Source organism: Arthrobacter sp. STN4 (assembly GCF_024539665.1).
Classification (GTDB): domain Bacteria; phylum Actinomycetota; class Actinomycetes; order Actinomycetales; family Micrococcaceae; genus Specibacter.
Window position 1 is genome coordinate 57672 of record NZ_JAKZGX010000010.1, and the last position, 55982, is coordinate 113653.

At 68.8% G+C, this 55982-nt stretch carries 56 protein-coding genes and 1 tRNA gene (2 of these 57 cut by a window edge); 22 read left to right on the top strand and 35 right to left on the bottom strand.

The window, feature by feature from the left end:
* Together MMF96_RS09550 and gcvP are read right to left on the bottom strand one after the other, a co-directional pair.
* Window positions 1-1479 carry the 5' end (the start) of a pyruvate carboxylase gene (locus MMF96_RS09550; RefSeq protein WP_256883407.1) on the bottom strand. The gene continues 1917 nt to the left of window position 1, outside the view, so only the first 1479 of its 3396 coding nucleotides appear in the window; the start codon lies at window positions 1477-1479; the stop codon falls past the left edge of the window.
* Window positions 1480-1770: 291 nt separating this feature from the next.
* Window positions 1771-4788, bottom strand: coding sequence for an aminomethyl-transferring glycine dehydrogenase (gcvP, locus tag MMF96_RS09555; RefSeq protein ID WP_375141421.1), 3018 nt, complete (start codon window positions 4786-4788; stop codon window positions 1771-1773).
* Window positions 4789-4839: 51 nt separating this feature from the next.
* On the opposite strand from gcvP, the gene MMF96_RS09560 reads away from it, so the two are divergent.
* Window positions 4840-5676 carry a ParA family protein gene (locus MMF96_RS09560; protein WP_176617422.1) on the top strand — a complete coding sequence of 279 codons (837 nt, stop codon included), beginning with the start codon at window positions 4840-4842 and terminating at the stop codon, window positions 5674-5676.
* A 106-nt stretch (window positions 5677-5782) separates the two neighbouring features.
* Here the strand turns inward: MMF96_RS09560 and MMF96_RS09565 are convergent, their stop codons facing one another.
* The 5 genes from MMF96_RS09565 to gcvH form a co-directional block, all read right to left on the bottom strand.
* Window positions 5783-6376: a MerR family transcriptional regulator gene (locus tag MMF96_RS09565; RefSeq protein ID WP_176617423.1), complete on the bottom strand. Its 594-nt coding sequence runs from the start codon at window positions 6374-6376 to the stop codon at window positions 5783-5785.
* A gap of 266 nt (window positions 6377-6642) precedes the next feature.
* A complete protein-coding gene (locus MMF96_RS09570) occupies window positions 6643-7152 on the bottom strand; it encodes a bifunctional nuclease family protein (protein ID WP_176617424.1) in 510 nt (169 codons plus the stop codon).
* Window positions 7149-7880, bottom strand: coding sequence for a MerR family transcriptional regulator (locus tag MMF96_RS09575; RefSeq protein WP_256883408.1), 732 nt, complete (start codon window positions 7878-7880; stop codon window positions 7149-7151). Before MMF96_RS09575 ends, MMF96_RS09570 begins: the two co-directional genes overlap by 4 nt.
* Window positions 7881-7923: 43 nt before the next feature.
* Complete coding sequence (locus MMF96_RS09580; RefSeq protein ID WP_256883409.1) at window positions 7924-8406, bottom strand: FHA domain-containing protein; 483 nt, start codon at window positions 8404-8406, stop codon at window positions 7924-7926.
* Between the two features lie 75 nt (window positions 8407-8481).
* Window positions 8482-8868 carry a glycine cleavage system protein GcvH gene (gcvH, locus tag MMF96_RS09585; protein ID WP_176617427.1) on the bottom strand — a complete coding sequence of 129 codons (387 nt, stop codon included), beginning with the start codon at window positions 8866-8868 and terminating at the stop codon, window positions 8482-8484.
* Window positions 8869-9077: 209 nt separating this feature from the next.
* Here gcvH and MMF96_RS09590 point away from each other — a divergent pair, with 209 nt between their 5' ends.
* From MMF96_RS09590 to MMF96_RS09610, 5 genes are all read left to right on the top strand, one after another.
* A complete protein-coding gene (locus MMF96_RS09590; RefSeq protein WP_176617428.1) occupies window positions 9078-9812 on the top strand; it encodes a hypothetical protein in 735 nt (244 codons plus the stop codon).
* Window positions 9813-10325 (top strand): universal stress protein, encoded by a 513-nt coding sequence (locus MMF96_RS09595; RefSeq protein WP_176617429.1) that lies wholly within the window; start codon window positions 9813-9815, stop codon window positions 10323-10325.
* The gene (locus tag MMF96_RS09600) at window positions 10325-10810 is read left to right on the top strand and encodes a CrcB family protein (protein ID WP_176617430.1); all 486 of its coding nucleotides are present in this window, start codon (window positions 10325-10327) and stop codon (window positions 10808-10810) included. Before MMF96_RS09595 ends, MMF96_RS09600 begins: the two co-directional genes overlap by 1 nt.
* On the top strand, window positions 10807-11190 hold the full coding sequence (gene crcB, locus MMF96_RS09605; protein WP_176617431.1) for a fluoride efflux transporter CrcB: 384 nt from the start codon (window positions 10807-10809) through the stop codon (window positions 11188-11190). The genes MMF96_RS09600 and crcB overlap by 4 nt, the downstream gene beginning before the upstream one ends.
* Before the next feature lie 214 nt (window positions 11191-11404).
* Window positions 11405-12013: a hypothetical protein gene (locus MMF96_RS09610; protein ID WP_256883410.1), complete on the top strand. Its 609-nt coding sequence runs from the start codon at window positions 11405-11407 to the stop codon at window positions 12011-12013.
* Window positions 12014-12016: 3 nt separating this feature from the next.
* Here the strand turns inward: MMF96_RS09610 and MMF96_RS09615 are convergent, their stop codons facing one another.
* On the bottom strand, window positions 12017-13072 hold the full coding sequence (locus MMF96_RS09615; protein ID WP_256883411.1) for an FAD-dependent oxidoreductase: 1056 nt from the start codon (window positions 13070-13072) through the stop codon (window positions 12017-12019).
* A gap of 141 nt (window positions 13073-13213) precedes the next feature.
* Between MMF96_RS09615 and MMF96_RS09620 the strand changes: the two genes are divergently transcribed.
* Together MMF96_RS09620 and MMF96_RS09625 are read left to right on the top strand one after the other, a co-directional pair.
* Complete coding sequence (locus tag MMF96_RS09620) at window positions 13214-13645, top strand: ATPase (RefSeq protein ID WP_256883412.1); 432 nt, start codon at window positions 13214-13216, stop codon at window positions 13643-13645.
* Entirely contained in the window at window positions 13642-13965 is a 324-nt protein-coding gene (locus tag MMF96_RS09625) for a helix-turn-helix transcriptional regulator (protein ID WP_176617435.1), read from the top strand. Before MMF96_RS09620 ends, MMF96_RS09625 begins: the two co-directional genes overlap by 4 nt.
* Window positions 13966-13985: 20 nt before the next feature.
* Here the strand turns inward: MMF96_RS09625 and MMF96_RS09630 are convergent, their stop codons facing one another.
* Window positions 13986-14603 (bottom strand): TetR/AcrR family transcriptional regulator, encoded by a 618-nt coding sequence (locus tag MMF96_RS09630; protein ID WP_176617436.1) that lies wholly within the window; start codon window positions 14601-14603, stop codon window positions 13986-13988.
* A gap of 93 nt (window positions 14604-14696) precedes the next feature.
* Here MMF96_RS09630 and MMF96_RS09635 point away from each other — a divergent pair, with 93 nt between their 5' ends.
* Window positions 14697-15497 carry an SDR family oxidoreductase gene (locus MMF96_RS09635; protein ID WP_218063177.1) on the top strand — a complete coding sequence of 267 codons (801 nt, stop codon included), beginning with the start codon at window positions 14697-14699 and terminating at the stop codon, window positions 15495-15497.
* Between the two features lie 26 nt (window positions 15498-15523).
* Here MMF96_RS09635 and MMF96_RS09640 read toward each other — a convergent pair whose 3' ends face one another.
* Window positions 15524-15682, bottom strand: a complete 159-nt coding sequence (locus MMF96_RS09640) for a hypothetical protein (RefSeq protein ID WP_176617437.1) — start codon at window positions 15680-15682, stop codon at window positions 15524-15526.
* Window positions 15683-15815: 133 nt separating this feature from the next.
* Between MMF96_RS09640 and MMF96_RS09645 the strand changes: the two genes are divergently transcribed.
* Window positions 15816-17612, top strand: coding sequence for an acyl-CoA dehydrogenase (locus tag MMF96_RS09645; protein WP_256883413.1), 1797 nt, complete (start codon window positions 15816-15818; stop codon window positions 17610-17612).
* 58 nt (window positions 17613-17670) lie between these two features.
* Here the strand turns inward: MMF96_RS09645 and MMF96_RS09650 are convergent.
* The 9 genes from MMF96_RS09650 to MMF96_RS09690 all read right to left on the bottom strand — a co-directional run bounded on the left by MMF96_RS09650 (window position 17671) and on the right by MMF96_RS09690 (window position 25688).
* Window positions 17671-17747, bottom strand: a tRNA-Pro gene (locus MMF96_RS09650).
* A 119-nt stretch (window positions 17748-17866) separates the two neighbouring features.
* Window positions 17867-19423 (bottom strand): ribosome biogenesis GTPase Der, encoded by a 1557-nt coding sequence (gene der / locus MMF96_RS09655; RefSeq protein ID WP_176617439.1) that lies wholly within the window; start codon window positions 19421-19423, stop codon window positions 17867-17869.
* Entirely contained in the window at window positions 19420-20067 is a 648-nt protein-coding gene (locus MMF96_RS09660) for a lysophospholipid acyltransferase family protein (RefSeq protein ID WP_256883414.1), read from the bottom strand. Before MMF96_RS09660 ends, der begins: the two co-directional genes overlap by 4 nt.
* Before the next feature lie 83 nt (window positions 20068-20150).
* On the bottom strand, window positions 20151-20879 hold the full coding sequence (gene cmk / locus MMF96_RS09665; protein WP_176617475.1) for a (d)CMP kinase: 729 nt from the start codon (window positions 20877-20879) through the stop codon (window positions 20151-20153).
* 5 nt (window positions 20880-20884) lie between these two features.
* Window positions 20885-21991 carry a prephenate dehydrogenase gene (locus MMF96_RS09670; protein WP_176617441.1) on the bottom strand — a complete coding sequence of 369 codons (1107 nt, stop codon included), beginning with the start codon at window positions 21989-21991 and terminating at the stop codon, window positions 20885-20887.
* Between the two features lie 7 nt (window positions 21992-21998).
* On the bottom strand, window positions 21999-23054 hold the full coding sequence (locus tag MMF96_RS09675; protein ID WP_256883415.1) for a pseudouridine synthase: 1056 nt from the start codon (window positions 23052-23054) through the stop codon (window positions 21999-22001).
* 117 nt (window positions 23055-23171) lie between these two features.
* Window positions 23172-23840: an SMC-Scp complex subunit ScpB gene (scpB, locus tag MMF96_RS09680; RefSeq protein ID WP_256883416.1), complete on the bottom strand. Its 669-nt coding sequence runs from the start codon at window positions 23838-23840 to the stop codon at window positions 23172-23174.
* Window positions 23841-23851: 11 nt separating this feature from the next.
* Window positions 23852-24823, bottom strand: a complete 972-nt coding sequence (locus tag MMF96_RS09685) for a segregation and condensation protein A (RefSeq protein WP_375141422.1) — start codon at window positions 24821-24823, stop codon at window positions 23852-23854.
* The gene (locus tag MMF96_RS09690) at window positions 24807-25688 is read right to left on the bottom strand and encodes an AAA family ATPase (RefSeq protein WP_176617444.1); all 882 of its coding nucleotides are present in this window, start codon (window positions 25686-25688) and stop codon (window positions 24807-24809) included. Before MMF96_RS09690 ends, MMF96_RS09685 begins: the two co-directional genes overlap by 17 nt.
* 175 nt (window positions 25689-25863) lie before the next feature.
* Here MMF96_RS09690 and MMF96_RS09695 point away from each other — a divergent pair, with 175 nt between their 5' ends.
* Both MMF96_RS09695 and MMF96_RS09700 read left to right on the top strand, forming a co-directional pair.
* A complete protein-coding gene (locus tag MMF96_RS09695) occupies window positions 25864-26598 on the top strand; it encodes an ABC transporter ATP-binding protein (protein WP_176617445.1) in 735 nt (244 codons plus the stop codon).
* 4 nt (window positions 26599-26602) lie between these two features.
* The gene (locus MMF96_RS09700) at window positions 26603-28276 is read left to right on the top strand and encodes a DUF6297 family protein (RefSeq protein WP_256883417.1); all 1674 of its coding nucleotides are present in this window, start codon (window positions 26603-26605) and stop codon (window positions 28274-28276) included.
* A gap of 494 nt (window positions 28277-28770) precedes the next feature.
* On the opposite strand, the gene MMF96_RS09705 is transcribed toward MMF96_RS09700, so the two are convergent.
* The gene (locus MMF96_RS09705) at window positions 28771-30120 is read right to left on the bottom strand and encodes a cation:dicarboxylate symporter family transporter (RefSeq protein WP_176617447.1); all 1350 of its coding nucleotides are present in this window, start codon (window positions 30118-30120) and stop codon (window positions 28771-28773) included.
* A gap of 132 nt (window positions 30121-30252) precedes the next feature.
* Here MMF96_RS09705 and MMF96_RS09710 point away from each other — a divergent pair, with 132 nt between their 5' ends.
* Window positions 30253-31932, top strand: coding sequence for an ATP-binding protein (locus tag MMF96_RS09710; RefSeq protein WP_256883418.1), 1680 nt, complete (start codon window positions 30253-30255; stop codon window positions 31930-31932).
* Window positions 31929-32639 carry a response regulator gene (locus MMF96_RS09715; RefSeq protein WP_256883419.1) on the top strand — a complete coding sequence of 237 codons (711 nt, stop codon included), beginning with the start codon at window positions 31929-31931 and terminating at the stop codon, window positions 32637-32639. Before MMF96_RS09710 ends, MMF96_RS09715 begins: the two co-directional genes overlap by 4 nt.
* Here the strand turns inward: MMF96_RS09715 and MMF96_RS09720 are convergent.
* On the bottom strand, window positions 32636-33904 hold the full coding sequence (locus tag MMF96_RS09720) for an MFS transporter (protein WP_256883420.1): 1269 nt from the start codon (window positions 33902-33904) through the stop codon (window positions 32636-32638). The genes MMF96_RS09715 and MMF96_RS09720 overlap by 4 nt on opposite strands.
* Window positions 33905-34000: 96 nt before the next feature.
* Between MMF96_RS09720 and MMF96_RS09725 the strand changes: the two genes are divergently transcribed.
* A complete protein-coding gene (locus MMF96_RS09725; protein ID WP_256883421.1) occupies window positions 34001-34591 on the top strand; it encodes a TetR-like C-terminal domain-containing protein in 591 nt (196 codons plus the stop codon).
* Window positions 34592-34601: 10 nt separating this feature from the next.
* Here MMF96_RS09725 and MMF96_RS09730 read toward each other — a convergent pair whose 3' ends face one another.
* The 3 genes from MMF96_RS09730 to MMF96_RS09740 all read right to left on the bottom strand — a co-directional run bounded on the left by MMF96_RS09730 (window position 34602) and on the right by MMF96_RS09740 (window position 39581).
* On the bottom strand, window positions 34602-35843 hold the full coding sequence (locus MMF96_RS09730; RefSeq protein ID WP_176617452.1) for a beta-ketoacyl-ACP synthase II: 1242 nt from the start codon (window positions 35841-35843) through the stop codon (window positions 34602-34604).
* On the bottom strand, window positions 35840-37531 hold the full coding sequence (locus MMF96_RS09735; RefSeq protein WP_256883422.1) for a class I adenylate-forming enzyme family protein: 1692 nt from the start codon (window positions 37529-37531) through the stop codon (window positions 35840-35842). The genes MMF96_RS09730 and MMF96_RS09735 overlap by 4 nt, the downstream gene beginning before the upstream one ends.
* Before the next feature lie 136 nt (window positions 37532-37667).
* A complete protein-coding gene (locus MMF96_RS09740; protein WP_256883423.1) occupies window positions 37668-39581 on the bottom strand; it encodes a propionyl-CoA synthetase in 1914 nt (637 codons plus the stop codon).
* A gap of 203 nt (window positions 39582-39784) precedes the next feature.
* Between MMF96_RS09740 and MMF96_RS09745 the strand changes: the two genes are divergently transcribed.
* From MMF96_RS09745 to MMF96_RS09765, 5 genes are read left to right on the top strand one after another with little or no spacing between them, the layout of a single operon-like run.
* Window positions 39785-40426, top strand: coding sequence for a GntR family transcriptional regulator (locus MMF96_RS09745; protein ID WP_256883441.1), 642 nt, complete (start codon window positions 39785-39787; stop codon window positions 40424-40426).
* Window positions 40427-40472: 46 nt separating this feature from the next.
* The gene (locus tag MMF96_RS09750; RefSeq protein ID WP_176617456.1) at window positions 40473-41993 is read left to right on the top strand and encodes an MmgE/PrpD family protein; all 1521 of its coding nucleotides are present in this window, start codon (window positions 40473-40475) and stop codon (window positions 41991-41993) included.
* Window positions 41994-42923 carry a methylisocitrate lyase gene (prpB, locus tag MMF96_RS09755; RefSeq protein ID WP_256883424.1) on the top strand — a complete coding sequence of 310 codons (930 nt, stop codon included), beginning with the start codon at window positions 41994-41996 and terminating at the stop codon, window positions 42921-42923. It begins immediately after the preceding gene.
* A gap of 16 nt (window positions 42924-42939) precedes the next feature.
* Window positions 42940-44079 (top strand): bifunctional 2-methylcitrate synthase/citrate synthase, encoded by a 1140-nt coding sequence (locus tag MMF96_RS09760; protein ID WP_176617458.1) that lies wholly within the window; start codon window positions 42940-42942, stop codon window positions 44077-44079.
* 59 nt (window positions 44080-44138) lie between these two features.
* On the top strand, window positions 44139-44468 hold the full coding sequence (locus tag MMF96_RS09765) for a cupin domain-containing protein (RefSeq protein WP_176617459.1): 330 nt from the start codon (window positions 44139-44141) through the stop codon (window positions 44466-44468).
* Window positions 44469-44485: 17 nt separating this feature from the next.
* Here MMF96_RS09765 and MMF96_RS09770 read toward each other — a convergent pair whose 3' ends face one another.
* Window positions 44486-44971 carry an 8-oxo-dGTP diphosphatase gene (locus MMF96_RS09770; RefSeq protein ID WP_176617460.1) on the bottom strand — a complete coding sequence of 162 codons (486 nt, stop codon included), beginning with the start codon at window positions 44969-44971 and terminating at the stop codon, window positions 44486-44488.
* 49 nt (window positions 44972-45020) lie between these two features.
* On the bottom strand, window positions 45021-45656 hold the full coding sequence (locus MMF96_RS09775) for a bifunctional 4-hydroxy-2-oxoglutarate aldolase/2-dehydro-3-deoxy-phosphogluconate aldolase (RefSeq protein ID WP_256883442.1): 636 nt from the start codon (window positions 45654-45656) through the stop codon (window positions 45021-45023).
* 156 nt (window positions 45657-45812) lie between these two features.
* Here MMF96_RS09775 and MMF96_RS09780 point away from each other — a divergent pair, with 156 nt between their 5' ends.
* Together MMF96_RS09780 and MMF96_RS09785 are read left to right on the top strand one after the other, a co-directional pair.
* Complete coding sequence (locus tag MMF96_RS09780; protein ID WP_256883425.1) at window positions 45813-46835, top strand: sugar kinase; 1023 nt, start codon at window positions 45813-45815, stop codon at window positions 46833-46835.
* Complete coding sequence (locus MMF96_RS09785; protein ID WP_256883426.1) at window positions 46832-47638, top strand: IclR family transcriptional regulator; 807 nt, start codon at window positions 46832-46834, stop codon at window positions 47636-47638. The genes MMF96_RS09780 and MMF96_RS09785 overlap by 4 nt, the downstream gene beginning before the upstream one ends.
* On the opposite strand, the gene xerD is transcribed toward MMF96_RS09785, so the two are convergent.
* The 9 genes from xerD to MMF96_RS09830 form a co-directional block, all read right to left on the bottom strand.
* Window positions 47580-48533 (bottom strand): site-specific tyrosine recombinase XerD, encoded by a 954-nt coding sequence (gene xerD, locus MMF96_RS09790; RefSeq protein ID WP_176617463.1) that lies wholly within the window; start codon window positions 48531-48533, stop codon window positions 47580-47582. The genes MMF96_RS09785 and xerD overlap by 59 nt on opposite strands.
* Window positions 48530-49222, bottom strand: a complete 693-nt coding sequence (locus MMF96_RS09795; protein WP_256883427.1) for an NUDIX hydrolase — start codon at window positions 49220-49222, stop codon at window positions 48530-48532. The genes xerD and MMF96_RS09795 overlap by 4 nt, the downstream gene beginning before the upstream one ends.
* A gap of 7 nt (window positions 49223-49229) precedes the next feature.
* The gene (locus MMF96_RS09800; RefSeq protein WP_176617465.1) at window positions 49230-50936 is read right to left on the bottom strand and encodes a CTP synthase; all 1707 of its coding nucleotides are present in this window, start codon (window positions 50934-50936) and stop codon (window positions 49230-49232) included.
* Window positions 50937-51002: 66 nt separating this feature from the next.
* A complete protein-coding gene (recN, locus tag MMF96_RS09805) occupies window positions 51003-52733 on the bottom strand; it encodes a DNA repair protein RecN (protein ID WP_256883428.1) in 1731 nt (576 codons plus the stop codon).
* A complete protein-coding gene (locus MMF96_RS09810; protein ID WP_256883429.1) occupies window positions 52726-53811 on the bottom strand; it encodes an NAD kinase in 1086 nt (361 codons plus the stop codon). The genes recN and MMF96_RS09810 overlap by 8 nt, the downstream gene beginning before the upstream one ends.
* A 26-nt stretch (window positions 53812-53837) precedes the next feature.
* Window positions 53838-54641, bottom strand: coding sequence for a TlyA family RNA methyltransferase (locus MMF96_RS09815; RefSeq protein ID WP_176617468.1), 804 nt, complete (start codon window positions 54639-54641; stop codon window positions 53838-53840).
* Window positions 54638-54823, bottom strand: a complete 186-nt coding sequence (locus tag MMF96_RS09820; protein ID WP_176617469.1) for a hypothetical protein — start codon at window positions 54821-54823, stop codon at window positions 54638-54640. Before MMF96_RS09820 ends, MMF96_RS09815 begins: the two co-directional genes overlap by 4 nt.
* An 8-nt stretch (window positions 54824-54831) precedes the next feature.
* A complete protein-coding gene (locus MMF96_RS09825) occupies window positions 54832-55833 on the bottom strand; it encodes an HAD-IIA family hydrolase (RefSeq protein ID WP_256883430.1) in 1002 nt (333 codons plus the stop codon).
* Window positions 55834-55837: 4 nt separating this feature from the next.
* Window positions 55838-55982: the final stretch of a hypothetical protein gene (locus MMF96_RS09830; RefSeq protein ID WP_256883431.1), read on the bottom strand. It continues 695 nt past the right edge of the window; only the last 145 of its 840 coding nucleotides appear in the window; its start codon lies beyond the right edge, outside the window; its stop codon occupies window positions 55838-55840.

Consider the following 55982-nt stretch of genomic DNA (forward strand, 5'->3'; position numbering starts at 1 on the left):
CTTCAGGGCCGGGTCGGCATGGACCTTCAGCTCGCCGTTGGGCTTGTTGACGGTGACGTCCGCCAGCCAGGTCAGCAGCTTCGTGCCGCGGTCGGAGGATACGCGGGCGTGCAGGAGCTCCGGGCGTTCGTCGATGAAGGAGGTGGCGATGTCGCCGGCGTTGAAGGCCGGGTCGTCCAGCACGGCCTGCAGGAACGGGATGTTGGTGGACACGCCGCGGATCCGGAATTCGGCCAGGGCGCGGCGTGCGCGGCCCACCGCCGTCTTGTAGTCGCGGCCGCGGCAGGTGAGCTTGACCAGCATGGAGTCGAAGTGCGGGCTGATTTCGGCACCCGCGTAGATGGTGCCGCCGTCGAGCCTGATGCCGGCGCCGCCGGCGGAACGGTAGGTGGTGATCTTTCCGACGTCGGGGCGGAATCCGTTGGCCGGGTCCTCGGTGGTGATGCGGCACTGCAGGGCTGCACCCTTGACCTGCACGGTCTCCTGGCTCAGGCCCAGGTCGGCCAGGGTCTCGCCGGCGGCGATGCGCAGCTGTGCCTGCACCAGGTCCACATCGGTGATTTCCTCGGTGACCGTGTGCTCCACCTGGATGCGGGGGTTCATTTCAATGAAGACGTGCTGGCCGGCCCGCTCCCCCACGGTGTCCACGAGGAACTCGACGGTGCCGGCGTTAACGTAGCCCATGGCCTTGGCAAACTTCACGGCGTCGGCGTGCAGGGCCTTGCGGATGTTTTCGTCCAGGTTGGGCGCCGGGGCGATCTCCACCACCTTCTGGTGGCGGCGCTGCAGCGAGCAGTCACGCTCAAAGAGGTGGATGACATTGCCCTCTGCATCGGCCAGGATCTGCACCTCGATGTGGCGGGGACGCAGCACGGCCTGCTCCAGGAACATGGTGGCGTCGCCGAAGGCGGCATCGGCTTCACGCATGGCCGCGCTGAGGGCCTCCCGCAGCTCCTCGCGCGTGTCCACGCGCCGCAGGCCGCGCCCGCCGCCGCCGGCCACGGCCTTGGCGAAGACGGGGAAGCCGATTTCCTCGGCTGCGGCAATGAGCGTGTCCAGGTCGTCGCTGGGTTCGCTGGACTTGAGAACCGGAATGCCGGCCTCGCGGGCGGCCTTGAGCGCCTGGAACTTGTTCCCCGTCATCTCCAGCACCTCGGCCGGCGGGCCCACAAAGGTGATGCCTTCGGCAGCGGCGGCGGCGGCCAGTCCGGGGTTTTCAGACAGGAACCCGTAACCGGGGTAAATGGCGTCCGCGCCGGCTTCCTTGGCAACCCGGACCACCTCCTCCACGTCCAGGTAGGCACGGACCGGGTGGCCCTCCTCTCCGATGAGGTACGCTTCGTCCGCTTTTTGGCGGTGGATGGAATTGCGGTCCTCGTGGGGGAAGACGGCAACCGTCTTGGCGCCGAGCTCGTAGCTCGCGCGGAAGGCACGGATGGCGATCTCACCGCGGTTGGCAACCAGAATCTTTGAAAACATGTCACTCCTGTGTTTACGCTGGCGTGGCGGTCCGCCTCCCGCTGTGGCAGCCGGCGGACTGGTGCAAATGATGGTTCAGGAACTGTGGTTGTTGATGTCCAGGCCCGCGTTCCACGGTAGTGCGCCTGAATCGTCACTTTAGAAAAAACTAAAGTGATGCAAGTTTGGCCCCACGGCCGCCGGCGCGCCAAATGATGTGTCGCATCTCACGGCCGGAAACCGTAATAAAGGTGTCCGGAGACACAAGGTGCCTGCCCATGTTCCCACAAGGAACAGGGACAGGCACACCCGTCAGGACACTTCGGCCAGTTCCTCAATGGACGGGCACGAGCACACCAGGTGCCGGTCGCCGTAGGCCTGGTCCACCCTGCCCACCGGCGGCCAGTACTTGGCACGGGGGTCTACGCCGGCCGGGAACACTGCCTCTTCGCGGCCGTACGGGTGCCCCCATTCCTGCGTCAGGCTGTGGGCCGTGTGCGGGGCGTTGGCCAGCGGGTTGTCCCCGGCCGGCCACAGCCCGTCCTGGACGGCCGCGATTTCCTTGCGGATGGCAATCATCGCGTCGATGAACCTGTCGAGTTCGGCCAGGTCCTCGGACTCCGTGGGCTCCACCATCAAGGTTCCGGCGACCGGGAAGGACATGGTCGGAGCATGGAAGCCGTAGTCGATCAGGCGCTTGGCCACGTCATCCACGCTCACACCGGAGTCGGCCGTGATGCCGCGCAGGTCCAGGATGCATTCATGGGCCACGAGGTCGTGGGCACCCGTGTACAGCACCGGGTAGTGTTCGCTGAGGCGGCGGGCAATGTAGTTGGCGGACAGGATGGCGGTCTGGGTGGCCAGGCGCAGCCCGTCCGGACCCATCATGCGGATGTAGGCCCAGGAGATCGGCAGGATCGACGCCGAGCCGTACGGCGCGCTGGAGACCAGGCCCACGGAGGAATCAAGCCCGAGTTCCCGCGCAGGCAGGTGCTTGGCCAGGTGCGACCGGACGCCCACGGGCCCCACCCCGGGGCCGCCGCCGCCGTGCGGGATGCAGAACGTCTTGTGCAGGTTGAGGTGGGAGACGTCGGAACCAAACTTGCCGGGCCGGGCCAGGCCCACGAGGGCGTTGAGGTTGGCGCCGTCGACGTAGACCTGGCCGCCGGCGTCGTGCACCATGGCGCAAATGGCGCTGATGGACGTTTCAAACACGCCGTGCGTGGAGGGGTAGGTGACCATGATGGCCGCCAGCCGGTTTTCGTGGACGGTGATCTGGCGCTTGAGGTCGTCAATGTCGATGTTGCCGAAGCCGTCCGTGGCCACCGGCACCACCTTCAGCCCTGCCATGACGGCGGACGCGGCGTTGGTGCCGTGGGCAGAGGTGGGGATCAGGACAATGTCACGGTCCGTGTTGCCGTTTTCCACGTGGTAGGCGCGGATGGCCATGAGCCCGGCAAACTCGCCCTGCGAGCCGGCGTTGGGCTGGACGGAGACGGCGTCGTAGCCGGTGATCTCGGCCAGCCATTCCTCCAGCTGGGTGGCCATCTCCACGATGCCCACGGTGTCCGACGCCGGAGCGAAGGGATGGAGGTTGGCGAACTCCGGCCAGGTGATGGCGGCCATCTCGGCGGTGGCGTTGAGCTTCATGGTGCACGAGCCCAGCGGGATCATGCCGCGGTCCAGCGCATAGTCGGCGTCGGCCAGCCTGCGCAGGTAGCGCAGCATCTGCGTTTCCGAGTTGTGCACGTGGAACACCGGGTTCTCCAGGTAGCCGGTGCTGCGCGCCGGGGCGGGAAGTGCGACGCCGGAGGCATCCGCTGGCAGGACCGTTCCCGTTGCGCTGTTCGCACCGGTGTTCCGGGCGGCGGCCGTGCCCGAGGGCGCCCGGCCTGCGAGCAGCCCGGCCAGTGCGGCGACATCGGCTTCCGTGGTGGTCTCGTCCACCGCGATCTGGAGGTGGTCGTGGTCCACCTGGCGCAACAGGTAGCCGGCGGTGTGGGCGGCCGCCACAAACTCGGCGGCCGAGTGACCGCTGGCCGAGGCAATGCGCACTTTCACGGTGTCGAAGTAGTTGGCATGGACCACGGTGTGGCCGGCGGCCGTTGCCGCGGCGGCCACGGCCAGGGCGAGGGCGTGGACCCGCGTGGCGATCTTCCGCAGGCCCTCGGGGCCGTGGTAGACGGCGTACATGCCGGCCATGACGGCCAGCAGCACCTGGGCGGTGCAGATGTTGGAGGTGGCCTTTTCACGGCGGATGTGCTGCTCGCGGGTCTGCAGCGCCAGGCGGTAGGCCATGTTGCCGGCAGCGTCCTTGGAGACGCCCACGAGCCGGCCGGGAAGCGCACGCTCCAGGCCCTGGCGTACGGCCATGTAGCCGGCGTGCGGGCCGCCAAAGCCCATGGGCACGCCAAAGCGCTGTGAGGTGCCCACGGCCAGGTCGGCGCCCAGCCCGCCGGGCGACTCCAGCAGCGTCAGGGCCAGCAGGTCGGCCGCGACGGCCACCACTGCCTTGCGTTCCTTGGCCGCGGCGATGATCGGGGCAAGGTCGCGGATGAGCCCGGAGTCGCCCGGGTACTGGAGCAGGAGGCCGAAGAACTCGACGTCCGGCAGGGCGCCGTCGTCCTCGAAGTCGTGGACCAGCACCGGGATGCCCATGGCCTTGGACCGGGTGCGGATGACGGCCAGGGTCTGCGGGAAGACGTCGGCGTCCACCACCATGACGGCGTCGGCCTTGGCGGAACGGTTGCTGCGGCGCATCAGGGCCACGGCCTCGGCGGCGGCCGTGCCTTCGTCCAGCATGGACGCATTGGCGGTGACCATGCCCGTCAGGTCCGCAACCACCGTCTGGAAGTTCAGCAGCGCCTCGAGGCGGCCCTGGGAGATCTCGGGCTGGTAGGGGGTGTAGGCGGTGTACCAGGCGGGGCTTTCAAGAACGTTGCGCTGGATGACACCGGGCGTGTGCGTGCCGTAGTAGCCCTGGCCAATGAACGACTTGTTGACCGTGTTCTTGGCGGCGAGGGCCCTTAATTCGGCCAGCATCGCTTCCTCGGAAGCCGCCGCCTGGAGGTCCAGCGGCTCGGTGGTGTAAATGGATTCGGGCAACGCTGCGGCCGAAAGCTCCTCCAAAGAGCCAAATCCGAGGGTGCTCAACATATGATGAACGTGGGGCTGTGCACCAACCCCGATGTGCCGGTCACTGAAAATGGCCGACACGAGGCTGTTTTGGTGCTGGCTGCCGGGCTGGTTGTCTGGGGTGTTTGTCAATGGGTTCTCCAAGTCGCGAACGTTCCAGAGCCATTGTATGTGTCTTGGAACATGCCCCGGCATCCACAGGCGGCCCCTGGTTTTTGAACGCGACGCAAAGGTAATGGTTCATCCGTGCAAGTAGTGAGCATCAGCAGCCTCAAGGGCGGTGTCGGCAAGACGTCGGTCACGCTCGGCTTGGCGTCGGCAGCCCTGGCCGCCGGCATCCCCACCCTGGTGATAGACCTTGACCCCCATGCGGACGCCACCACCGGGCTGGGCGTCCACCCCGCCGGGCAGCTGGACATCGGGCGCATGATCAAGGGCTCGCGCAAGGCCGACCTCGCCGCCAATGTGGTCCCGTCCGGCTGGCTGGCCGCCCACAAGCACGACGGCGTGCCGTTGCCGGTGCTTGACGTCGCCATGGGCTCGGCCTTCAGCGGCATTTACGACCGCCCCGACCTGGGCCGCCGCGACCTGCGCCGGCTCTCCACGGTCCTGGCCAACGCCGACCGGGACGGCAAGGCACCGTACCAGCTGGTCCTGATCGACTGCCCGCCGTCGCTGAACGGCCTGACCCGCATGGCCTGGACGGCCAGCAGCCGGGTGCTGCTGGTGGCCGAGCCCGGGCTGTTTTCCGTCGCCGGCACCCAGCGCACGATGCGGGCCATCGAGCTGTTCCGCAGCGAATTCGCCCCCGCCCTGGTTCCGGCCGGCATTGTGGCCAACCGCGTGCGCAGCGGCTCCAACGAGCACAGCTACCGGCTGGGGGAAATGAAGACCATGTTTGGCGAGCTGCTGCTCTCCCCCACGATTCCCGAGCAGGCAAACTGGCAGCAGATCCAGGGGGCCGCGCACCCCATCCACCAGTGGCCCGGCGATTCGGCCAAGAACTCCTCGGCCCTGTTCGACAAGCTGCTGGATGCCGTGCTGAACCAGGGCGCCACCCGCAGCCGCCTGTACCGCGGCTGACGGCGGGGTCAACCGCACTTAAACGACAAGGGTCCGCTGGGGCCCGGCCACCCTGGGCCGGGCCCCAGCGGACCCTTTTACATACTGCCGGCTGGCGTGCGGCCGGCTAGGAAATCTTGCGCTCGGCGCGCCGGCGGCTGAGTTCGTCGTCGGGGAAGGACTGCACGGGGGCGTGTTCGCTCGGCAGGGCGGCCAGGCTGCCCTCAACTTCCCGCCAGACCCGGCCCACGGCAATGCCAAACACGCCCTGGCCGCCCTGGACCAGGTCGATGACCTCGTCGGCGGAGGTGCATTCGTAGACGGAGGCGCCGTCGCTCATGAGCGTGATCTGGGCCAGGTCCTCCACGCCGCGCTCGCGCAGGTGGTCCACGGCGGAGCGGATTTGCTGGAGGGACACGCCGGTGTCAAGAAGACGCTTGACCACCTTGAGAACCAGGATGTCGCGGAAGCCGTAAAGACGCTGGGATCCGGAGCCCGCGGCGCCGCGCACGGCCGGCTCCACCAGGCCGGTACGGGCCCAGTAGTCCAGCTGGCGGTAGGTGATCCCGGCCGCCTTGCAGGCGATCGGGCCGCGGTAGCCCGCATCTTCGTCCAGGACAGGGAGATCCTCGGTGAAAAGCAGTCCCTGGGCACCTGCCGTCAGGGCGGGACCGGGGACAGCAACGGCGTTGAGCTCGCCGGCGTCACTTTTCGGACTCACGTGGATCCTCCTGTTCGCGGTCCCCCGAACGGATATTGCGGGGCGGCGGCCGTGCGGACCACCTGGGGCGTGGGCACGGGTCCCAACCTCCAGTGTGACTGCACCCGCCACAGCTTGCAATGGGGGACTGATTACTTCGACGTTAGAACGGGGCGGCACCAAGGTCAAAGACGTCAAGATAACAATTTGGCCGTGTCGAAAGTTTCAGCCTCAGGTTTAACGTTAGGCATGGCCGGCGGGTGGCCGCCGGGACCCTTCGGCGGGGGTCATTTGTCGAAGTCCTCGGGCTCAACATCGTTGAGGAACTCACGGAACTGGCGCACCTCACGTTCCTTGGCCTCGGCGTCGTCGTCCCCCGTCCCGGAGGAGTCGTGCTCGTCGTGGTCGGCAATGAGCACCCCGGCTTCCTCCACCAGGGCCTCCGAAGCCCAAATCGGGCAGGCGGACCGCTGGGCCACGGCAATCGCGTCCGAGGCGCGGGAGCCCACGGCGGTGCCGTCGTCGAACAGCAGCTCGGCGAAAAACACGCCGTCCTCCACCTTGGTGAGGTTGACGCGGACCACCCGGTGTCCCAAGGCGGCCACGACGGCGCACAGCAGGTCGTGGGTGAGCGGGCGCGGCGGCACCACCCCTTGTTCAGCCAGCGCGATGGCCGTGGCTTCGGAGGCGCCAATCCAAATCGGGATGTGGCGCTCCCCCAGCCGCTCCTTGAGGAGCACCAGCGGCTGGTTGGAGGGCATCTCAATGCGCACGCCCACAATCTCCACCTCGATCACGGCGCCTCCATGGAGGAGATCCTTGACTGCACCAGGGCGCTGTGCAGGCCCAGGCACAGCTCGGCGATCTCGCGTGCCGCCTCCGCGGCCCGGGCGGCGGAGGCGCCGTCGCGGCGCGACGCCAGGGGTGCCACGGCGCGTTCCACCAGGCCGAATTCACGGTCGGCCGCCGCCTGGAAGGGACGCAGGTGGCGGGGTTCCAGGCCGTGGGCGGCCAGCTCCGTGCAGGCCTTGGCGACACGCAGGGCCTGGTCGTCAAAGCTGCCGTCGCGCATTTCCACCAGGCCGTAGCTGACCATGGCCTCCAGCAGCCCGGCGCTGGCCCCGCATTCGGCGCGCAGCTGCTCGGAGCTCAGGCGGCGTGAGCGGCGCTTCAGTTCCACGCCGAGCTCGTCGGAAACCATCCGGGGGGCGATGGACACGCCGGGCGGCAGGTTCGTCGGCGCCTCGCCCTGGTCGATCGCATCCAGGTATTCCCGGATCACCTTCAAGGGCAGGTAGTGGTCGCGCTGGAGCGCCAGCACGAACCGCAGCCGTTCGACATCAGAGTCGCGGAACTGGCGGTAGCCCGCCGGCGTCCGTTGCGGGGTGATGAGGCCTTTTTCCTCGTAAAACCTGATCTTCGACGCCGTCACGGACGGAAAGTCGTCAGCAAGCTGGGCCAGAACCTCGCCGATGTTGAAAATGACGGCAGTGCCGGGCCGGCGGCCGGTGGATTGGACCTCCACCAGCCGCCTGCCGGCGCCTTGGTTCACACTTGCCACCGGGCCCTCAGGAGTTCGTGGTGGCGTGTGCGGTGCTGAAGTAATACGTCAAGCGGAACTTGCCGATCTGCACCTCGTCCCCGGTGCGCAGCAGGATGGTGTCCACGCGGTCGCCGTTGACGTAGGTGCCGTTGAGGCTTCCGGAATCGGTGATTTCAAAGCCGCCGGCCGCCTTGAAGAACTGCACGTGCCGGCGCGAGACCGTCACGTCGTCAAGGAAAATATCGGCGTCCGGGTGCCGCCCCACCGTTGTCACGGCGCTGTCCAGCAGGAATCGCGCGCCGGCGTTGGGGCCCGCGTGGGCGATCAGCAGGGCCGAGCCGGCCGGCAGCGAGTTCACGGCCGCCTGCTCGTCCGGGGCCAGCGGCGGGGCCTGGATGCGGCGGCCGCTGACGGGAGGGAGCTGGATGGACGTGGTGTCTGAAGCACCCGGCTGATCCTGGGAATCCGCCTGACCATTCACTCCGGCGTCGTTACCCGTGTCAACCATTGGTACTCCTCCTAAGCTTGATAGCTAAATGTGTGGACGTATGGCCCATCTGCGGCCCGCAGATGGTCCGTTCTTCTAGCCTACCTTTTCCTGGTACTCGGCGGCGCTGAGCAGGGAGGCGTGGGTGGACGCATCGGCCAGCGTGATTTCCACGAGCCAGCCGGCACCGTAGGGGTCCGAGTTGATCAGGGCGGGGTCGGCGTCGAGCGCTTCATTGCGCGCCGTCACGGTGCCGGTCAGCGGGGCGTAAATGTCGCTGACGCTCTTGGTGGACTCCACTTCGCCAACCACGGTGTCGGCAGTGACCTCCGTACCGGACTCGGGCACCTGGACGTAAACCACGTCGCCCAGGGCGTCCTGGGCGAAGTCTGTGATGCCAACCCGCACAACACCTTCGGCATTGGGCGCACCGACCCATTCGTGCTCGGCGGTGTAGGAGAGGTCTGCGGGGATGTTGCTCATGTGGCGCACCTTTCGGGGTTCATCGCTGCGGCGAGGAATGTGCAATGGATAACTTGGGCCAGTCCGGCCAGGGGTGTTGTTCCCTTTGGCCACGTCCAGTCTTTAGTGTGAAAGCCTTCTTGACAAGTCGAAGGTTGCTTCGAGACTTTTCTTGCCCAAACGGGTGTCTGCGCTGACGCAGTGTGCGCCAGGGTGGCATGATGCCTTGTATGGGCGAATCGACTGCACCGCATCCGGACAACGCTCCCCTCCCCGCAGGGGGGGCCGGCCGCTCCGCCGGCAGGAAAAAGGTGCCGGCGTGGCTGACGCGCACCATCGTTGGCGTGGTGGCAGCCGTGGTGCTGCTGGTCGCGTATTACATTGCCTCGGTCACGGTGCCGCTGGCGTGGGCCACCTCCATTCGCGACCAGACGGGCGGCAAGCTGGGCAACGCCATCCCGCTGGGGATGTTCTATGGCTTCGTGTTTGCCTTTGTGCCGGTGCTGGTGGCGTGGCAGGCGCACCACAGGAAGCTGAACAAGTGGGTCCGCGTAGGGCTCCTCGTGGCGGGGCTGGTGCTGACCCTGCCCAACCTGCTCACCTTGTCCGTGGTGTACGGCAACACCGCCTCGGCTGCCGACGCCCGTGCCATCTGGACCACCGGCGGCGCCAACTGGTTTGGCACCTGGAGCCAGATCTTCATGGTGGCCGGCGTGGTGTGCGCCGTGGCCGTGATCGTGCTGGGCCGCGCCTGGATCCGCCGCGGCCGCCGGATCCGCCAGATCAAGGCTGCGGAAAAGCTGGTCCGCAAAAACGAACAAGCCAAGGCACGCGCGGACCTCGCCGCCCAACGCGCCGCGGACAAGGCGGCCAGGACCGCAGCGCGTGCCCACGCCCGCAACCCGCGGCAGGGCCCCCCATCCACGCCCTCCGAGCCCGACGCTCCGGGCGCCCCGGAGGCCTGAATGGTGGCACAGCAGCCCCGGGCGGCCCTGGTGCTGGCAGGCGTGTTCCCGGGCCAGTCCCCCGACGTGGTGGGCGAAGCAGCCAGGCTGGCAGCGGCTTTGGGCGCCGAATTGGTCTGCGCCTATGTCAACCCGGGCCGCTATGTGGTCTCCGAGGCGGCGGACGGCTCCGTGGCCACCGCGTCCGTGGACCCCGACTATGACGACGAGTCCGACGCCGAGTTCCCGGCCGGCCTCGCCGCCGGCCTGGACCGGCAGCTGGCGCCGCTGGGACTGCCCTGGCGGCCGCTGCTGCTGGCCGGGGACGTTGCGGATGCGCTGGCGCACTGTGCCGACACCCTGGCGGCGGCGTTGCTCGTGGTGGGCACGCACGGCGACGCGCACACCACGATGCACGACCTCTTCAAGCATTCGGTGGCCACCCGCCTGGCCCGCCGGCAGCACCGCCCCGTCCTGGTGGTCCCCACCCACCACGGCGCGCCCGACGGCGGCGCACCGGGAACCGCCCGCTGATGCCGGCCGCTGCAACCCGGCCGTTTCTGCGTGCGCAGTCCCTGGCCCTGGTGGCGCTGGGCGGGGCCCTTGGCACGGCGGCGCGTGAGGGACTGGTCCTCGCCCTGCCCGGTGGCGGCCCCCTGCCGTGGCCGATCATCGCCGCGAACCTCGCCGGGGCCTTCCTGCTGGGCTTCCTTTATGAGGAATTGACGCGGCCACGCTGGGCGGGCCGCCGCGCAGCCAGGCTGCGGCTGCTGCTCGGGACCGGCTTTTGCGGCGGCTTCACCACGTACAGCACGCTGGCTGTGGGCACCGTGGCGCTGGCTGGAGCGGCGGCTCCCGGGGCCGGGTGGGCCGCGGGCTACGCGCTCGGCACAGTGGTATTCGGCGCGTTCGCCACCTGGACCGGAATCCTGGCCGGCTCACGTCGCCCGCGGCCGGCTGCACCAGAAGTGGCGCCTGCCGGTTCCGCCAGCGGCCATGACAACGGAGGCAGCCGGTGAGCCCGCTGGTATTTGTGGCGCTGGCCGTGGCCGGCGGCGTGGGGGCGGTGGTCCGCTTTGTGGTCGACGGCCTGATCCGCAGCCGCTTCAAGACGATTTTTCCCTGGGCAACGTTTGCCATCAATGTCACCGGCTCGCTGGCACTGGGCGTCCTGACGGCTCTTGCAGCCGGCTCCGTGCTCCCCGCCGGCGCCAGCCTCATCGCCGGCACGGGCTTTTTGGGTGGCTACACCACCTTCAGCACGGCCAGCTATGAAACCGTGCGGCTGATGGCCGAACGCCGCCATGTGGCATCACTGGCCAACGCCCTGGGCACGCTGCTGGTGTGTGTTGGCGCCGCCGCCGCCGGCTACTGGGCCGGTGCCGCCTGGGCCGGCTGAGCTGTTGGGGAAGTTGGAACAAGGCGGCCCGCACAGAGACGGCGAATCGCTGCACGGGCCTGGCCGCAGCTGACTTTGAGAAAAGCGCATTGGCTACCAAGAACACTACCTGCCCGGCGGCCGAAAGCCAGCATCGCCGAAGCTGCCAAGCCGCCGCACGTGGCGGATAATCGAGGGAAAGGCCGGCAGCGGCCATGGAGGCGGGGAGGAAGCCATGCAGGCCGCACCGCGCATCACGGTGGAAGTGCCGGTCCTCGCCGTGGGCGCCGGCCCTGCCGACTACGAGGGCCTGGGCGTCCTGGTCGACGGTCTCCGGCGCCCACGCGGACTCCACATGACGCTGCTGCACCTGGGGATCCTGGATGATTTCTCCCGGGATGTTTCCCAGTGGACCAGGGGCATTTCCAGTCCCGGGGACGTCCAGGCGGCAACGGTCCGCTGGCTTGGGGCGCTGCCGGTCCTGGCCCCCTTTTCCGGACGCTCGGCAGCCCTGACAGTCCTCGGCGGAGGCAGCGTGTGCGGCCTTGAAGTCGGGGTGCCCCGGGAGGTCCGGGATTTCCAGGTGGAGCTGGTGCAGGCCCTGCACCGGCTGCTGGACGGGCTGCTCGTGGACAACGTCGACGATTTCATCCTCAGCTCACGGGCACTGGGCTACCGCCACCCCCATTGGACGCCCCACGTATCCGTGGGCAGGCCCAAAACCAGGGACCGCCGGCCGCTGGAGATCGAGCCGCTTGCGCTCGACTTTGGCGCCTCCCGGATCCGGAACCGCCAGTTTCTCCCAGAACCCGGGCCGGCCGGCACCTCCCCCGCCGCAAGCTGACCCTCACGGCTGGCGGCGGAACAGGCCCTGGCCCCGGCGAAGCACGCTGCCGGCAGCCCCGAGGACCGCATTCCGGGCCACAAATCCGCGGCGCATCATGGCCAGGCGGCCCATCCGGCGGGACATCGCGGCCATCCGCTGCGTCTTGCCCCGGCGCTGCCGGTCATAGGCCGCCAGCCCCTCCGCCACGGTGGCTGCGTTCCCCAAACACTTCGCCAGCACGGCACCGTCCACGATCGCCTCGCAGGCGCCCCTGCCCAGGAACGGTGCCATGGCGTGCGCGGCATCCCCCACCAGGGCCGTATTTCCGCCCACATAGGACGGCAGGGGCGGGACTTCAAACAGTTCGTGGTGCAGGATGGCTCCTTCCTCCAACCGGTCCAGCACCTCGGTGACACCTGACCGCCACGAGCCAAAGACGTCCTGCAGGTGCTGGCGGTGCGGCGGCTTGAACGTGCCTCCGGCGTCAAGGCACGCATACCAGTTGCTGGCCTCCGGCCCGGCGGGCGTAATGCCGAACATGGCCCCCGGCGCCCAGGTTTCCCCGTAGCTGGAAACCGTTCCAGGCACGGTGCCGCGCCAGGCCACGGCCCCCAGGGTGCGTGCAGCATAGCGTTCCCCAAAGACGGTCCGCCGGGTGCCGCTGAAGGTGCCGTCGGCCCCCACCACCAGGTCGACGCCGGCCAGGCCCCGCTGGTCCGTGACCCCGTCGCTGAAGGTGATGCCGACGCCGTCGGCCAGGATCGCCAGCAGCGCCGACCGGGAGACCAGGTACAGCCCGCCACTCCCGCCCAACTCGACCAGGGCGCGGCCGGCCGGCGTGCGCAGGCCGGCGCTCCCGGCGTCGGACACCCGGACGGCAGCCTCGCGCACGCGCCGGCCCACCCCGATTTCGTCGAGCGCCTCGAGGGCTTCGGGCCACATGCCCAGCGACATCCCCGTTGCCGGCAGGGCCGGGGAGCGCTCACGCACCGCAACGGCCCAGCCCTGCTGCGCCAGGGCCCTGGCCGCGGCCAGTCCGCCGATTCCCCCACCGATGACCACAGCGTTTCCCTTCATGGTCACGAGCCTACGCCCGGCGGGCCCCAGGTTCGACCCACGGGCGGCAGTGCCCGCGGCCATAACTTGCAATAAAACCATTGCACTTCAATCAAACACGTGCAACACTTTATTTGCAGGTCAACAAGCGAGGGGAATGTCATGGAAACCAGCACGGACCGGATAGAACGCGAGATCAGCATTGCCGCCAGCGCGGAGAAGGTTTGGGAGCTCATCCGGCGCCCCGGCTGGTGGATCAACGACGGCGAGGTGGTGGACCACGCCTTCGACCCGGACAGCGATGTCAATGTCATCATCCATCCGGTGCACGGCGCCTTCCGCATCCGGACCGTCGCCCTCGAGGCACCGCGGTACGCGGCGTTCCGGTGGCTGGGCGACGATGACGCCGCACCCACCACGCTGGTGGAGTTCTGGATCGATGGGGACGACTCCGGCGTGACACTGCGGGTGGCGGAGAGCGGCTTCGACTCCTTGGGCGTCAGCGAAGAAGAGCGGCGCAGGAAGTTTGAAGGAAACGCCGAGGGCTGGCAGATCGAGCTGGACGCGGCCCTGAAGTGGGCGCAAAGGGCATGACCACAACGTCGACGGCGCCCGTGTTCGCGGCACTGGGCGATCCCCACCGCCAGCAACTGCTCACGCTGCTGGCGCGCGGGGGTGCCGCATCGGCGTCGTCGCTGGCACCGTCATTGCCGGTGTCGAGGCAGGCGGTGGACCGCCATCTGCGCATACTGTCCAGCGCGGGCCTGGTGGAGCCGCGGCGCTCGGGGCGCGAGGTGCTGTACTCCGTCCGCCGGGCGGAGCTGGACCGTTCAGCGGCGTGGCTCCGGGACCTTGCCGACGGCTGGGACCGGCGGCTTTCCGCCATCAAGGCTGCTGCCGAGGCGCCCGAATAGGGCTGCCGCCGCAGGCAGGGTCAGTCCGCCGGCGCAACGCTGAGCGACGGGACCACTCCGGCAACAACCTCCGCGGCAAACCCGTCCAGGCTCGCCGTGGAGGGTGCGGCCTCCCCGTCCCCGGCGTGAAAGCGCCACAGGAATGCCCGGTGCATGGCGGCCCCCGTCAACGCCATCGCGGCACCCTCAAGCGGCGCGCCGCGGCGGATGCGCCCTGCCGCCTGTTCGCCGGCCAGATACCCGCGTACCGCCGAGCTGATGATTTCCGGCCCCGTCCCGTGCGCCTGCACGGCGTCACGGTGCCGGGCCAGCAGCAGGCTGTCGGAAAAGATGGACATGCCGATCGGCAGGACCGTCAGGTAGAAGCCCGTCACCTCGGCCACCACCAGCCGCAGGTTGCCCTCCAGCGTCCCGCGGCCAATGAGGTCCGCGCCTCCCCGTCCCAGCACGCCGACCGGGGGCAGGCGTTCTGCCAGCACGGCCAAAAAGAGCCCGATCTTGTCCTCAAAGTGCCGGTACAGCAGGGGTTCGGAACAACCGCTGGCCCGGGCAATCTCCTTGGTGGTGGTGCGCGCCAGCCCCTTCGACCGCATGACCCGCAGGGCCCCGTCCAAAATTGCTTCCCGCGTTGGTTTCACGTCCAGCCCCTTCCCTGTTAGTAAATACTAACCTAAGATTGGTGGACACTAACCGCGGTGCCCGCAGCAGGGCGGACGCAAGGAGGAAGTGCCATGTCATTGCCAATTTTGTCATTGCCAATTTTGGTCACCGGCGGCACGGGGCGGCTCGGCACGCAGGTGGTCGCCCGGCTGCTGGGAGCCGGCCCCACCGTCCGCGTGCTGACGCACCGGCGGGCCGCAAACGACGGCGTCGGGCAGGTGCAGGGCGACCTCACCACCGGTGCCGGGATCGACGCCGCGGTGTCCGGGGTGGGGACGGTGGTCCACTGCGCCGGAAGCGCCAAGGGCGACGAGGCCATGACGCGCACGCTCGTTGCCGCGGCACACCGGGCCGGCGTCGGACACCTGGTCTACATTTCCGTCGTGGGCGCGGATCGCGTCCCCGTGATCGGCCGGCTCGACCGCATGGCTTTTGGCTACTTCGCGGCCAAGCGTGCCGCCGAGCGGGTCCTGGAAAGTTCCGGCATCCCGTATTCGATCCTGCGTGCCACCCAGTTCCAGGAGTCGATGCTGGCCGTGGCCCGGCAGCTGGCCAAGTCACCCCTGGTCCCGGCCCCCACGGGCTCGCGGTTCCAGCCGATCGCCGTCGATGAGGTGGCGGCGCGGCTGGTGGAGCTCGCCCTCGGCGAACCGGCCGGGCTGGTGGAGGAAATGGGCGGGCCCACGGCCTACCTCAGCAGCGAGCTGGTCCGCAGCTACCTCGCCGCCACCCACCGGCGCCGGCTCTTCATCCCGCTGCGCATGCCCGGCGGGGCGGCCGCTGCCATCCGGGCAGGGGCAAACCTCACCCCGGCCCACGCCGTCGGCGTGCAGACCTGGGAAGGGCTGCTGGCCTCCGCCGCGGGAAGCTGAAGCCGGGCAGCGCCGGGGCCGGGGCGCTATTTATTCAGGGCATTGCGCCGGACCCAGCCGATGACGCCCGTGGCCACGAACAGGATGACGGCGATCACGGCCAGCCAGAGCAGGCCCTTGATGACAAACCCCAGGATCGAGAGGACAACCCAGATGACAAGGAGGGTGATGAGTATTCCAACCATTGCGCCAAACTACACCCATGGGCGGCTTTTTCCCATGACCCCGCGGGCGCGCCGCACGGTGTGATCCAGAAAACATTACCGACCAGTAACAAAAAGCTGTTGCAACGCCACCGCCCCGGGTACGCTGGCGAACATGAACGAATACCAGCCTCCCCTTGCCGACATCGCCTTCGCACTGGAGCACGTTGTCGGATACCCGGAGATCGCTAAAATGCCCGGGTTTGACCACGCGGACCTCACCACTGCCGTCGAACTTCTTGAACAGTGCGGTGACTTCATGGCCACGGCCGTGGCACCCACCAACCGTCGGGGCGACGTCCAGGGTTCCCGCCTCCAACCGGACGGCACGGTGGTGACACCCGACGGCTTCAAGGAGGTCTACCACCAGTATGTCGAGGCCGGGTGGGGCACCGTGCCGCTGCCGGAGGAGTATGGCGGCGGCGGATTCCCCCGCACGGTGGGCGTGGTGGTCCAGGAGCTCATGACCAGTGCCAACATGGCGTTCTCGCTGTGCCCGCTGCTCACCCAAGGCGCCATCGAAGCGCTGCTGCACTACGGCGACGACGTGCTCAAGGACCGCTTTCTGCCCAAGATGGTGACCGGCGAGTGGACCGGCACGATGAACCTGACCGAACCCCAGGCCGGTTCCGACGTCGGGGCGCTGACCACGCGGGCCGTCAAGCAGGAGGACGGCAGCTACTCCATTACCGGACAAAAGATCTTCATCACCTACGGCGACCACGACATGGCCGAACAGATTGTCCACCTCGTGCTGGCCCGCACGCCCGGCGCCCCCGCCGGCACGCGCGGCATCTCCTGCTTCATGGTGCCCAAATACCTGGTCAATGACGACGGCTCGCTGGGCCGGCGCAACGCCGTCGAGACGGTCTCACTCGAACACAAGATGGGCATCCATGCCTCCCCCACCTGCGTACTCTCCTACGAAGGCGCCACCGGCCACCTCATTGGCGGGGAGAACCAGGGCATGCGCATCATGTTCGTCATGATGAACAGTGCCCGGCTGGGCGTCGGCGTGCAAGGGCTGGCCGTGGCCGAACGCGCCTACCAGCAGTCGCTGGCCTATGCGCAGGAACGCCGCCAGGGACTCGCCACCGGCGCCACGGGAACCAGCTCGGCGATCATTGAGTTCCCCGATGTGCGCCGGATGCTCATGACCCAGCGCGCCCAGATTGCCGCCCTGCGGTACCTGATCCTGCTTGACGCCACCTACGTTGACCGCAGCAGCAGCGATCCCGACCCCGCCGCGCGGGCGCGTGCCGAGGAGATCGTTGGCATCCTCACGCCCATCTGCAAGTCGTTCGGCACCGACCTGGGCAACGAGCTGACGTCCCTGGCGCTGCAGGTCCACGGCGGCATGGGCTTTATTGAAGAGACCGGCGCGGCCCAGCACGTGCGCGACGTGCGCATCGCGGCCATTTACGAGGGCACCAACGGGATCCAGGCCGCGGACCTCGTCGGCCGGAAGCTGGGTGTGCGCGGCGGTGCGTCGATGCTGGAGTTCCTGGCTTCCATGCGCGGCATCGAAACCGGGCTGGCTGACGCCGGCGCAGACTTTGAGTCCATCCGCAAGGAACTGAGCCGGCAGTTCGACGCCCTCGAGGAAGCCACCCGGTGGATGCTGGCCAACGGCCCGGCCGGCCCGGACGCCGCACTCGCCGGCTCGACGCCCTACCTGCGCATGTGGGGGCTGTGCACCTCGGCGTGGATGCTGGCACGTGCCGCGCTGGCGGCACCGGCCACGGGCGACCCGGCACTGGCGCAGGCCCAGCTGGTGCTGGCCCGCTTCCACGCCGAGCAGCTGCTGCCGCAATGCGCCAGCCTGCTCGGAGCCGCCACCGCCGGCACCCGGGACCTGTTCGCCCTGGACGCCGACCAACTGGCCGGGGCAACTCGGCGGGCGCGCAGCTAGCGGCCCGTAGTGCTTAAACGACCGGGGCGGTGTCCATATGGACACCGCCCCGGTCGTTTGGTCGGGCTGACAGGATTTGAACCTGCGACCCCCTGACCCCCAGTCAGGTGCGCTACCAAGCTGCGCTACAGCCCGAAAGTCCAGCGTTCGGGAGGCATCTCCCGTGGCCGAACCACCTGAAAAAGCTTACCCCATAAAAACAGCCGGACCGACCATTCCTGCTGTGACAGGGGTCTCAAACTGCGCCTCGGGGGCTACTTTTTCCGGCTGCGCTTTTCCCGCACGCGCATGCTGACCTCAAGGGGCGTCCCTTCAAAGCCAAACGTCTCGCGCAGGCGGCGGGTGATGAAGCGGCGGTAGCCGGGATCCAGGAAGCCGGTGGTGAACAGCACGAACTTCGGCGGGCGGCTGGAGGCCTGCGTGCCGAAGAGGATGCGCGGCTGCTTGCCGCCGCGCACGGGGTGCGGGTGTTCGGAGACCAGCTCGCCCAGGAAGGCATTGAGGCGCCCGGTGGGGATGCGGCGGTCCCAGTTCTCCAGGGCCAGGTCCAGTGCCGGCACCAGCTTGTCCTTGTGCCAGCCGGTCTTGGCGGAGATGTTCACCCGCGGCGCCCAGTCAACGTGTGCCAGGTCCTGCTCGATTTCCCGTTCCAGGTACCTGCGGCGCTCGTCGTCCAGCAGGTCCCACTTGTTGAACGCCAGCACGAGGGCCCGGCCGGACTCGATGGCCAGCTGGAGGATGCGCACGTCCTGTTCGCTGAGGACCTCGTCGACTGCCAGCAGCACCACCGCGACCTCGGCCTTTTCCAGCGCGGTCTGGGTGCGCAGCGACGCGTAGAAGTCAGCGCCCTGGGCCATGTGCTGGCGGCGGCGGATGCCGGCCGTGTCCACAAAGCGCCAGGTGCGCCCGCCCAGCTCGATGAGTTCGTCCACAGGGTCGCGGGTCGTGCCGGCCACGTTGTCCACCACGACCCGGTCCGAGCCGGCCAGCTTGTTCAGCAGCGACGACTTGCCCACGTTGGGCCGGCCGATCAACGCAATGCGGCGCGGGCCGCCCGTGCGCTCCACCCCGGCCACTGCGGAGAACTCCGGCAGCACGTCCATGACCGCGTCCAGCATGTCGGCCACACCGCGGCCGTGGACTGCGGAGACCGGGTGCGGCTCGCCCAGGCCCAAGCCCCACAGCATGGCGGCGTCGGCCTCCTGGACGAGGTCGTCTATCTTGTTGCCCGCGAGGATCACGGGCTTCTTCGACTTGCGCAGCATGCGCACGATGGCCTCGTCGGAGGCGGTGATGCCCACAATCGCGTCCACCACCAGCAGCACGGCATCGGCCATTTCCACGGCGACCTCGGCCTGTTCGGCCACACGCTGGTCAATGCCGCGGGCGGCGTGCTCCCAGCCGCCGGTGTCCACGATGGTGAAGTTGCGCCCGTTCCAGTTGGCCGAGTACTGGACCCGGTCGCGCGTCACGCCGGGGGTGTCCTCCACGACGGCCTCGCGCCGGCCCAGGATGCGGTTGACGAGCGTGGACTTGCCCACGTTCGGCCGTCCCACGATGGCCAGGACGGGGTCCTGGCGCAAGGCATCCTCGGAGGTGCCGTCGTCGAACCCGCCAGCCAGCAGGGCGGCGTCGTCGTCGTCGAGTTCGTAGCTGGCCAGGCCGGCCAGCAGCCCGGCGGCACGCGCCTCGGCGTCTTCGTCGGAGATTTCCGCCAGCCGCTCGGCAACATGGTCGGCACCCGTGGGAACGTAGTCCGGGTGGCCAAGCTCACCCTGGCCGGGGTGCGTGGCAGACGTGGGGTCGCTCATGGTTGCTGTCCTTTGTGCTTGGAAGTTGAATGGCCGGCCGCAGGCAAACCCTGCCCCGTGGCGGCCAATGCGGCCTGTATGTGCCCGGCCAGCCGCTGTTGGATTCTTTCGGTTGCCCTGTCCATTGAAACACGGCCGGAAAAACCCGGCTCCCGCTCAACCGTCAGCGGCTCCCCGAACACCACGTGCAGATGGCGCCGGGGCCGGGGAATGAAGTTGCGTGGTTCGTGCCCGGCCCGGGTGCCAAGGATGGCGACGGGCACGACGGCGGCGCCCGAGTTCAGCGCCAGCCAGGCCACCCCGCCGTTGACGTGGGCGGCGTCCCCGGTCCCCCGGGTGCCTTCAGGCAGGATGCCGACGCAGTCGCCCCGGTCCAGCACCTCCTTGGCAAGCTGCAGGGCCCGGCGGTCCCCCGCCCGGTCCACGGGAATCTGCCCGGAGGCGGCCAGGACCCAGCCCAGGAAGCCCTTGAACATCTCCTGGGCGACGATGACGTGCATGTACCGGCTGGCGGCGCCCACCATGACCGGCCCGTCCAAAAAGCTCAGGTGGTTGGCGGCAAAGATGACCGGGCCGTCCGCCGGGATGTTTTCTCGCCCGGCCACGGTGGTGCGGTACACCGCGTGGTCCAGCACCCTGCCCACGGGCCGGCTCCACCACGTTTTCCACCGCGGAGGGGCCGCGTCCAGAACAAGCGGCGGCCGCGCCCCGTCCGACTTCACTGCCTTCATGCAGCAGGGCCCTCGTTAACCGAGCGCCGCACCACGTTGATCACGGCGTCCACGGTCTCGGCAAAGTCCAGCTCGGACGAGTCCACGGTGTAGACGCCGTCGGCCGCCCGCTGGAAGTCGACCACGGTGGCATCCTTGGCATCACGGCCCACCACCTGTTCGCGCAGCTGGGCCTGCGACTGCGTCCCGCCCAGCTGGATCCCGCGGCGCCGCAGCCGCGCCTCCTCGCTGGCGGTGAGGATGAGCCGGGCCTCGGCGTTGGGGGCCACCACGGTGGTGATGTCACGGCCTTCCACCACGATCCGGTGGCCGCATTGGGCAATGATTTCCTGCTGGCGGCGCACCAGTTCGCGGCGCGCCCCGAGGTTGGTGGCGACGGCGCTGACGGCCTTCGAGATGGCGGGTTCACGGATGGGTGCAGTGACGTCAATGCCGTTGACCCTGACAAACCCGCCATCCGGGGTGAGGCTTTGCTCGATCTTCAGCGTCCGCGCCGCCGCTTCCACGGCGGCCGCGTTTTCCAGGTTGATGCGGCCGTTGAGGCAGTGCCAGGTCACGGCCCGGTACATGGCGCCCGTGTCCAGGAACGCCAGTCCCAGGCGCCGCGCCACGGCCTTGCTGACGCTTGACTTCCCCGAGCCGGACGGCCCGTCGACGGCCACCACCAGCGGCTTGCCCAGGCGCAGCCGCTCCGGGGCCGCCGGCTGCGGAAATGTCACATACATGTCGGTCACAAAATTACCTTCCATCCACGTTCCGTCAGGTCCTCCACCAGGCTTGCACGCTTGGATGGCAGCACCGAAATCTCCACCATGCCCACCTGCAGGCCGGCCGAGTGGTCCATGCGCAGGTCCTCGACGTTGACGCCGATGTGGCCGATCTCCGTCAGCAGCCGGGCAATCTGTCCCGGCTTGTCATCGACCAGCACCGTCAGCCAGGTGTACTGCTGGGCAGGCCCGCCGTGCTTGCCCGGAATGCGCCTCTGCCCCGCGTTGCCCTCGGCCATCAGCTGGGCCAGGTCCAGGCGTGCACCCGGTGCGGTGGGCGCGCTGAGCGTGTTGATCAGCCGGTCCAGGTCCGCGCGCACGCCCTGCATGATGTCCAGCAGCTTCGGCGCGTTGGCCCCGAGGATCTGCACCCACAGGGCCGGGTCGCTGGCGGCGATCCGGGTCACGTCGCGCAGGCCGTTGCCTGCCAGCGACAGCGCATGCTGCGGAATCTCCTGCAGCCGGCTGGCCACGAGTGAGCTCATGAGCTGCGGCAGGTGGCTGACCAGGGCCACGGCGGCGTCATGCTCGTCAGGGGTGAAGCGGAACACCACGGCGTTGAGGTCGATCGCCAGGGAATGGGCCACCTTCACCGCATGCTTTGAACTGGCCTCGGACGCGCACAGCACCCACGGCATGGAGTTGAAAAGTTCCCCGAGCGCAGCCACCGGCCCGGACTTCTCCCGTCCGGCCATGGGGTGCGTGCCCACATAGCGGGCCAGCATGCCCTGGCCACCGGGGCCCAGGATCTCGGCCAGTTCCGTCGCCACGGCCACCTTGACGCTGGCAATGTCCACCACGACGGCGGAGGCGTACCTTTGCAGGGCACCGGCCACCACGGCTGCGGTGACGTCCGGCGGCGCCGCCACGACCACCAATTGGGGGTCCAGGTCCTCAGCCGCGTCAAAGGCGCGGCCGGCACCGATGTCCACGGCGACGGCCTGGGCCGACGGCGAAGGATCGGAGAGGACCACGTCGATGCCGTGGGCGCGCAGGCCCAGCCCAATGCTGGCGCCGAGCAGGCCGGTGCCCAGGACCAGGACGGGACCCGTCAAGTGCGTAGGATTCATCCGTCGCCTACATCCCCACTTCTGCCAGCAGGTGGCCCACCTCGTGCCGGCCCAGGATGCGGATGCTGCCCTGGCGCTGGTCGCCCAGGGCGATGGGGCCGAACTTGACCCGGACCAGGCGTTCCACCGGGTAGCCCACGGCCTCAAACATGCGCCGCACGATCCGGTTCTTGCCGGAGTGCAGCACCACCTCGGCCAGCACGTGGCCCGGGGTGGAATCCACCAGGCGGAAGGAATCAACCTTGGCCCAGCCGTCCTCCAGATCCACGCCATCCTTGAGCTGGGCGCCGACGCCGTGCGCCATGGGCCCGCGGACCTGGACGAGGTAGGTTTTCTGCACCCCGTACTTGGGGTGGCTGAGGCGGTTGGCGAGCTCGCCGTCGTTGGTCAACAGCAGCAGGCCCTCGGTGTTGGTGTCCAGCCGCCCAACGTGGAAGAGCCGCTCACGGGTCTGGCGCTTCTTCAGGAAGTCGCTGATGCAGGGGCGGCCCTCGGGGTCGTCCATGGTGGAGACAACGCCCTTGGGCTTGTTGAACACCATGTAAATGAGGGACTCATCGGTCTGGATGGTCATGCCGTCCACGGCAATTTCCACCGCCTCCGGGTCCACGCGCAGGCCCAGCTGGGTGACCGTCACGCCGTCGACCTGGACGCGGCCTTCGAGGATCATGTCCTCGCAGAGGCGGCGCGAGGCCACCCCGGCCATGGCCATGACCTTTTGCAGGCGCACGCCGTCGGCGTTGTGGATGTCCACGTCGTCCGTGGTGCGCTCCGGGCGGCGGTTCTGCTCGGTGGGACGGTTCTTGACCGGTCCCAGGTTGCGCCCGTACTGGTCATTCTTGAAGGGGCGGGCGCCCGGCTGAGACGGCTTGCGGGTGCCGGATCCGGAACGGGCCGCGGCCCGCGCGCCGAACTTGCCGGCGCCGGCGGTGGTTCCGCCCTTCGGGCCGCCGAACTTGCCCCCCGGCTTCGGGGCGCCGGAGCGCGGTCCGCCGGAACGGGGGTTGCCGCCTCGCGGCTGGTTCTGCCCGGACGAGCTCCCGGAACGGGGCGACGGTGTCATTGGTGTGTCCTTAATGCTGCTGTGGTTGCGTAGCTGTACGGGGGTGTCCCTGGACGGACCAGGGTCGGTGCATGACGGGGCAGGTCCCTTGCGGGTCCTTGGGCGGAAGGGGCGGGGCTAAAGGCTGGCGTCATCAAAGTCATGAAGGTTTTCCAGGCCAGGCAGGTGTTGTGCAATGTGCGGCAAATCATCCACGCTCCCAATCCCCAACCGTTCCAAAAAGTACGCTGTGGTGCGGTACAGGAATGCCCCTGACACCGGGTCGGTGCCCACTTCCTCAATCAGGCCGCGTTGCGCGAGCGTCCTCACCACGGAATCCACGTTCACGCCACGGATGGCCGAAACACGGGCCCGCGAGACCGGTTGGCGGTAGGCAATCACCGCCAAGGTCTCCAAGGCCGCCTGCGTGAGCCGGGCCGTTTGGCCGTCCACAACAAACTGTGACACGATCCCGGAATATGCGGCCCGTGAATAAACACGCCATCCCCCGGCAAGCTGCCGCAGTTCAAAGCCGCGCACCGGCAAGGTGCCACCGTCCCTAGTATAGCCGTCGTACTCGCGGGCCAGTTCGTGCAACAGCTCACGCACCCTGGCCGTCGGCAGGCCCACGACGGCGGCCAGCTGCTCCTCCGTGACGGGCTCGTCCACCACCATCAGCACCGCCTCGAGCGCCGCCCGGACCCCGCCGGGGCTGTCCTCGACGCCCGCGTGGCCGGGGGCGCTCCCGGGGCCGCCGTCGGGGCCGCCGTCGGGGGCAGGATCCGGCGGCAGGTCTTCCAAGCTCATGGTGCGGCCTTTCATGCTGTCGGCTGGGCGTGGTCAAGGGGAAGGAAGGCGTCGGACCGGCCGGGTTCGCCGTCGTCGTCAAAGTCGCTGGCCGTGGGCCCGGCGTGGCGGGCGCCCGCGCTCCAGTGCACCAGCAGCTCCCCCAGCGGGCTGGCCTGGTCAAAGGAAATGACGGCGTCGCGGAAGAGTTCCAGCAGGGCCAGGAAACGGGCAATCACCACCATGTTGTTCTCCGCGCCGGCGCTCAGGGCACGGAAGGACAGCGGCCGCCCCGTCCACCCTTCGGCGGCGGGATCGGCAGGGTCCGGCATGCCGGCGGTCAGCAGGGAGGTGACGATCATGGCCTGTTCCCGGACGCTGACGGGGGCAATGTGCAGGTGGGCCAGGCCCACTTCCGTGGGCGCTGCCTGCTTCGGCTCCATGGCCCGGGCCGCCAATTCGGCGAATTGTTCCGGGGTGTGGCGCCACACCAGTTCCGGCAGGAGCGCGGCAAAGTGCGGTTCCAGGCCCGCCATCCGGGGATACCGCCGCGCCTCGCGCTCCAGTTCGTCACCGAGCAGGAACGCCACTTCCTTGAACGCCTTGTATTGCAGGAGCCTGGCAAACAACAGGTCGCGTGCCTCCAAGAGGGCCAGGTCGTCGTCGTTTTCCACCTCGCCGGCGGGCAGCAGCCGGGCGGCCTTGAGGTCAAGCAGGGTGGCGGCAAGGACCAGGAACTCGCTGGCCTCATCCAGGGCCCATTCCCCGCCGGGTTCCTGCAGGGCCTTCAGGTAGGCGATGAACTCGTCCGTGACCGTGGCGATGGCCACGTCCGTGATGTCCAGTTCATGTTTGGAAATGAGGCCCAGGAGCAGGTCGAAGGGTCCGGTGAAGTTCTCCAGCCGGACCTCAAAGCGTGCCTTGCCCGGAGCGGCTTCAGGAATCGGATCCTGCGCGGTCGGGCTGTGCGGCGGTGCGGCGTCCAGTTTAGGGTGCGCCGCCACGGGCGATCAGCTCTTTGGCCAGGCGGCGGTAGGAGTCGGCGCCCTGGTGGTTGCTCGCAAACGACGTGATGGGCTCGGCCGCCACGGACGCGTCGGCAAACTTGATGGTGCGCTTGATGACGGTCTCAAACACCTTGTCGCCAAATGCCTCCACCAGCCGTGCCAGCACCTCGCGCCCGTGGAGGGTCCGCGCGTCGTACATGGTGGCCAACACGCCGTCCACCTGCAGGCGGGGGTTCAGGCGGTCGGTGACCTTGTCGATGGTTTCCACCAGCAGGGCCACGGCACGCAGGGCAAAAAATTCGCAGATGAGCGGGATGATGACGCCGTGCGCCGCGGTGAGGGCGTTGACGGTCAGCAGGCCCAGGGACGGCTGGCAATCGATCAGGACCACGTCGTAGTCGTCCTCGACCTTGCGCAGCGCACTGGCCAGGACCTGCTCGCGGGCCACCTCGTTGACGAGCTGGACTTCCGCCGCGGAAAGGTCGATGTTGGCCGGCAGGATGTCGATGTTCTCGATGTCGGTGTGCAGGATGGCCTCGCGGATGTCCACCTTGCGGTCCATCAGCACGTTGTAGACGGTGATGTCCAGCTCGTGCGGGTTGGTGCCCAGCCCGGCGGACAGCGCGCCCTGCGGGTCGAAGTCCACCAGCAGCACCCTGCGCCCGGACTCGGCCAGCGCGGCGCCGAGGTTGATGGTCGACGTCGTCTTGCCCACCCCGCCCTTTTGGTTCACCATCGCGATGACGCGGGCAGGGCCGTGGGACGTGAGGACGGGGGGCTCCGGAAATTCGGTCAGGGGCCGTCCGGTCGGTCCCAAAACGTCTTCGCCCGCGAGTGCCGTTGCACCCTGCTCGTTGCTCACCTGTCAGTCCACACTTTCGCCGCTGTGTTGATTTTTTACCGCTGCCATCCCCTACGTTACCGGGTGGGTGTGGCATGTTTTGGACATTTGCCCGCTTTCAACTTTGAGCCTTGACTCTCAACTTGAGCCTGAATGTTGAGGGTGTGGTCGGGTGGCCAGCCTATACTTCGGATTGATGAGCAACCCTAAGAAACCTTCCCCGAAAAGTTCCGAACGCCGCAAGGACGTGGTCCGTGCCGAAAAGCTGCAGGCCGGCTACGGCACCAAGGCGGTGTGCGGCGTGGTCAGCTTCAGCCTCCACGCCGGGCAGGCCCTGGCCCTGGTGGGGCCCAACGGCGCCGGCAAGTCCACCGTGGTGAAAACCGTGGTGGGCCAGCTCGAGGCCGTCTCCGGCACCGCCTTGATCAACGGGGACGAGGTGGACGACAGGACCCTGGACTTCCGGCGCGAGGTGGCCGTGGTGTTCGACGACGACGCCTTCTTCCCCGCCCTCACGGTTGAGGAACACCTGGCCATTGTCTCAGCCGGGCATGGCGTGCACGACGTCGAGGAAGTCATTGCCTCCGAACTGGACTTCTTCGGGCTGGGCCAGCTGGCCAAGTCCCGTCCCTACAACCTCTCTTCCGGCCAGCGCCGCCGCATGCTTCTGGCATCCGCTTTCGTGCGGCCGCGTTCGCTGCTGGTGCTCGACGAGCCCGAACAGCGCCTGGACACCGGCATGCGGCACCGGCTCGCCGAACGCCTCCGCGCCGAGGTCGACGCCGGGCTGGCCCTCCTGGTGGTGACCCACGACCCCGACTTCCTCTCCACCGTGGCCACCAAGGCGCTCTTCATCGCCGATTCCATCCACTCAATGACCCCGGCCCAGGCGGCCGTGGCCATCTCCTCCGAAAACCCGCACGTTGACTAGCCACATGACCATGGAAACCAGCGACCGCTTCAATGCCAGGGAAATTCGGCAGTACACCTTCCGGGCGGGACTGAGCCGCACCGAGGGCGGCGTCATGGAGCTGGTCTCCGAGGCGTACACCTTCGTGCTGGGCGGGCTGACCCTGCTCACCATGGCCGGTGCCATCATCGTGGGCCTGCGCAACAGCCTGGGCGTGGGCCACGAGTCCGCCCTCGCCGCCACCGTGGTGGCCCCCGGCTTCCACTCGGTCACTCTCCTCCAGGCCAGCGCCACCGTGATGATCACCCTCGCCGCGGCGCTGCTTGCCGTGGAGATGACGGTCGGCCCCATCACCATGACCCTGCCTCAGACGGCGTGGTGGCTGGGGCTGCCGGTCAGGCGCCGGGGCTTCATCCAGCCCGGCTTCCTCAAGTCGCTGATCTGGCCCGCTGCGGCAGCCGTGGTGGTTGTCATCCCGGTGGCCCTCGGCATGGCGTCGTCTCCCACACCGGGCCGGATAGCCCTCGCCGTGCTGTGCGGCATCGGGCTGGGCTGGCTGCTTTACGGGCTGGCCGCGTGGTGCCAGATCACCAACACCGGCGGCTGGCTGAAGGTGCTGACCGGGGTGGTGACCCTGGTGGCACCGCTGACCCTCGTGGGCACGGCGCTGTACAACAACACGGCCGGAACGGGCGCCATTACCGGGGCGCAGACCGCGTGGTTGGAATACCTGCCCACCAGCTGGCCGCTGCTGGTTGCCAACGGCGCCCTTTGGCCGCTGGTCATGGTGTTGTTTGCCCTGCTGCTGCTGGCCGGCGTGTACTGGAACCTGGAGCGGATCACCACGGCGAAGCTAAAGGAGGGTGCGGCTGCGGGTGCCTATGTGGCCGGTTCCCTCATGTCCATGGACGCCTCCGAGCTCTCCCGCTCGCTGGGCGGCGGGCGGTCGTCAGGCAATGCCAAGATACGGCTGCCCCTGGTCTTCCACGGCGGCACGGTGTTTTCACGCAGCGTCAAGACCCTGCTCAGCACGCATGCCACCATGGCCCTGCGCTCCCCCTTGTCGCTATTGCGGGTATTGGTGCTCGCTGCCATTCCGGCCAGCCTGGCAGCGGTGCAGTACCTGGGCAATGCCGTGTTGATTGCCGTGGTGCTGTATTTCTGCGCCCACTTTGCCGCCACGTCACTGGGCGCCACGGCACGTTTCGCCAACGGCAACCCGGCCGTGGACATGCTCATGCCGCTGCCGGCCAAGATTGTCCGCAGGGTGCACTATGTCTGGCCGGCCGTCGGCATGACGGTGTGGGCCGCGGTGTGCTTCGGCCTGCTGCTCGCCCTGGGTGTCGGTTCCCCGTCCCTGCTGGTGCTGGCCATCCTGGCCGGCCCCGGGCTGGGCGGGGCGACCTTGCGCGCAGCGTTCCGCCCCGCACCCGACTGGAACATGCCGGCCGTGGCCACAGCATCCGGCCCCATCCCGACCGGCGCCGTGCGGGCCTTCCTGGTGGGCCCGGACCTGACACTGATTTCACTGCTGCCGGTGCTGATCTGCCTGATTTCCGGCGGCGTGCCCCCCATCGCCTTCCCCGCCCAGCTGGGGTTGACCCTGATCGCGTATGCGTGGGGCACGCACGTGCGCAAGCCAAAGTCGGCAAAGTCCGGCGGCCTGTTCGGCATGCCGCCGGTGCCCGTCCAAAAGTAGCGCGGCCCGGACTGCGCGCATAAGCGTCCATGCCCGCTTCCCTTATGCGCCGGACCCGGGCCGGGTTTGGCGCAGCTCGTCCACCGGCGCCAAACCCGTGGCGGGTCCGGCGCACAAGAAAAGCGGCCCCAGCTTATGCGCCAAACCCGCCCGCCAGTCCGGCGCAGAATGTCCGGCGACGGTGGGAGCAGCCGGGATTTCACGCACCCGACTTTATGCGCCGAATTCGGCAGGGAGTTTTGCGCAGAAGGTTCCTCGGCTTCCCTTATGCGCCGGACCCGGGCCGGGTTTGGCGCAGCTCGTCCACCGGCGCCAAACCCGTGACGGGTCCGGCGCACAAGAAAAGCGGCCCCAGCTTATGCGCCAAACCCGCCCGCCAGTCCGGCGCAGGGTGGGAGGGGCGCGGGCCGGGGTCCCGGCGTCGTGCTTCCCCTGAAAACAAAAAGCGGGCGGCCGCCCTTCGAAAAGGGAGGCCGCCCGCTCTTGTGCAGAAGCTACACTCCGGCGGGTACCCGCTCGTCCTCGAGGGGGGCGTCGGCTTCCACTGCGTGGCCGTCGGCTTCGAGGGACAGCTCGTCGAAGGGGCGGCGGCCTGACAGCACTGCCCGGGCCTGGTCGATGTCCAGCTCGCGGGTCCACTTGCCCACCAGCAGCGCGGCCACGGCATTGCCGGTGAAGTTGGTCAGCGCGCGGCACTCGGACATGAACTTGTCGATGCCCACGATCACGCCCATGCCGTCGAGCAGGATCGGCTTGTGGGCCTGAAGCCCGGCGGCGAGGGTGGCCAGGCCGGCGCCGGTGACACCGGCGGCGCCCTTGGAGGCGATCACCATGAAGACCAGCAGGCCGATCTGCTCGCCAAGGTTCATCGGCATGCCCATGGCGGTGGAGATGAAGATGGAGCTCATGGTCAGGTAGATGGCGGTGCCGTCAAGGTTGAAGGAGTAGCCGGTGGGGACGGTGATGCCCACCACGGGCTTGGAGACGCCCACGTGTTCCATCTTGGCAATGAGGCGCGGCAGGGCGGATTCTGAGGAGGAGGTGGCGAAGATCAGCAGGTATTCGCGGGCCAGGTAGCGCATCAGGGCGAAGATGTTCAGGCCCGTGACCACACGCAGGATGGAGCCGAGGATGACCACGATGAACAGGGCGCAGGTCAGGTAGAACGCGCCCATGAGGATGGCCATGGAACCGATGGCGGCCCAGCCGGTGGCACCGACGACGGCGGCGATGGCACCGAAGGCGCCTACAGGGGCGACCCACATGATCATCATCATCAGCTTGAAGACCACTTTTTGGATGTTCTTCACGGCGTTGAGCACAGGCTCGCCGGCCTTGCCCATGGACTGGAGCGCGAAACCGACCAGCAGGGCCAGCACCAGGGTGGGGAGCACGGGGATGTCGCCGGGGATCATGTCCAGCAGGAATTTCACGGTTTCGCTGTCACCGGAAGCGGCAGCCGACTTGTAGGGCTGCAGGTGCAGGCCGGCGCCGGGGTGGACGATGTTGCCCACCACCAGGCCGATCGCGAGCGCCACGGTGGACATCACCATGAAGTAGACCAGCGCCAGGCCGCCCACCTTGCCGACCGTTGCGGCCTTGGCGATGGATCCCACGCCCAGCACGATGGTGCAGAAGATGATGGGGGCGATGATCATCTTGATCAGGGCGATGAACATGGTGCCGAGCGGCTTGAGCGACTTGCCGACCTCGGGGGCCATCAGCCCTATCGCGGCACCCAGCACCACCGCTGCGATCACGGCAACGTAAAGCCAGTGGGTCTTGTCCATTTTGCGACGTGCGGGCTTGGCCATGGCGGCTGTCCCCCCTCGTTGAGAGCTCATTGTCATTCCTTGTGGTCTTCGGTGGTTAATATTGAAAAGGTGCGGCGTGCGATCCGTCTCACATAAGAGTGCCCGCAGGCGTGACTTATCTCACGGTTGCGTTCATATTGGTCGCATGAAAGGGTCATCCGGATGTTTTTGCGGTTTTGGCGTGGCTGGAGCCTGGCCCGGCGGCTGTTCACCGCCAACCTGCTCTTTGTGCTGGTGGTGACCGCGGGCGTGGCCACCGTCATGGTGGTCGACGCCGGCTCCCGCACCTACGACCAGACCCGCCAGCGCATGCTGTCCGTGGCGACGGCGCTGGCCGATTCGCCCCTGGTCCTGCAGGCCGCGAAAATGCCCCATCCGACGGCCGTCCTGCAGCCCTACGCCTTGTCCGTGATGCACGACGCAAACGTTGACTTTATTACCATCATGGACCCGGACGGCATCCGCTGGACCCACCCCAACCCGGCCGAGATCGGCAAGCCCTATGTGGGCTCCATCGCCCAGGCACAGGCAGGCCATACGTATTTTGAGACGACGGCGGGAACCCTTGGCCCCTCCGTGCGCGTGATTGTTCCCATCAAGGATGCCGCCGGCACGGTGCGGGGCATGGTGGCTGCAGGGGTGACCGTCAGCAACGTCCAGGTCCTCGTCGCGGCCAAGCTTCCTTCGGTGCTGGGGCTGGCTGCGGCGATGCTGCTGGCCGGCTCGCTGGCGGCGTGGCTGCTGGGCAGGTATCTCAAGCGCGTGACGCTGGGCTGGGGCCCGGAGGAGCTGGCACAGTTGTTTGCCTACTATGAATCAGTGCTCCACTCCGTGCGCGAGGGACTGGTCCTGGTGGACACGCGCGGGGAAATTGTCCTCTACAACGACCACGCGGCACTGCTCCTGGGCATGGACGCCCCGTCCGGCCGGCCCGCGCGGAGCCTTTCGGCCAATGCGGCGGCGGGCGCCCCTGCGCTGGACTCGCTGGCCCTCCCGGAGTCCCTCCGGGAGCTGTTGCGCAGCGGCCGCACCGCCACCGACGAGGTCCACCTCGCCGGCAACCGCCTGCTGGTGGTGAGCCAGCGCCCCGCCCTGGCCCCGGGCAGCAGCGCAGCCGGGGCCAGCGCCGGCACGGTGGCCACCCTCCGGGACCACACCGAACTGACCACCCTGGCCGGAAGCCTGAGCAGCACCCAGACACTGGTGGAGGCCCTGCGCTCCCAAACCCACGAACACGCCAACCGGCTCCATGCCATCACGTCCCTGATCGAGCTGGACCGCGCCCGCGAAGCCCTCGACTTTGCCACCGCCGACCTTGCCGACACGGTCCGGCTGGGCGGGGAGTTTGTGGGCACCCTCGACGAGCCGTTCCTGGCGGCACTGCTCGTGGGAAAAGGCGCGCAGGCGGATGAGCGCGGGGTGGGACTGGAACTAAGCGGCTCCGGCACCCTGCCGACGGGCCTGCTGGACGCCAGGGAACTGGTGACCCTGCTGGGCAACCTGGTGGACAATGCCATCGACGCAGCGGCCGGGCATTCGCCCAACCCCATGGTGTGGGCCGACCTGCTGGTGGCCGACGGCACGCTCACCATCACCGTCGCGGACAACGGCCCGGGGCTGCCCACCACCGACCTGGATGTCCTGGGCCGGATCGGCACCACCGGCAAGGCATCGGTGGCACCGGGAGGGCGCGGCTACGGGATTGCCCTGATCCGCCGCGCCACCGCCGCACTGGGAGGCACCATCACGGCCGAAAACGACGCCGGCGCGGTCATGACGGTCGTCGTGCCCCTCGCAGCCGCCCCTGCGGCACCCACCACAGGAACAGAGGAAAACACATGAGCGGACCCCAGCCCATCCGGGTGCTGGTGGTGGACGACGAGCCCATTGCCCTGGCAGCGCACGCCGACTATGTGCGGCGCCTGGACGGTTTCGAGGTGGCCGCGACGGCCGGCGGGATGGGCGCGGCGCTGGCCGTGCTCAACGACCCGGCCACGCCCGCCATCCAGCTGGTGCTGCTGGACATGAACCTGACCGACGGGCACGGCCTGGACCTGCTGCGGCGCATCCACGGGCTGGGCCTGGTGCCCGACGTGGTGGCCATTACGGCCGTGCAGGAAATCCAGGTGGTACGCTCCGCCATCGCGCTGGGCATCACGGCGTACCTGATCAAGCCGTTCACCTTCGCCGCGTTCCGGGAAAAGCTGGAAAGCTACCGGGGCTACCATTACGCGCTGGCGGACCGCTCGCACACCAGCCAGGATGCCATCGACAGTGCGCTGTCCGCCTTGCGGCCCAGCGGGAAGCTGCTGCTGCCCAAGGGGATGCTGCCGGAGACGCTCCGGGCCGTGGCCGACTGGCTGCGGGAGCAGGATGTGGCGGCGTCCGCCACGGAGGCGGCCGCGGGACTGGCGATGTCCCGCGTCACGGCACGGCGCTACCTTGACCACCTCGTGGAGACCGGCTCCGCCGCAAAGGCGCCGCGCCACGGCTCCCCCGGCAGGCCGGAACTTGAATACCGCTGGCTCCACCCCCGCGCTTTGGGCTAACGGCTCCGGGCCGCAGCCGTGCCGGCGCCCACCACGCCGCGATCCTGGATGCGGCGTGCAGACGTTCGCGATCGCACAAGCAGGCAGAGGAGCACGAACAGGGCCAGGGCCATGACGGCGCCGGTGTAGCCGACCGCGGTCGGCGTCAGGCCGGCCCTGCCGGCCACGGCTCCGGCTGCGACGGCGGGCACGCTGTTGGCCAGGTAGCTGGCCACATAGATGGCCGACAGCAGCCCGGCCCGCTCATGCGCGGCAACCAAGGGCATGAGGATGCGCAGCACGCCGAGAAAGCCGGCGCCAAAGCCGGCACCGGCGACCACGATGGCGGCGAAGTACGCCCCGGTCGAATGCAGGATGAGCGCCGGTATGCTGGCGGCCAGGCCAACGAACAGGGCAGCCATGCCGAGGGCGAGCACTTGATGGGAGCGGGCATTACCCAGCAGCAGGCTGGCGAGGCAGCCGGTTCCGGTCAGCGCCGCGATGATGAGGCCGGTGAGCACCACGGCATCCGGTCCGGCCATCGACCGGACCAGGCTCGGACCGAGGGCAAGGATGAGCCCGCCCAGGGCCCAGGTGGCCACCGCGCCGGGCAGCACCCAGAGTGCCGTGCGCCGCGTGGCCCGGGGGAAGTGGACGCGGGGCCGGAGTGAGGCGAGGGCCCCGGGGATGCGGGTGACGGTTTCCGGGCCGAGCGCCGTCCCGGCCAGCTGCAGCACGAGCAGTGCCAGCAGGACCACGAAGATCAGGTGCACCGACCCGGGGGCCGAGGCGACAACCAGGCTGGCGGCCACGGCGCCGACGGCCAGGCCGAGCGTGGGGCCCGCACCGTTCAGCACCGTTCCCAGACCCGGGCGGACGGCCGTTTCGAGTTCAATGAGGTAGGCGCCGAGGGCACCCATCGCCGTGCCGGTGGCCAGGCCCTGCAACAGCCGGGCCGCAATCAGGTCCACCTGGCTGCCGGCAAGCATGAACACCAGCATCGAAATGATCTCCAGGCACAGGGCCGCGAGCAGGACCGGTCGACGTCCCAGATGGTCCGACAGTGCACCCACGGTGAGCAGCGCGCCGAGCAAGGCCAGCACATACGCGGCAAAAATGACTGTCAGCACCACCGGCGGAAACCCCCACTGCGCCTGGTAAACCGGGTACAGGGGGCTCGGTGCGCTGGATGCGGCCATCAGCACCACCAGCACTGAAGCCTGCACCCAGAATGCGGCGCGGTGCGAAAGGACGGAGCGGCGCAATGCCGCGGGGACGGGAGTCATGTGAACCTTACGGGGAGGAAAAACGCGAAATCTTTGCGAAACACAGGCTAGACCCGGTGCCGGAAAATCGCAAATAAATTGCGTTATGATAAAGCCGTGCCCACTTCCGATCCCCGCCCGAATGGCCGTGCGGCCCGTGTCCAGCAGGCCGTGCACGATGCCGTCAGGTCCCTCCAGTCCCGAACGGACCGTCAAGACATCAGCGTGCCCAGGGTGGCGGCATTGGCAGGCGTGGCACCCTCGACCGTCTACCGGCGGTGGGGGGACCTGAACCAGCTGCTCGCCGATGTCGCCGTGGCGCGGCTGCGGCCGGAGGGCCCCCCGGACACCGGTTCCGTCCACGGCGACCTCACTGCCTGGGCGGAGCAGTACATTGAGGAGTCGGCCACGCCCACGGGACGGGCCTTCCTGCGCGACATGGTTTCCGGCGGCCCCGAATGCACCAGTGCATGGCGCGGCGGAGAGTATGCACGCGAACGGATCGAGATGATGCTCCAGCGCGGCCGGCGCCGTGGCGAGACCGTGCCCGACATCGAGGACATCGTGGACCTGCTGCTCGCCCCGATCATTTACCGGATCCTGTTCGAGCCCGCGGTGCCCCCTGCCGGAATGGCCCGGCGCCTGGCGGACCGGCTCTTTGCCCGGAACGCAGCCGGTTGGTCCGGGCAGGCAGCACGGGGCACCTGAACGCTGCCGGTCACACGGCGGAGAAGGCCACCACGCAGTTTTGCCCGCCGAAGCCGAATGCGTTGGTCACGGCGTGCCGCACGGCCATGCCGCGTGCCTCGTTGGGCACATAGTCCAGGTCGCATTCCGGGTCCGGGTCGGTGTAGTTGATGGTGGGCGGCACGACCGACCCGGCGATGGCCCGCACGCACACCAGCGCGCCCAGGGCACCGGCGGCCCCGATGAGGTGGCCGGTCATGGACTTGGGCGCCGTGACGGCGAGTGCCGCGGCATGGCTGCCAAAGGCCTGGTGGATGGCGGCGGTTTCGGTTTTGTCGTTGGCCTTCGTCGAGGTGCCGTGGGCGCAGACGAGTTCGACGTCGGACGGGTCCAGCCGCGCCTTCGCCAGCGCCTTCGCAATGGCCTTGGCCGCATAGGTGCCTGCCGGTTCGGGGGCAACGATGTGGAAGGCGTCGGCCGTCATGGCGCCGCCGGAGACCTCGGCGTAGGCGCGGGCACCGCGTGCCCGGGCGTCGGAGAGCCGTTCCAGCGTGAACACGACGGCGCCTTCGCCAAACACAAAGCCGTTGCGGCCGGCGTCGAACGGGCGGGAGGCCTCCTGCGGGTTGTCGTTGCTGGTGGAGAGCCCGCGCATGGCGGTGAGCCCGCCAAACATGACGGGCGTGATTGCGGCATCGGCGCCGCCGGCCACCACCACGTCCGCGTCGCCGTCCAGCAGCAGCCGCCGGGCCTCCAGCAGCGCGTGGGTGCCGCTGGCGCAGGCCAGGGCACTGGCGTTGACCCAGCCGTGCACGCCCAGGTCGATCGCCACCTCGCAGGCGGCCATGTTGGTCAGCGAAGAGGCCACAAAGCTGGGGCTGACGTACCGGGCCCCGCGACCGTCCAGCACGTGCACGGCCTCCTCGATCTCCGGGAAGCCGGACACGGCGCTGTTGATGACGACGGCGGCCTCGACGCCTTCCAGCGTGGTCCCCAGCCCGGCATCGGACATCGCCTCGCGGGCTGCGGCGATGGCCAGCTGCGTGCAGCGCGAGGACCGGTTGAGCCGCTTGACCGGCAGCAGGCCGGCCGGGTCGAAGCCCTTGACCTCCGCGGCGATGGTGGTGCTGAACCCATTGGCGTCGAACGCGGTGATGGTGTCCACGCCGCTCTTGCCGGCCAGCAGTGCTTCCCAGGTCAGCGGCGCCGTGTTGCCGAGCGGGGTGATGGCGCCGATGCCGGTGATGACGACGCGCCCGCTTGCCTCCGTCACTGGCCTTCACCGCTTCCCGCACCCTGCCCGGCGGCTTTGGCGGGCTTCTGGAACAGCCCCGCCGCGGCGTCGGCCTCGGCCTGCCGTGCCAATTGGTAGTGGATCTTTTTGCCCGTCGCGGTCTGTGGCACTTCCGTGACGAACGCGTAGGCGCGGGGGCGCTTGAAGTTGGAGAGCTCCGGGCTGGCCAGGCAGTGGCGTTCGAGTTCGTCGGCGGTGAGGCCGGCGTCCTGGGGGATCACATAGGCCACCACCCGCTGGCCCCAGCGCCCGTCCGGCAGGCCCACCACGACGCTGTCGTGCACGCCCGGGTGGGAGTTGAGGACTTCCTCGACCTGGACGGGATGGATGTTTTCGCCGCCGGAGATGATCATGTCGTCCTTGCGCCCCACAATCGTGATGAACCCGTCCTCGTCCCAGGTGCCCAGGTCGCCGGAATACAGCCAGTTGTGCACGAACTTTTCCTCGTTGACCTGGGGCAGGTTGGCGTAGCTGAACCCGGACTTGGGCGTGCGCATGATGATCTCGCCCTGCTCGGTGTTGTCCCGGGCGGCCAGTTCCTCCGGTTCCGCGCGCCGGTCGGGGAAGACCTTGACGATGGCGACGTCGTCGTCGGTGCATGCCCGCCCGGCCGTGCCGGCATGCTCCGGCAGGTCCTCGGGGCGCAGGAAGGTGTTCCAAAAGGCCTCGGTGGTGCCGTAGCCGTTGAAGATGCGGGGAGTGAGCAGTTCCTGGTACCTCAGCACGGCCGCCCGTTCCAGCGGGGCGCCCATCGTCACGATGCCACGCAGCCCGGACAGGTCACGCGGCCTGCGCTCCTGCTCATCGGCCAGCATGCCCGCCGTGACGGGGGCGCCGACCAGGAAGGTGATCCCGTACTTCTCCACCCAGTCGAGGGCGGCCGCGGGGTCAAAGGTGCGCATCGGGACCACGGAGCCGCCCACGTAGAACAGCGGGTTCGGCCCCCCGGAATACAGGCCGCCGCGGTGGAACCAGGGCGTCATGTTCAGCGTCCTGTCGTGCGGGGTGAGCGGGAAGTGCATGATGACGTCATGGGCGCTCATCACCTCAACAATGGAGGGCAGCGACACGCCCTTGGGCCGTCCGGTGGTCCCTGAGGTGTACAGCCGGGTGGTCTCCCCATAGCTCGAGGGCTGCCCCGTGCGCCGCTGCGGCCCGTCCGGCGCCGCGGCCATTGCCTCGGCCAGGGTGCGCACCCCGGAGGCGGCACCGGCCCCGTTCCCCCCGCCCGCGACGGTGAGCAGGGCGGCGGCGGAGCCGGACGTCTTGACGGCCGCGAGCGCATCCACTGCCACGGCGTCGTCGAAGATGAACACGGCCGGCGTGCTGTCGGCCAGGATGATGGCGGTTTCCCCTGCTGCCAGGCGGAAATTCATGGGGACGCCGACGGCCCCGATGCGTTGGGTGGCCAGGTAAAGGAAGGCGAACTCGACACCGTTGTAGAGCTGGTAGGCCACGCGGTCCCCCGCCTTGACGCCGAGTTCCAACAGCACGGCGGACACCTTGTCAACGGCGGCGTCCAGCTCGGCGTACGTCCACTCACGGCCGGCGGCGGGGTCCACGATGGCCACCTGCCTGCCGAAGCGGCCCACGTTGCGGCGGAAGCCGGCGTCGTAGGTGAACTCGTGCTCAAAGTAGTCCTTGAAACGGCTTGCGTCGTACGCCATGGAAGGTCCCCTTCGCCGGGCCCGTCGCGCGCGGCGGGCATTGCTATGGCGCCCGCCGATCCCACCGGCCGGGGCGCCCTTGATTGCACCCTACTCCCGCACCGGGCTACGTCAAACTTGCCACACGGGGCCCGTCTCAATGGACGGGATGGTCCGCGCCACGCAGGATCGGCACGAGGTTTTCGATCACCGACCTGTCCTCAATGGTGGACGGCACCGTGTAGTCGTCGCCGTCGGCGATCTGGCGCATGGTCTTGCGCAGGATCTTCCCGGAGCGGGTCTTGGGCAGTGCATCGACGATGGTGGCGTTCTTGAAGTCGGCCACCGGCCCGATCTCCTTGCGGACCAGGGCCACGAGTTCCTTCTGCAGCACGTCCGCTTCGATCGCCACCCCGCTCTTGAGCACCACATACCCCACGGCCTTCTGGCCCTTGAGTGTGTCCGCCACGCCGATCACGGCACATTCGGCCACGGCCGGGTGCTTGCCCACCACCTGTTCGATGGCGCCGGTGGAGAGCCGGTGGCCGGCGACGTTGATGACGTCGTCGGTGCGGCCCATGACAAACACGTAGCCGTCTTCGTCGACGTAGCCGGAGTCGCCTGTGGCGTAGCAGCCGGCAAAGGCGCTGAGGTAGGAGTCAACGTAGCGCTGGTCGTCGCCCCACAGGGTGGTGAGGGTGCCCGGCGGCAGGGGCAGCGACAGCACAATGTTCCCTTCCTCCCCCGCGGCCACGGGCTCCCCCATGCCGTCCACGATGCGCAGGTCGTAGCCGGGCATCGGCAGCGTGGGCGATCCCGCCTTGATGGGCAGCGGCTCGAGTCCGCGCGGGTTGCCCACAATGCCCCAGCCGGTTTCGGTTTGCCACCAGTGGTCCACCACGGGCACCGCGAGCACCTTCGACGCCCAGTGGAAGGTGTCGGTGTCCAGGCGTTCCCCGGCGGTGAACAGCGTTTGGAGGCTGCCGAGGTCGTAGTTCTTCAGCAGTTCCGCCTCCGGGTCCATCTTGCGGATGGCGCGCAGCGCGGTGGGCGCGGTGAACAGCGCCTTCACCTTGTGCTGGTCGATGACGCGCCAAAACGCCCCGGCGTCGGGGGTGCCCACGGGCTTGCCCTCGTACATGAGGGTCGTGGCGCCGGCGAGCAGCGGCCCGTACACGATATAGGAGTGGCCGACCACCCAGCCGACGTCCGAGGCCGTCCACCACACCTCGCCGGCGTGGATGTCGTAGAGGTTCGCCATGGTCCACAACAGTGCGACGGCGTGCCCCCCGTTGTCCCGGACCACCCCCTTGGGCGTCCCCGTGGTCCCGGAGGTGTACAACACGTACAGCGGGTCCGTGGACTTGACCGCCACCGGTTCCGCCGGTTGGGCCCCGGCGAGCGCCGCGTCCCAGTCCACGTGGTTCCAGGCCAGGGCGGCCGGGTCCGTGGCAAAGCCGTCGCGGTGCTTGACGATGACCGGCAGCTCCGGTGCGCCGGCCGTGGCCAGGGCCTCGTGGACGGTGGGCAGGTATTCAACATGGCGGTTCGGTTCCAGCCCGCCCGAGGTGGTCACCACCACCTTCGGTGCGGCGTCCTTGATGCGCACGGCCAGCTCATTGGCTGCAAAGCCGCCAAACACCACCGAGTGCACGGCGCCGAGGCGGGCGGTGGCCAGCATGGCGATCGCGGCCTCGGGGATCATGGGCAGGTAGATGACCACCCGGTCCCCCTTGCCCACGCCCTGGCTGCGGAGCACGCCGGCGAACGCCGCCACGGCGGCCGTCAGTTCGCTGTACGTGTAGCTGGTGGTTTTCCCCTGCATGGCGGAATCGTGGATGAGCGCCGGCTGGTCCCCGCGTCCTGCGTCCACGTGGCGGTCCAGTGCGTTGTAGCAGGTGTTCAGCTCGCCGTCCGGGAACCAGCGGCTGATCGGGGCATCGGAGCCGCTGTAGGCCTGCGCCGGCGGCACCGACCAGTCCACGGCCTGCGCGGCGTCCAGCCAAAACCCTTCCGGGTCCGCGAGGCTGCGGCGGTATGCCTCGGTGTATTTACGGCCATTCCGGGACATGGGGGTCCTCCATCCAGACTGATGTGATGCTTGTCATGCTAACGGGTGCGGACGGACGGACGCAAGGGTTTTTGTATACACAGTTGAGGAATTTTTTAGAATATTCCGGCAATCACTACCCAATCCATGCCGCTATGTATACACTGATGAAAGCGACGGCAGGCAGCCGGCGGATCCTGGACAACGGTGGGACGGAGCAGCTCATGCGGGCAGGCGAGAAGGCATATGCCACCTTGCGCAGCGACATTGTGAGCTGGAAGCTGCCGCCCGGCACAGTGCTGGCCGAGGTGGAGCTGTCCGAACGCCTGGGCGTCTCCCGCACCCCGGTCCGGGAGGCCCTGGCACGGCTGACCGCCGAGGGCCTGGCCGAGCCGCAAAGCGGCCGCGGCACGGTGGTCAGCGGCATCTCGCTGGACCGTGTGGAGGAACTGTTTGAACTGCGCTCCGCCCTGGAGTGCCGGGCCGCTGAACTGGCAGCCCGGAACCGGGACCCCGAGGTGTTCCTGGAGCTGCACCGCTTGCTCGGCGACGCCGGCCGGCTCATCACCGAGGCGGACCCGACGCGCCATGACTACTACCGGCTGGCCGGCGACCTCGACGCCGCCATCGACACGGCTGCCGGAAACCACTACCTGGCGCAGGCCCTGAAAAGCCTGCGCGTGCACCTGGTGCGTGTGCGCAGGCTGTCCAAGGACAACCCCGCACGCCTGCGCGACGCCGCCAGGGAACATGCCGACATCGCCCTGGCGATCGCCAACGGCAACGCCACCGTGGCCAGTGCGGCCACGACGGTCCACCTCGACAACAGCCTCCGCCACCTGTTGGAGGGCGGCGCAACCCCCTGACCCCGTTACCTGCCCGTTCAGCCACCCCTCTTTGAAAAGGAATCCCATGGTTACCCAGCACACCGTCCGCGTTTACAAGAGCGAAGAAAACCTGCCCCGCGAGGACCAGCTCGCGTACAAGATCGCCAAGGTCGCCGCCGATCCCGTGGCCGTCACTCCCGAAGTGGCGGACATGATCATCAACCGCATCATTGACAACGCCTCCGTCGCCATCGCTTCCCTGAACCGCGGGCCCATCGTCGCCGCCCGCGCCCAGGCACTCACCCACGCGCCGTCGACCGGCGGCTCGGGCGCCAACGTCTTCGGCATCACGGAGAAGGTCTCCCCGGAATGGGCGGCGTGGGCCAACGGCGTGGCCGTGCGCGAACTGGACTACCACGACACCTTCCTGGCTGCCGAGTACTCCCACCCGGGCGACAACATCCCGCCGATCCTCGCCGTGGCCCAGCACACCGGCGCCTCCGGTGCCGACCTCATCCGCGCCATCGCAACCGGCTACGAGATCCAGGTGGACCTGGTCAAGGCGATCTGCCTGCACAAGCACAAGATCGACCATGTGGCGCACCTGGGCCCGTCCGCCGCCGCCGGCATCGGCACCCTGCTGGGCCTTGAGGTGGAGACCATCTTCCAGGCCGTGGGCCAGGGGCTGCACACCACCACCGCCACCCGCCAGTCACGCAAGGGCGAAATCTCCACCTGGAAGGCGCACGCGCCGGCCTTCGCCGGCAAGATGGCCGTTGAGGCTGCCGACCGCGCCATGCGCGGGCAGACCTCCCCCGTGCCGATCTACGAGGGCGAGGACGGCGTCATCGCCTGGCTGCTGGACGGCCCGGACGCGCAATACACCGTGCCGCTGCCCGCCGACGGCGAGGCGAAGCGTGCCATCCTGGACACCTACACGAAGGAACACTCCGCCGAGTACCAGGCGCAGGCGTGGATCGACCTGGCCCGCAAGCTGCACGGCGGGCACCCCGAGGCCACCGACCCGGCCAACGTCAAGTCCGTGCTGATCAAGACCAGCCACCACACCCACTATGTGATCGGTTCCGGCGCCAACGACCCCCAGAAGTACGACCCCACCGCCTCGCGCGAAACCCTGGACCACTCCATCCCGTACATCTTCACGGTGGCCCTGCAGGACGGCACGTGGCACCATGTGGACTCCTACTCCCCCGAGCGGGCCGGCCGACCCGACACCGTGGCGCTGTGGCACAAGGTCACCACGGAGGAGGACGCCGAGTGGACGCGCCGCTACCACTCACTGGACATCGCGGAGAAGGCCTTTGGCGGCTCCGTGGAGATCACGCTCAACGACGGCACCGTCATCACCGACTCCATCGCCGTGGCCGACGCCCACCCGCTGGGCGCCCGCCCGTTTGCCCGCGAACAGTACATCAACAAGTTCCGCACCCTGGCCGCCGGCCTGGTCGAGGAGGCCGAGATCGACCGCTTCATCGCCGCTGCCGAAAACCTTCCCAACCTGGCCGCCGGGGAACTGGGCCAGCTGAACATCACGGCGGCGCCAGGCGTCGTCGATCCCGCCGCCGCACCGAAGGGGCTGTTTTAAATGCTGTATTCAAAGAAGACCGCCGAAGAGAAGCGCCGGGACCTGCGGGACATGCTGGTCCCGGGGGCGGCACGCCAGTTCCCCGGCGCGTTCAACCCGCTCTCGGCCCGCCTGATCGAGGAAAAGAAGTTCGACGGCGTCTACATCTCCGGCGCGGTCCTCGCCAACGACCTGGGCCTGCCCGACATCGGCATGACCACCCTGACGGAGGTGGCGGCCCGCGGCGGGCAGATCGCCCGCATGACGGAGCTGCCCTGCCTGATCGACGCGGACACCGGCTTTGGCGAGCCGATGAACGTGGCCCGCACCATCCAGGAGCTGGAAAACGCCGGCCTGGCCGGCTGCCACATCGAGGACCAGTTCAACCCGAAGCGTTGCGGCCACCTGGACGGGAAGAACATGGTGGACCTGGACACGGCCGTCAAGCGCATTGCGGCCGCGGCAGATGCCCGCCGGGACCCGAACTTCCTCATCATGGCCCGCACGGACCTGCGCGCCGTCGAAGGCCTGGACGCGGCCATCGACCGGGCCAAGGCCCTCGTGGACGCCGGTGCCGACGCCATCTTCCCGGAAGCCATGAAGGACGTGTCCGAGTTTGAGGCCGTGTGCAAGGCCGTCAACGTGCCCGTGCTGGCGAACATGACGGAATTTGGCAAGAGCGAGCTGTTCACCCGCGACGCGCTGGCCGGGGCGGGGGTGGCCATGATCATCTACCCGGTGACGCTGCTGCGCAGCGCCATGGGCGCCGCAGAACGGGTGCTGGACGCCCTGGCCGCCGACGGCACGCAGGAGGCTGCGGTCCCGGACATGCTGACTCGCGCCCGGCTCTATGAACTGGTTGACTACGAGGCGTATAACCAATTTGATACGGGCATTTTCAACTTCCAGGTCCCGGGCCTGGACATCACCACCAACAACGCCAATCTCTGAAGAAGGAGCATCCACTGTGAGCGACGAAGACGTACGCAAGGGCCTGGCCGGCGTCGTGGCCGACTACACGGCCATCTCCAAGGTGAACCCGGAGTCGAACTCCCTGCTCTACCGCGGCTACCCGGTGCAGGAGCTGGCTGCCGGCAAGTCCTTTGAGGAAGTGGCCCTGCTGCTGTGGACCGGCGAGCTGCCCACCGAGGAGGAGCTGACGGTCTTCGAGGCCTTTGAACGGGCCAACCGTTCGCTGGACGCCAACGTGCGGGCCTCCATCGACCTGCTGCCGTTGGACTGCCACCCGATGGACGTGGGCCGCACGGCCGTGTCCGTCCTCGGAGCCAACCACGCGCTGGCCGAGGATTCCTCGCCGGCGGCTGAGCTGGAGAAGGCCAAGTCGCTGTTTGCGCAGTTCCCGGCCGTCGTCGCCTACGACCAGCGCCGCCGTCGCGGCCTGGGTGTCGTGGAGCCGCGCGAGGACCTGGACTACGCCCACAACTTCCTGTGGATGGCCTTCGGCGCGGAAGCCGCCCCCGAGGTGGTCGACGCCTTCCGCGTCTCCATGATCCTGTACGCCGAGCATTCCTTCAACGCCTCCACGTTCACCGCCCGGGTCATCACCTCCACCCTGTCCGACCTGCACTCTGCCGTGACGGGCGCCATCGGCGCGTTGAAGGGCCCGCTGCACGGCGGCGCCAACGAGGCCGTCATGCACACCTTTGACGAGATCGGCATACGCAAGGACGAGTCCCGCGAAGAGGCCGCCGCCCGCGCCAAGGCCTGGATGGAGGACGCCCTGGCACAGAAAAAGAAGGTCATGGGCTTCGGGCACCGCGTGTACAAGCACGGCGATTCGCGCGTTCCCACCATGAAGGCGGCACTGGATGCGATGATCGCCCACTTTGACCGGCCGGAAATGCTGGGCCTCTACGACGGGCTGCAGCAGGCCATGGAGGAGGCCAAGGCAATCAAGCCGAACCTGGACTACCCGGCCGGGCCTACCTACCACCTGATGGGCTTTGACACCGACATGTTCACGCCCATCTTCATCGCCTCCCGGATCACCGGCTGGACGGCGCACATCATGGAACAGCGCGCCGCCAACGCCCTGATCCGCCCGCTGAGCGCCTACAACGGCGTGGACGAGCGGCACCTGGCCTGAGCCGCGCGCAGCGGCCTGGGCGGTAAAGTGTGGAGCGTCACTACACCAGGAGGACCATCGTGGAAAAATCGTCGCTGACCGCACTGGCCAGGGAACTGCTGGGACAGGCCAGGTCCAGCACCAGCGGGCGCAGCGCCCGGACCGTCTATGGCGGGCATGAACGGGTCCTGCGCCAGACCGTGGTGGCCCTGACGGCCGGCTCCATGCTGGACGAACACGACAACCCGGGCGAAGCCACCGTCCAGGTGCTCGGCGGCAGGCTGGTGCTGGCCACCGGGGATGTCTCCTGGGAAGGCTCCGCGGGGGACCACCTGGTGGTCCCCCGCGCCCGCCACTCCGTAAAGGCCCTGGAAGACTCCACGTTCCTGCTGACGGTCGCCAAGCCCTGACCCGGCGCCGGCCCGCCTCAGGGCAGGAGGGTGCGGGTGCTGGCGGCCACGGTTTCGTTGTCCGGGTCCATCGTGATCTGCCAGTGGGCGCGCTCCCCCGAGAGGAACGCCGGGAGCCAGTGGATGGCATCCTCCCACATCCGCTCCCCCGGCAGCTGGTCCACCGGATACCAGCGCGGGGCAATCTCCTCGCTTTCCTGCGCCTCGCCGGCAAATCTCCGGCACAGGTAGATGGTGGCGGCCATGTCCCATTCGGGCCTGGCCGGAAACACGAAGTCCACCGTGCCGGCGGGGATGAGGTCCGACTCCAGCACCGTGATCCCGGATTCCTCCTCCACCTCCCGGCAGACGGCCCGGGCCGTGGTCTCCCCCGGTTCCACATGCCCGCCGATCCCCACCACCTTGCCGGAGCCAAAGCCGGTCTTTTTGAGTCCGAGCAGGACCTCCCCGCCGGCGGCGCCGTCACGGAGCAGGAAGCACAGGGTCACGGCAGCGGCAGTCATGGCTCCAGCCTAGGCCGGGGCCCGGCGTCGTGCACCTCGGCGCGGCGCGCTAGCGCAGGGCGCCCGTGAAGGCGGAGGCACGCGCCGTGATGTCCGTCCAGTCCCCGGCAGCCACGACGTCGGGCGGAACCACGGCGGTGCCGCAGCACACGGCCAGCGCGCCGGCGGCCAGGAACTCCCCGGCATTGCCGGCGCTGATGCCGCCGGACGGCAGCAGCTTCACGCCCGGATAGGGGCCTTGCAGGTCCTTGAGGTACGCGGCACCGAGCGTGCGGGCCGGAAAGATCTTCACGACGGCGGAGCCCAGGTCCAGGGCCATGGCCACCTCCGTGGGGGTCATGGCGCCGAGTGCAAACGGCACCCCGGCCGCGGCGGCCACCGACGCCACCTCCGGGCGGATCCCGGGGGTCACCAGGAACGCTGCCCCGGCGTCGATGGCGGCCCGGGCCTGGTCGGCGGTCATGACCGTCCCCACACCCACCACGGCACCGTGGTCCGCTGCCGTGCCGGCGGCCTTGGCCACATGTTCCAGCAGCCCCGGCGTGGTGTAGGTCAGCTCGACGCCGGTGATCCCGCCGGCCACGAGGGCGCGGCACAGTTCGGCGGCGTCGGCGATTCCCGGGGCACGGACCACGGCCAGGGTGCGGTCGGCCTCAAGCCGGGAAACCAGTTCTGCATTGTTCATGGCGGGCGCCAGGTTCCTTTCGGGGACGGCCACGGTGACCGGCTGTTGCGTATTTTGCAACGCTGGTTGCAAGGATTGTCCGCTCATGTCTAACATGGTCAGGATTCACCCGTCAAGGCAGCCGCCGGGTCCCGCGAGCGAAAGAGCACCAGCACTATGCAGCCAGTTGTATGCATCGGAGAGACCATGGCCGTGCTCTCGCCCCCGGGCAACGTGCCGCTGTCCGAGGCCGCCGACCTGCTTTACGGTGTGGGCGGCGCCGAGTCGAACGTCGCCATGGGCCTGGCCGCCATGGGCGTTGACGCCCACTGGGTGGGCCGGGTGGGCCGCGACGGCTTCGGCACCCGCATCCTGGACGAGCTGCGCGCCCACCATGTCGGCGTTTCCGGTGTGGAGGTCGACGCCGGACGCCCCACGGGACTTTACGTCAAGGTTCCGGCCGAAGGATCCGTCCTGTACTATCGCCGCGGCTCGGCCGCTTCCGCCATGGGCCCGGGGCTGCTCGCCGGCCCGGTGGTGGCACAACTGCTGGAGCAGGCGGGACTCATCCACCTCAGCGGCATCACCGCGGCGCTGTCCCCGGAGTGCCGGGGCCTGCTTGAGGCGGTTCTTTCCTCCCCCCGCAACGGACGCCGCATTTCCTTTGACGTCAACTGGCGGGAATCGCTGTGGGCGGGCCAGGACAAAACCGTGCTGGCGCACCTTGCCAACCTGGCCGACGTCGTGCTGGTGGGCGCCGATGAAGCCCTTGTGGCCCTGGGCACCAACGACGAAGGCGCACTGCGGGCCCTGCTTCCGGCCCCGGAAGCCATCGTCGTGAAGAACGCGGACATTTCCGCGATCGCACTGCTGCGGGACGGGTCGCGGATCGAGGTGCCGGCCCTGCGCGTTGACGTGGTGGAACCGGTGGGCGCCGGTGACGCCTTTGCCGCCGGCTACCTCAGCGGCCTGCTCGCCGGCCTGGACGAGCGTTCCTCCCTGCGCCGCGGCCACCTGGCTGCCGCCTGCACGCTGACGGTGCCCGGTGACCGCGGGCCGCTGCCGGCCGCCGGGATGCTGGCGGCCATGTTGGGCTGCACCGACGCCGACTGGGCAGCGACCAGGGTCTCCCCCGGCCGCCTTGAATCTCCCGCACTGGCTGGGGGCGCCGGCGTGACGGCGGACGGCACCCTGCCATGAGCCAGAGCCTGGTGCGGGCCCTGGAGCTGTTGGGAATGGTGGCCGGGCAGCCCGCCACGCTGGACGAACTGGCCGCCACGTCCGACGTCCACAAGACCACCGTCATGCGCCTGCTGCATTCCCTGGAGGCCGAGCACTTCCTGGTCCGCAACGGCGCCGGGCAGTTCCAGCTGGGCCGCAGGCTTTTTGAGCTTTCCTCGCGCGCACTGGAGCAGCGGGACATCCGGCAGGTGGCGCACCCGCACCTGGCCCGCCTCAACGGGGCCACCGGGCATACGGTCCACCTGGCCGAGATGGAAGGCGCCGAGGTGGTCTACATTGACAAGTTCGAATCCCGCCACCCCGTGCGCATGTATTCCCGCATCGGCTTGACGGCGGCCCTGCATTCCGCCGCGGTGGCCAAGGTGATCCTGGCGGACCTGCCCGTGGACCGGCAGGAGCAGATTGCAGCCGGCCTGGACTATGTCAGGACCACCGGCAATACGATCACCGGCGCTGCGGGGCTGCTGGCCGAACTGGGGGAGGTCGCCGAACAGGGCTGGGCGCATGACAGGGAGGAGCACGAATCCTATGTGCACTGCATTGCCGCCCCCATCCGCGACGCCTCCGGACGTGTGGTGGCGGCCGCGTCGCTCTCGGTCCCGGTCATGCTGTTGGACTTCGAAGGACTGCTCAAGCTGCTGCCCGGGCTCAAGGACGCCACACGTGCCATCTCCACGGACCTGGGGTGGGCGCCGGCCCCGACTATCCCAGGGCCCGGGGGTGGGCCGCCGCGTACACTTCCCGCAGGGTCTCGGCCGTGACGAGGGTGTAGACCTGTGTGGTGGTCACGGAGGCGTGGCCCAGCAGTTCCTGGACGACGCGCACGTCCGCGCCGCCCTCGAGCAGGTGCGTGGCAAAGGAATGGCGCAGGGTGTGGGGTGAAACGTCCGCGGTGACGCCGGCCCGCTCCGCGGCGGCCTTCAGGATGCTCCAGGCGCTTTGCCGGCTGATCCGCCCGCCGCGGGTGTTCAGGAACAGTGCCGGGGTGCCCTTTCCTTTGCCGGCCAGGGTGCCGCGCCCGCGGACCAGGTATGCCTCGAGGGCCCGCAGCGCATAGGAGCCGATCGGCACGAGGCGCTCCTTGGAGCCCTTCCCGAACAGCCGCACCAGCGACGGGCCGTCGGACTCCGGGCCGGAGAGGACCAGGTCGTCCACGTCCAGGCCCACGGCCTCGCTGATGCGCGCGCCCGTGGAGTACAGGAATTCCAGCATGGCGGTGTTGCGCAGTCCGGCGGCAGTGTCCGAGCCGGCGGCCTCGAGGATGGCGGTGACGTCGTCAACGCTGATGGCCTTGGGGAGGCGCCGGCCGGGCATGGGCGGGTGGACGTCCGCTGCGGGGTCCGCGTCGGTGAGCCCTTCCAGCGCCCAGAACCGGTGCAGGCCGCGCACGGCCACAATGGTGCGCGCGGCGGAGCGCAGGCCCAGCGCGGCGCCGCCGTCGCCGCCGTCGGCCAGGGCCTGGGCAAACGCGGTCACGTGGTGCCGGGTGACGCCGCCGGGTTCCGTGACGGGGATGCCGGCCAGGAAGTGTTCGTAGCGCAGCAGGTCGCGCCGGTAGGCCTGCAGCGTGTTGGCTGCCAGGCCTCGCTCCACGCCCACGTGCTGGAGGTAGTCGCCGATGGCGCGGCCCAGCCCGTTGGCGGCGGCCACCGTCATTGGCCGTGTTGGCTGGGGTGCGCCGGCCAGGGGGCGCGGGGGTCCCGCAGGGCGGCGAAGCCGTTCCGGGCCGCGGACTGTGCGGCCAGGATGCCCACCGCGGCGGAGGGGTTGTGGATGCGCCCGTCCAGGACCGCCGCGGCGGCCTCGTCCAGGTCCATCCAGCGGAACTGGATCTCGGCCTCTTCCTCGGTGCGGACGTGGCGTTCGGCCTCGGGGATCCAGGAGATGGACCGGGCCAGGTAGATCCGGATGGCCTCGCTGGAGGATCCGGGTGAGGTGAAGAAGTCGGCCAGCACGTGCCAGTCGGCTGCTGCCAGGTCCGCTTCCTCGGCCAGTTCGCGGGCGGCACCGGCCACAAAGTCCTCGCCCTCCACGTCCAGCAGGCCCGCGGGAATTTCCCACAGGTCCATCCGGACGGGGTGGCGGTACTGGCGCAGCAGCAGCACCTGGCCCTGGTCGTTGAGCACCACGACGGCCACCGCGCCCGGGTGGGCAATGTAGTCCCGGGTGAGCGGTGCCGTCCCGGGCGCCAGGGTGAACGTGTCCGAGACAACGTCCCAGATCCGCCCCCGGTAGACCGTCTCGGACGACTGCAGGTCACGGGGGCTGGCTGCGTCGGCCACCGGCAGCGCCCCCGCGGCAGCGGGCTGGGTGTCCGCCGCCGGCGGGGTTCCGGGTGAGGTCATGGCGGGCTCAGACCTCCAGCAGGCGGGTGGCGTTCTGGCGCTCCAGTGCGGCGGCGATCAACCCGGCAAAGAGCGGGTGCGGCCGGGTGGGGCGCGAGCTCAGTTCCGGGTGGGCCTGGGTGGAGACGTAGTACGGGTGCACCTCGCGGGGCAGCTCAACAAATTCCACGAGCTTGCCGTCGGGCGAGGTTCCGGAGAACACCAGGCCGGCGTCCGCAAGCTGCCCGCGGTACTTGTTGTTGACCTCGTAGCGGTGGCGGTGGCGTTCGGCAACGTCGGTGCGGCCGTAGGTCTCGGCAATGACGGAGCCTTCGGTGAGCACGGCCGGGTACAGGCCCAGGCGCATGGTGCCGCCCAGGTCGCCCTTGCCGTCGACGATGTCCAGCTGCTCTTCCATGGTGGCGATGACCGGGTACGTGGGGTTGTCGTCAAACTCGGAGGAGGAGGCGCCCTTCAGCCCCACCACGTCGCGGGCATATTCGATGACCATGCACTGCAGGCCCAGGCACAGGCCCAGGGTGGGGATCTGGTTTTCGCGGGCGTACTTCAGGGCCCCGAGCTTGCCTTCCAGGCCGCGGATGCCGAAGCCGCCGGGAACGCAGATGCCGTCCACGTCGGCGAGGGCCTTGATGGCGCCGGCCTCCGTGGCACACTCGTCGGAGGGCACCCAGCGGATCTTGACCCGGGTGCTGTTGGCGAAGCCGCCGGCCCGCAGGGCCTCGGTCACGGACAGGTAGGCGTCCGGCAGGTCGATGTACTTGCCGACCAGGGCAATCTCAATGTGGTGCAGGGGGTTGTGGACCGCCTCGAGCAGGGTGTCCCACTTGGTCCAGTCCACGTCCTTGAACGGCAGATCCAGCGCCCGCACGATGTAGGAGTCCAGGCCCTGCGCGTGCAGGGTCTTGGGTATGTCGTAGATGCTGGGGGCGTCGGGGCAGCCGATGACGGCCTCGACGTCCACGTCGCAGGCCCGGCCGATCTTCGCGTGCATGGCCTCGGGCAGGACGCGGTCCGAGCGCAGGATGATGGCGTCCGGCTGGATGCCCAGGGAGCGCAGCGCCGCAACGGAGTGCTGCGTGGGCTTGGTCTTCAGCTCCTGCGACGGGCCGATGTAGGGCACCAGGGAAACGTGGGCAAAGAACACATTGGTGCGGCCGATGTCCTGGCGCACCTGGCGTGCAGACTCCAGGAACGGCTGGGACTCGATGTCGCCGACGGTGCCGCCGATTTCGGTGATGATGACATCGGGGGCGTTGGTGCCCTCGGCGGCCAGGCGCATGCGGCGCTTGATCTCGTCGGTGATGTGCGGGATGACCTGGACGGTGTCGCCGAGGTATTCCCCGCGCCGTTCCTTGGCGATGACGGTCGAGTACACCTGGCCGGTGGTGACGTTGGCGGAGCCTTCAAGGTTTTCGTCCAGGAAGCGCTCGTAGTGGCCGATGTCGAGGTCGGTCTCGGCGCCGTCATCCGTGACGAAGACCTCACCGTGCTGGAAGGGATTCATTGTGCCCGGATCCACGTTCAGGTAGGGATCGAGCTTTTGCATTGTGACCGAAAGGCCGCGTGCGCGGAGCAGGTGGCCGAGGCTGGAAGCCGTCAACCCCTTGCCGAGCGAGGACGCGACTCCGCCGGTGACGAAGATGTGTTTGGTCGTCTTGGACTGACCACTGAACCGGGAATTTGATCGTTGCACCACGGAATTCGAGCCTATCATCTAATGAGCCAATATGTATCCGCCGCCCCTGCCGCCATGGCGGCCCGCGGTGGCAACACCTTCGTCCTACGGCACTGCCGCCCGGGCGTCCGCCAGCAGTTCCTTGGCGTGGGCCTGCGCCGTGGCCGAATCCTCCTGTCCTGCCAGCATGCGGGCCAATTCACGCACCCGCTCCGAATCGTCCAAAAGCCGCACATTGCTGGTGGTGATGCCGCCCCCGGGGGTGCTGCCGGCGGAGCTCTTGGTGACCAGGATGTGCTGGTCGGCGAACGCCGCCACCTGGGGCAGGTGGGTGACCACCAGGACCTGCACGTGCCGGGCCAGCATGGCCAGCCGGCGCCCGATTTCCACGGCCGCCTTGCCACCCACGCCGGAGTCCACCTCGTCAAAGACAAACGTGGGGACGGGGTCGACGGCGGCCAGCACCACCTCCAGCGCCAGCATCACCCGGGACAGTTCACCGCCGGAGGCGCCCTTCCCCAGCGGCCGTGGCGACGCGCCGGCGTGGGGCTGGAGCAGGAAGGTGATGTCGTCGGCGCCGTGGATGCCGCGTTCCGCCGGTGCCATGTCGATGACCAGCCTGGCGTCGGGCATGGCCAGTGCCTTGAGTTCGGCGCTGACCCTCTTGGAGAGGGCATCGGCGGCGGCGCGGCGCAGCTTGGTGACCTTGGCGGCCAGCGTTTCCAGTTCGGTGAGGGATGCGGCCACCCCGGCCTCCAGCGCCTCTATCCTGCCGGAGTCGTCCGTGAGCTCATCAAGGCGTGCCCGGGCGCGGTCCGCCCACTCGATGACCTCGTTGATGGTGGGCGCGTATTTGCGCACCAGCACGGCCAGCTCCCCGCGCCGGTCCTCCACCTCGGCCAGCCGGCCGGGCCCCTCGGAGTCCAGCGAGGTGGCGTAGCCGGCCAGGTCGCGGGCGATGTCCGCCAGCAGGTAGCCCACCTCGGATACGCGCTTGCCCAGTTCGGCGAGTTCGTCGTCGGACCCGGCCACGGTTTCCAGCAGCCGCCGGGCCGTGTCCACGAGGGTCACGGCGTCCGCGCCGTCGCCGTAGTCCTCGGCCAGCAGCGCCTCGTGGGCGCCCAGCGAGGCCCGGCGCAGCTCCTCCACGTTGCCCAGCTTCACCGCTTCCGCCTTCAAGAGCTCGTCCTCGGCCTCCTGGGGTGCCACGGCGTCGATCTCGGCCAGGGCCGTGGCCAGTGATTCCGCCTCGCGCAGCCGCTCCCGGCTGGAATTGCGCAACAGCTCCAGCTCGGCCTGCGATGCCTGCCAGCGCCGGAAAACCTCTCCATAGGCGGTCATGGCTGCCGGAAACTGCTTTTGGGCTTCCGCGGCAAACTTGTCCAGCGCCTCGCGCTGGGGCCCGGCGCCCTTGAGCCGGATCTGGTCCGACTGCCCGTGCACGGCCACCAGGGTCTCCCCCAGCTCCGCGAGCACGCCGATGGGGGCGCTCCGCCCGCCCACGTGCGCCCTGCTGCGCCCGTCGGCGCCCACTGTGCGGGCCAGGATCAGCCCGGCACCGCCGTCGAACTCGTCGATGTCCGCCCCGGCCTCCTGGGCGCGGGCCAGCGCAGCGTGGCCGGCGGGCAGCGTGAGCGTGGCTTCGGCGGAGGCGCTTTTGGCCCCGTTGCGCACGGCCCCGGCGTCCGCCCTGTTGCCCAGCAGAAGCCCGACGGCGGTCACCACCATGGTCTTTCCGGCCCCGGTTTCGCCGCTGACCACGCTCAGGCCCGGGCCCAGCGGCAGGGTGGACTCCGAAATCACCCCGAGGTCGCGGATCCGTATTTCCTCAATCATGGTGCGGCCTGGCCCCCTCAAGGCTGTGTGGCATGGTGTGGTCGGTTTCGGCAGTCCCGGTGACGGTCAGGTCCGGCACCAGCGGCAGCGGGCCGGTGTGGGGCCCTTCCGGCTGAGACTTGGCCATGGGCGGGTGGATGACCGGCAGCTGGGTGGTGGGTGGCGCCGCTTCCTCCCCGGACGGTCCGCGCCAGCCTTGGACGGGCAGCTCAAATTTGCGCACCAGGCGTTCGGAGAACGGCGACTGCTGGGTGCGGGCCAGCCGCACGGGCTTGTCGGAGCGTGTCACCTCGATGCGGGAGCCGGGCAGCAGGTCCACGGTGCGGCGGCCGTCGCACCAGATCACCCCGTAGGCACCGTTGCGGGTGAGGACCTCCACGGCCAGCGTGGACGTGGGGGCCACCACGAGGGGCTTGGCAAAGAGCGCGTGGGCGCTGATGGGCACCATGAGCAGCGCCTCCACCTCGGGCCACACCACGGGTCCGCCGGCGGAAAAGGCGTAGGCGGTCGAACCGGTGGGGGTGGCCATGACCACGCCATCGCAGCCAAACGAACTTAGCGGGCGGCCGTCGACTTCGGTGACGACTTCGATCATGCGTTCCCGGTTGCCTTTTTCCAGGGCCACCTCGTTCAGCGCCCAGGTGTGGGTGACCACCCGGCCGTTGACGCGGACCTTCACGTCCAGGGTCATGCGCTCCTCCACGGAGTATTCGCGCTGCACCACCCAGTCGACGGTTTGGAGGAGGTCGGCCCGTTCGCTTTCGGCCAGAAAGCCCACATGGCCCAGGTTTACGCCGAGCAGCGGGAGGTCGTGGTCGCGTACCAGTTCGGCGGCGCGCAGGATGGTGCCGTCGCCGCCGAGCACCATGACCAGTTCAATGTCGGCCAGGGTGACGTCGCGGTCGAGGATTTCCATGCTGACATCGGAGACGCCCAGGTAGCCGGTCATGTCCGCCAGCTCGTCGGCGTACATGACCGGCACAACGTCGTTGGCGTGCAGCTGCACGCAGGCCTCCAGGGCGGCAATCATCGATTCCTCGCGCCCGGTGTGGGCCAGGATCAAGACGCGGCGTGTCATGTGCTGGGCTTTCCTCCGGGTAGGCGTCAGGGCCACAGCTGTGCCAGCAGATCCTCCACGGCACTGCCCTGTTCTTCGATCTTAGGTGCCGGGACTGACAGTTCACGGCTTGCCCACAGAAAATACTCCACATTTCCGTCCTGGCCCGGGAGCGTGCTGGTCCCGAGCCCGCGCAGGGTGAGCCCGTTGTCCAGGGCGGCCCGGGCCACCAGTCCCACGGCGCGGCGGCGTTCGTTTTCGGAGCTGACGACGCCGGTCCGGGCCAGCCGCTCGCGGCCCACCTCGAACTGCGGCTTGACCATGAGCAGCAGGTCCCCGCCCGGGCGTGTCGCCAGGGCCAGGGGCGCCATGACCAGGGTCAGCGAAATGAAGGAGAGGTCGCAGACGGTCAGCTCGGCGGCGCCGCCGATTTCGGCCACGTCAAGGTAGCGGATGTTCATGCCCTCGTAGACGTCCACGCGCGGGTCGTCGCGGAGTGCGGGCACCAGCTGCCCGTGCCCCACGTCGACGGCGGCCACCCTGGCCGCACCGTTGCGCAGCAGCACGTCGGTGAAGCCGCCGGTGGAGGCCCCTGCATCGAAGCAGCGCTTGCCGGCCACGGTGACCTGCGGGAAGCAGGCCAGCGCCCCGGCCAGCTTGTGGCCGGCACGGGAGACGTACTCGGGTCCGCCGCCCTGGAGTTCAATGCCTGTTTCAGCGGTGACGGCCAGGGCGGCCTTGGCTGCGGCCGTGCCGTCGACGGTTACCCGCCCGGACTTGATGAGGGCGGCGGCCACGGTGCGCGAACGGGCCAGCCTGCGGTTCACCAGTTCCTGGTCGAGCCGGGTCACGGGGCTCCGCCGGGAGCCGCGGCGGCAATGTCCGCGGCCGGGTCGGTGTCCAGCTCGCGCTGCAGCGACTCCATGACCGAGGTGTACACCCCGTTATGCTCCGCGGTGGGCAGCGCGGCTGCCTGGCCGGCGAGGGCCACGATGGCGTCCACGGCGGGGTCACCGCTTCCTTCGGAGTCCACGGGGCCCACTATTCCGGCTTTTTCCACACGAGTTGCGGATCCGTCACGGTGTCCGATTCCGGCACGGCCGCCCACCACACCGCGCAGGCGGCACGCCAGGCGTTGAGGTCGTCCCGTTCGCCGGCCACGGTCACCACGCCGTCCGCGACGGCCGCGGCAGCGGCACCACAGGTGACGCGTCCGTCGTCGTGCGCCACCTCAGGGTAGGGCTGGTAAAAGTCCTTGAGCGTGTCAATGATGAAGCGCGGGCGTTCCGCGGACTTGGCCTTGAGCGCGGATTCCACGGAATCCACGCCGGTGAGGACCAAGGCCGTGGCCATGCCGGCGTTGTTGCCGCCGAGAATGTCGGTGTCCAGGCGGTCCCCGACCACCAGCGGCCGGTCCGCCCCGAGGCGCCTGGCGGCCGTGTGGAACAACGGCGCCTGCGGCTTGCCGGCCACCAGGGGGTCGCGGTCGACGGCGGCACGCACGGCCGCCACAAGTGTCCCGTTCCCTGGGGCGATCCCCTGCTCCCGAGGGATGGTCAGGTCCGTGTTGGTGGCAATCCATGCCGCCCCGCCGTGGATGGCAAAGGCGGCCTCGGCGAGGTCCTCCCAGCCCAGCGAAGGTTCAAAACCCTGGATGACGACGTCGGGCGTGGCCTTGGCGCTGTCCACGCTCGTCATGCCGACCAGCTCAATCTCGCGGACCAGGGCGGCACTGCCGACGACCAGGACCTTGCTGCCGGCGGGGAACCTTTCGGCCAGCAGCGCGGCCCCGGCCTGGGCCGAGCTGACCACCTGGCCCTCTTCCGCGGGGGCGCCGAGTTCACGCAGGTGTGCGGCAACGTGGGCCGGGGTGCGGGAGGCATTGTTGGTCACGTACCCCAGCTTGACGTTGGCACCGGCCAGGCCCGTCAAGGCCTCAATGGCGCCGGGGATGGCGTTCGGCCCGGCATACACCACGCCGTCCAGGTCGGCGAGGACGGCGTCGAAGCCGGCCAGCAGGGTCTTTGTTGTCTCCGCGGACAAGGGGCTAGTCCTCCTGCCCGTCAAACGGGCCTGAATCCGAGGCGGCGTGGGCGGCCGCCCCGGTGTCGCCGGCCAGGACGTCTGCATCGTCGTCCGCGCTGTCCTGGTCGGATTCGGGGTCATCGGATTCAAAGTAGTCGGATTCGGCG

Coding starts and splice junctions, on each gene's coding strand:
- gcvP (WP_375141421.1), bottom strand. CDS start 4,788: ATGCCGGGGCATGTTCCAAGACACATACAATGGCTCTGGAACGTTCGC.
- MMF96_RS09580 (WP_256883409.1), bottom strand. CDS start 8,406: ATGGTTGACACGGGTAACGACGCCGGAGTGAATGGTCAGGCGGATTCC.
- gcvH (WP_176617427.1), bottom strand. CDS start 8,868: ATGAGCAACATCCCCGCAGACCTCTCCTACACCGCCGAGCACGAATGG.
- MMF96_RS09590 (WP_176617428.1), top strand. CDS start 9,078: ATGGGCGAATCGACTGCACCGCATCCGGACAACGCTCCCCTCCCCGCA.
- MMF96_RS09595 (WP_176617429.1), top strand. CDS start 9,813: ATGGTGGCACAGCAGCCCCGGGCGGCCCTGGTGCTGGCAGGCGTGTTC.
- MMF96_RS09600 (WP_176617430.1), top strand. CDS start 10,325: ATGCCGGCCGCTGCAACCCGGCCGTTTCTGCGTGCGCAGTCCCTGGCC.
- MMF96_RS09610 (WP_256883410.1), top strand. CDS start 11,405: ATGCAGGCCGCACCGCGCATCACGGTGGAAGTGCCGGTCCTCGCCGTG.
- MMF96_RS09615 (WP_256883411.1), bottom strand. CDS start 13,072: ATGAAGGGAAACGCTGTGGTCATCGGTGGGGGAATCGGCGGACTGGCC.
- MMF96_RS09620 (WP_256883412.1), top strand. CDS start 13,214: ATGGAAACCAGCACGGACCGGATAGAACGCGAGATCAGCATTGCCGCC.
- MMF96_RS09625 (WP_176617435.1), top strand. CDS start 13,642: ATGACCACAACGTCGACGGCGCCCGTGTTCGCGGCACTGGGCGATCCC.
- MMF96_RS09635 (WP_218063177.1), top strand. CDS start 14,697: ATGTCATTGCCAATTTTGTCATTGCCAATTTTGGTCACCGGCGGCACG.
- MMF96_RS09640 (WP_176617437.1), bottom strand. CDS start 15,682: ATGGTTGGAATACTCATCACCCTCCTTGTCATCTGGGTTGTCCTCTCG.
- MMF96_RS09645 (WP_256883413.1), top strand. CDS start 15,816: ATGAACGAATACCAGCCTCCCCTTGCCGACATCGCCTTCGCACTGGAG.
- der (WP_176617439.1), bottom strand. CDS start 19,423: ATGAGCGACCCCACGTCTGCCACGCACCCCGGCCAGGGTGAGCTTGGC.
- cmk (WP_176617475.1), bottom strand. CDS start 20,879: ATGTATGTGACATTTCCGCAGCCGGCGGCCCCGGAGCGGCTGCGCCTG.
- MMF96_RS09670 (WP_176617441.1), bottom strand. CDS start 21,991: ATGAATCCTACGCACTTGACGGGTCCCGTCCTGGTCCTGGGCACCGGC.
- MMF96_RS09675 (WP_256883415.1), bottom strand. CDS start 23,054: ATGACACCGTCGCCCCGTTCCGGGAGCTCGTCCGGGCAGAACCAGCCG.
- scpB (WP_256883416.1), bottom strand. CDS start 23,840: ATGAGCTTGGAAGACCTGCCGCCGGATCCTGCCCCCGACGGCGGCCCC.
- MMF96_RS09695 (WP_176617445.1), top strand. CDS start 25,864: ATGAGCAACCCTAAGAAACCTTCCCCGAAAAGTTCCGAACGCCGCAAG.
- MMF96_RS09700 (WP_256883417.1), top strand. CDS start 26,603: ATGACCATGGAAACCAGCGACCGCTTCAATGCCAGGGAAATTCGGCAG.
- MMF96_RS09705 (WP_176617447.1), bottom strand. CDS start 30,120: ATGAGCTCTCAACGAGGGGGGACAGCCGCCATGGCCAAGCCCGCACGT.
- MMF96_RS09710 (WP_256883418.1), top strand. CDS start 30,253: ATGTTTTTGCGGTTTTGGCGTGGCTGGAGCCTGGCCCGGCGGCTGTTC.
- MMF96_RS09715 (WP_256883419.1), top strand. CDS start 31,929: ATGAGCGGACCCCAGCCCATCCGGGTGCTGGTGGTGGACGACGAGCCC.
- MMF96_RS09720 (WP_256883420.1), bottom strand. CDS start 33,904: ATGACTCCCGTCCCCGCGGCATTGCGCCGCTCCGTCCTTTCGCACCGC.
- MMF96_RS09735 (WP_256883422.1), bottom strand. CDS start 37,531: ATGGCGTACGACGCAAGCCGTTTCAAGGACTACTTTGAGCACGAGTTC.
- MMF96_RS09740 (WP_256883423.1), bottom strand. CDS start 39,581: ATGTCCCGGAATGGCCGTAAATACACCGAGGCATACCGCCGCAGCCTC.
- MMF96_RS09745 (WP_256883441.1), top strand. CDS start 39,785: ATGCGGGCAGGCGAGAAGGCATATGCCACCTTGCGCAGCGACATTGTG.
- MMF96_RS09750 (WP_176617456.1), top strand. CDS start 40,473: ATGGTTACCCAGCACACCGTCCGCGTTTACAAGAGCGAAGAAAACCTG.
- prpB (WP_256883424.1), top strand. CDS start 41,994: ATGCTGTATTCAAAGAAGACCGCCGAAGAGAAGCGCCGGGACCTGCGG.
- MMF96_RS09770 (WP_176617460.1), bottom strand. CDS start 44,971: ATGACTGCCGCTGCCGTGACCCTGTGCTTCCTGCTCCGTGACGGCGCC.
- MMF96_RS09775 (WP_256883442.1), bottom strand. CDS start 45,656: ATGAACAATGCAGAACTGGTTTCCCGGCTTGAGGCCGACCGCACCCTG.
- MMF96_RS09780 (WP_256883425.1), top strand. CDS start 45,813: ATGCAGCCAGTTGTATGCATCGGAGAGACCATGGCCGTGCTCTCGCCC.
- MMF96_RS09785 (WP_256883426.1), top strand. CDS start 46,832: ATGAGCCAGAGCCTGGTGCGGGCCCTGGAGCTGTTGGGAATGGTGGCC.
- xerD (WP_176617463.1), bottom strand. CDS start 48,533: ATGACGGTGGCCGCCGCCAACGGGCTGGGCCGCGCCATCGGCGACTAC.
- MMF96_RS09795 (WP_256883427.1), bottom strand. CDS start 49,222: ATGACCTCACCCGGAACCCCGCCGGCGGCGGACACCCAGCCCGCTGCC.
- MMF96_RS09800 (WP_176617465.1), bottom strand. CDS start 50,936: ATGATAGGCTCGAATTCCGTGGTGCAACGATCAAATTCCCGGTTCAGT.
- recN (WP_256883428.1), bottom strand. CDS start 52,733: ATGATTGAGGAAATACGGATCCGCGACCTCGGGGTGATTTCGGAGTCC.
- MMF96_RS09810 (WP_256883429.1), bottom strand. CDS start 53,811: ATGACACGCCGCGTCTTGATCCTGGCCCACACCGGGCGCGAGGAATCG.